The following is a 57,671-nucleotide window of genomic DNA, read 5'->3' as shown; positions in this document are numbered from 1 at the left end:
CCTGATCGGTTCACACGTTCTGGAACTCTATTTTCTCTACATTGAGATACAAAAGGTGAGACAGTCACTTCCCGTAGAGATATCACCAAGTAAGATAATATTCTTATATATTTTAGAATCTTTTGAAAAGATCTATCAACTTTTTTCTTAAAAGTTCTCTTGATAAGCATAACGACAAGCCGACTTCTTACCTAGACTTAGTGAAACCCCCCTCTCTCTTCCGTATCCATGTGCCCCCGGGGGGTTTTAGATATATATCTCCCATGGGATAAACACGTGTCAGCGCCGTCATGGGTGGGGATAGAGATTGCCCGCGCTCACCATCAGGCATTTGTTTGCCCCCTATTTGGCTACAACGAAAGTAGAGAAAATGTGATACTTTACACGGGGTGAGAGAATCATAATTAGTGCCGTAGAGAAGAGCTTTCTAAGAAACCATACAAGCGTAAAAGTGTTGGATGTTCTTTTTTTATCCATTCCTTGGAAGAGCTTTCTAAGAAACCATACAAAGCACATGGAAGGCGGAGACGACTCACGAAGAACAGAGCCCGGGGGTTTCAAAGAAACCACTCCACCACTGTTCTTCCCTCCAATGGACGCAAGGGCTCTTGAATGGGAGGGAGTTATTATAAATCTTACGAATCCCATAGCTAAGAAGAGTAAGGAAAGGGTTTCAAAGAAACTGGGCGTACATCACGGATTACATACCTTTAGGAAAGGACAATCCTGGTCGCACCTCTTTGGCTTCTCAGGCTCTACCCCATTCTCTATGGACTGCATTACCCTGTCCCTCATCTGGAGGAACTCGTCCCTCAGCTAATCACCAACTTGTACTAGCCTACATGAGTCGAAGAGTTTTCCGTCCCTCATCTGGACGTAACAAAGGTAGCCGAAGTCCATGGGATATTCAAACATGCTCTCGTACGCTAAGGCGTAGGCTGCCAAAGCTAACTCGTGTTGCCTCCTGGGCTTACCGGTCTTCATTTCCGCTATTATGGGTACATGAGGAATGAAAGCGTCAGCCCTCACCGCTTCGTGGAGTCCAACCAAAGTACCGTCGAGGGGAAACTCCACCGAGAAAGGGACCACCATTGACGCCAAAGAGTCCCTGGAGAGGTAAGGGGATCTTCCCTTGGCCTTGTCCAACTCAGCTGAGTAAGTGTTAACTATCCTGTCCCAAACAGCCTTCGCGAGGTTTAAGTCATCTACCTTCAAGGAGTAGAACTCATCCTCCATGAGAGTCCTAAGTCTAGCTCCGTTCAGGTCTTCCTCGTAGATGAGTCTCTTCACCGTCTCAATCCCCTTTGCATATGCCTCGTGAATTGAGGTACCAGGAAGGGGTTTAATCTCAACTTTCTTCCCCGTGTACTTGAGGAACGTAAACCTGCCAGTGGAACATAGCCCGTTAGTGAGGTCAGAAACTCCTAGGGTCATGGTTGAGGGAGGATAGACGGGAGGTTCGTTCCAGTTCCATCCTCTCAGTTCCTCAGAAACCGAGCGGGGAGTGTTCCGTGTCCTCCTAGAGAGAAGCATGACGTCGGAGAGGGTGAAGAACATTAATAGGTAGGGGTCTCGAGAAGAAAAAAAAGCTTTTCCTGAAGATAAAAGGAAAAAACTCGTGAAGATTTTTCATGTAGAGGGTGGGGGGAAGATGTTGTCTTATGAGAATATAGATAAAAAAGAAGGAGAAGTACTTGTTAAGCTCTACTTATTTTACTTGTTTTATAAGTACTTTATTTTTTCTTCTATATGAAGAGAGAGACCAAATCAAGATAGTTAGTGCTCTTTTCATAGCTTTCATAATTCTCATTCTCTTAGTCTTTTTCTAGAAGAATATTTAAAATAAAATAAATATAAAATTTTATTTTTATTTTAACTTGTAAAGTAAAAAGTTATTGAAGTGCAGTTTAAATCTCTTGTACGATAAAAGTAGCTATTAATTCGATTCTTTCATGAAGATAATAAACGATGAAGTTCGAGTCTCCTTGCGACCAAAACGAAATCTTTAGAGTAGTTTTACGTTTATAAATAGAGAGATTTCTTTCAGTTAGTGTAAAAGACCATGCGACCGAGAAAGGTAAAGAAAAGGAAGAGAAGTAAGGTCGCATGATGAGGTTAGGGAGGTGACGTAAAATTTATAGGGGAGAAAGGAGAGGAAAAAGAGTAGAGGTAAATAAATGCCTCTGTTGAACCCATAACGGGATTGAAAGTTGAACATTACACCTACAACATGTAAACCATCGTTGTTCGTTGAACCCATAACGGGATTGAAAGTCAAGACATTCTTAATGTCAGACATAATCAGTGTCATGTTGAACCCATAACGGGATTGAAAGATTATCTTCTTGACAGTACCATCTTTTAGCGATATCTCTGTTGAACCCATAACGGGATTGAAAGGAGACAGAGGCGGGGATGATAGTGATCCCGTCTTTCTTTGTTGAACCCATAACGGGATTGAAAGAAAATTAATCCATTTGATAAAAATACTGAACCATACATGTTGAACCCATAACGGGATTGAAAGGCATAGTTTCTCTCCGGGGAGGACGATTTTTCGTCCTTCATGTTGAACCCATAACGGGATTGAAAGATAACCCCTTTAGCATCGTCATAGTATAGCATTACTGTTGAACCCATAACGGGATTGAAAGTTCGCTAGGAACTTACTAGGTAAATTGAATTGCAACAAATGTTGAACCCATAACGGGATTGAAAGGGTAACATTGGTATGGGCATCATAAAAGCATGCTCATACATCCCTGTTGAACCCATAACGGGATTGAAAGTCATCGCCTTGATCCAATGGGATACTATATGTGTGTTGAACCCATAACGGGATTGAAAGCTTCTTTGTCTTTCTCTCATATTGTGCAGTTCATCTAAAAGTTGAACCCATAACGGGATTGAAAGGATGTGTAAGCCTTTGGGATCAGCTCCTTGCCTATAATTTTGTTGAACCCATAACGGGATTGAAAGTCTATTATTCCTTTATCGAACCACACTATCCCTCGGTCGGGTTGAACCCATAACGGGATTGAAAGACCTGAAAGGCAAAATACTGATACTTGTTTGCTTCTTCATTGAACCCATAACGGGATTGAAAGTTAACAAACTGGAAAAAGAAGGGATAGTAAAGAAGAAAAGTTGAACCCATAGCGGGATTGAAAGAGTAGTCGTTCTTGATAGTGAGTTTAACCAACTAATCAAGCATCTATCCACGTCATACAAAGATGATATTTATTACTTATCGCAAAACTCCTTTCTAAGTATAGAATTGTTTATCTACATAAAATATATAATAAAATTCTATATTTAAGTGAAAAATAAATATCTGAATAACATAAATTTATACTACGTTTACCCTTCTATAGACAGATGATATTCGCCTTCCGCTCCACATTTCCTCTAGTCCCACATTAAGGTTCTGGGAAAGGAACTTTACGAAGTTCTCTTCGTCAACCCAGGAAGGAACTTGAACCTTGTATATCTTGTCTATATCTCTGCCCCAATAATAGTAAATCGTTATTAACAATGAAATTAGATCGTAATAGTTGAAGTGTATTTCCTTGGGCAAACCGGGAAATTGAAGTGAAATCCCTGGGACCGGATAACCAAGAACGCCCTGACTCTTCTCTCCCCTTGATCTCGTCGTACTCGTACTCCAGTGTACTCGAGAAAACAGAGCTTGGGTCAATGTGAAAGCGGTATATTCGCATAACCTCTCGTCGTCTTGGACGTAGCTGAACAAACCAGATGATACCCTCCAGTCCTCTATCACGTGATGGGTAAGTTCGTGAAGGAAAATGAGGGAGAGGTATACCGGTGATATACCTGCGGAAATTCCTTTCCTCTTGATCAGCGAGTTAAGGTAATTTACGTCAGGGTAGATCTCGTCTTTCAATAAGTAAATTCCCCACTCCTTCACGTTCAACGAGTAAGGTATGTAGTAAGCTATCACTTTTCTCTTCCCGTCCTTCAACACTTTATACTCCGTTATCCTGCTGTCCTCATACGATGTCTTCCATGACCATGGCGCTCTTTCTAGATTTCTGTTAAGTCTGGTCATGTTGGTCCCGATTCTGAGAGGGTCCATATCCATGTCGTCTACATAAGGGTTCCATGTGCTTAGAGGAGAAAACCTTAGTCTTTTGCCATGTGGCTCCATATATTTCGAAGAAGGTCCTATATTTTATTATTTGTGTTAAAATACATCCCTTTTAATAAAAAATTAGATTTTTATTCTAGTTTACTTCAAATAATTATATAGAGAAAACTAGCTCATATGTATTTACCTCACATGTATTTACAAACCTATCGTCTACAAGTGTTACTTCAAAAATAATTACAATAATGGGTGAGACGGTACAAGTATTTGAGACATACTGGCAATGCTAAAAATGAATATGTAGAGTAATGGAAGGACCCAGTACAATCATGATAAGGAAAAATTATGCTTTATCTCGATAACAGAATCTTTTTTCCTATAACTTTGTACTAAATGTATGTATGCATATCTTTCATATATATAAATAAAAATATTTTTTCCTAAAAACAGAGGTTTATTGAGAATGATATTCAAGGAGGACTGCAACTAGTTTAAAAGTGAAAATAGCTTTCTATTAAATCATGGAATCTAACTTAGAGAGAAATCAGAGACAAGAAAGCGTGGCTCAAGCCATGAAACTAGTACATCTCAATTTTAGCTCTCCCTTCAGAATAGGTAAAGGAGAGAACTATATTGATGCTATAACTATCTACAGAGCATTCATAAAGGCTTACTCTCTTTTAGGCTATGACATATCAGAGATAGTAGACGATGCTAAAGTCAAATTTTCCTCGCTTTTTCCAATGAACAAAGGAAGGCTGATCCTTAGGTCTCCGATGAAGACAGTTATATGTAACGATAGACGAATTGAAAAGGTGATAAAAGGAGCGTCACTTATAGACTTTGAGGTGTTAAAATCAGCTGAACTCCCGCTCACAATCAGGTGCGAGGAAAATCAAGACATCAGGATTGAGGGAGTTAAGGATCAGGTTCAAGTGGTTCGTGGTGTGATATCCGCGTCAGACGGAGTTCACGTCCGATCCTTTCAGACTACCCAATTCAACGCATTTATAGATAGGTCCATGAATTCTGCGGTACCTTTTTCCATCACAAGCTTTTTCCTCGAAGACGGGGGGATTCTGGTTAGCGGTTGGAACAGGAGAGTTGAGAGCGCTCTAGCCCTTCTATCTGAAACGGGTTTCGGAGGTAAGAGAAGCATTGGTTTCGGAAAGTTTAAGATAATTAAAGTAGAAGAATTTCAGAATTTCAGATTGAGAATGAGAGATCCTTCACAAGAGTGGAAATATCTAACCGGTAGGGGATTCACTACAGGAGAGTTTATAGCAGAAAGATTGGACAAAGTGAACGGAATTTCTGGTGACGTTAATCCAGTCCCTCTTCCGGTAATGGGTCTTTTACCTGTTGGCTCTCTTTTGAGGAAGAGTGAAAGAGTTGTTAAGTGGATCGCGAGGGATAACGTTCTTGTAATAGATCCAATTACGCTAGGCTAAACTTTTCTAAAGAACTCAATTGAGAAATGATTAAAAACTCATGTGCAACCGAATATACTATCCTTTGTACTATCCGTCCTAGAGATTCATCAACAACGTCCTTTACTTTAATCTTGACTCTCTAACTCTTATTGCATCATGCTTGGTTAAAACTCTTTATCGTTAGGGTTCTCGTTCACGCTTTAGATTTCTCAGGTGGTGTATTAAAGCATTCGTGTTAGCTTAATTTTCTACTAGGTTATAGAAAACTAAAATAAAAATTATACTAATATAATAGAATCTATAAATATTGAATATAGATAATTACTTAGAATAAATTATAGCTACTATATAGAATGATAAGGAGATATGACTGATTAATTTTCCTTATAGGGCTACTTAATGTAACTTCTATATCATGTCTATAGTTCTTCTAATTCATGAAAAAAGTAGATCAATATATACAAGACATCTGTATATAAATTGTCACCTGCATAGGTTATCTTGATATCTTCACTGAGTGATACATTTAAATGTTCTATCTTAATTATTAACTTGGTTATTGTTTATGAGCTATGGCGGTAGACATAATCAAGATATACCTGTCCTAAATCTAGATATAAATAGACTCTCTGCAATGCAAATTGTTGAAAACGTGATGGATCCAAGGTATCAAATACAGAAACAGATCAAGTCTGAAACGTCCTATAGAAAGGTACATGAATTACTAGCCACTGTTCTTGATAGTTCATTACAACTCCTTGGACAACCGTCTACCTTAATGGATTTCATGAACCTGTCTTTAGCTAAAGCTAGAGTTATAGTAGAATATCAATCAAACAGAGATTTAATTAGTGATAATCTTAAAAATCTATTAGTGTCATTAATAGATCAGTTAATCACATCGGTCCAGCAATACTCTCAAAACAAGTTAGTTAAAGAAAAAATAAGAGAGAACATCGAGAAGGTCAGAATAGCTATAGATTCGATCGCCGTCCTAGCAAAGAGTAGGTGATGACAAATGTCAACTACGAATAAATCAGAACTTTCTCCATTAAGGTTGGAGGCAATATTGAATATAAATGTCAAATTAATGAATAAAACAGGGCTTTTGATATCTGCCGGGAGAGCGCTGGGGAGAATTGGAGGTGCTGATGTAGAAACAATGAGCATTGAGAAGAGATATCAATGTGGTAATAAGTCTACTTTGATAAGGGTTCCTTACATTCCAGGTTCTTCATTAAAGGGGAGGATGAGATCGCTTATAGAGACAGCAAGAGGATTACCTCTTTACTCCTCTGATAAGAAAATATGGGCACATACTCCAACGCTTTCCTCATGGGCATCTCCTAATCAAAAAATTACCGTAGACCAGTTCATTAACGTTATTACCACTCAGAACATTAACACAGTCTTCGGATTTAGCTCCTTCTCATTTAATGATTTAGTTAGGCAGCCGGATCAAAGTAGGAATACAAGTCAAGGTTCGCCTTCAGGTAGTAACGATCCTAACGAAAGAGGGATTAACGTGATAAATATGTTAACCCCTACTAATTTGCTAGTGGAGGACCTTTTCCCGTCAGAAGATTACGTATGTGGTTTACTAGACGAGAAAACCGTGATCACTTTCGATGACTTTCTGGAGAACAAGAACGAGAACAGAATAGATAGAGTTACCTCAACTGCAGACCCAAGAAGCGTAAACAGAGTGAAGCCAAACGTAGAATTTGAAGGAAAGATTTCAGTTCTTATATTCGATAGAACTAAAACTAAAATCAAGGAGATTCTAAATACTGTTGTAGACGGGATGAAGCTCTTGGAGGAAACTTACTTGGGGGCTGCAGGCTCAAGAGGTTACGGAAGAGTTAAGTTCACTTCCCTAAACTTTTCCCTTTTCTCACCGCGGTCCATGTCTAGCGAGGACTTAGCTACATATAACTCAAACCCATTAGACGATATGATAAGCAAGTTAGATAATTTGTCTGGACAAATTGAAACGAAAATAGGAAATAAGAACGGTAAGACCACAGATCAGAACAAAACTCAGGAGAGACCTAAATGAGTTTCCTAGATAGAAGAGAAATTAGGTTAGAGCCTATCACCCCCGTGTTCGTAGGTAACGGGGAAACCCTTCAAAATGGTATCGACTTTTTCGTGAAAAACGACAAGATAGTGGTGATAGATCAGTCTCACCTCATGGACAGAGACGTGAGAGATTTCAATGATCTCTTTAAAGAGAAATTCGCCAGAACGATACTTGGAGTACCAGTTATAGTTAGATCTAGTTTACAATCGCAACAGATACAATCGCAACAGATCTTGATGCTAAACCACTTGATATTCCCTGCCTCCTCCATGAAAGGTCTCTTGAGAACTTGTGTGCTGAACACTAGGACTAGAAAAAACCCAAACGTTATAAATGACGTCTATACAGATCTATTTAATATAAATACACTTTTAAGTAGAGGTAAATTCAGAAAAGCCAGAGCACTCTTAAAGAATACTGCTTCACCTGCGGAACAGCTCATGAAACACAGAGTCTTTAGTTCGAGTATTCCTTACGATGAGTTTAAGGACTTGATGATATCAGAACCGTCAGGAGAGAAGATAGGTTTAGATTTAAATAAAATTGAGATAATAGAAACAGTAGGATCTTTTCGTAGGCAAGTTTACGCAATAACTTTCGTTAGAGGTGTTTTAAAATACGATGCGAAAATCATGATAAGGCCGAACAACGGACCTTATTCTAGGTTATCTAACATAACTTGGAATGAGATAATCTCTTCCATGAAGGATTTCAGCGTCCGCCTGATAGAAGACGAGAAAAAGAAAGCCAACCAAGGTAAAAAGGATAAATATAAGGAATTCCTTGAAGGTCTGAAAGCTACCGAGAGTTGTTTCCCCTTGAAGGTAGGAATGTTCACCGGACACATAGCTAAAACTGTGGAATTGGACAAAAACACTTCTACCTTCAGGGATAGGGTTATGACAAATATTTATCGTCATTTATGGGATAATAGAACTTTAAAACTGGTTAACGGGGTAGGAGTAGGATGGACGAAGATCTGTATAAAATGATGCTAGTAGCTTACCTTCATGATGTTGGTAAGCTTCTCCAGAGGGCAGGAGACAAAGAAGATGAGTGTGTTCTAGGAAAAGGTTTTCACGAACACGATGGGTTTTCATGCGGATTCATAAAGAGATACTTGGGAGAGGAATACGAGAAGTTGTTCAAGAGCTCAGGTTGGAAAAAATCAGACTACGCTTCAGCCAGCGAAAGGATAAGGAGAGAGAGTACAGAAAAGGTATCCACGACACCTTTGCTCCACCCTGCAAAGGATAGGGAAGAAGATGGAAAATGGTGGTACCCGGTTACTTTCCTCAGTTGGAGCGCACCAAGCGGGACGTATTTCCTTACCAATAAGGAATCAGCAAGGTCAAGAATAAACTACAAGAACATAGTGAAGGAATTGAGGAGACTTGCAGAGGAGATTTCTGCCATCGAGGATCCACTATCCCTTTTAGAGACGTATGAATACGTAATGAGATCAGTCGGCACCTTAGTACCTGCGGCTGTCTACATGGCAGAGCCAAACACCTCAATCTACGGCCACAGCAGACTTGCATCATCGGTATACCCCGCCACCCGTACTGGTAAATACTCCTTGTTCCTGGTTGACACCAAAGGGATACAGAGGTTCGTGACCAACGTTAAAGGAGAATCTGAGGCATCAAAGAGGCTTAGGGGAAGAAGCTTCTTCCTTCAGCTCCTTCAACAAGCAATGGTTGACAGAGTAGCTGATATCCTTCAACTATCTGAGGTAAATAACATCTCCTTCGAGCCAGGAAGGCTGATCTTTATGGTGCCTGGTAGACCTGAGGAGAAAAAGAAAGAGGTGGAGCATCTCCTTCAAGAAATCTCTGAGTGGAGCGAATTCGAGCTTCAGTTCACCACTGCACTTTCAAATGAGAAGGAGATATCGAAGCTCAAGTTCTACGTGGAGGAAGATGAGAACTCTAACAATGAAATGAGGCAAGATGAAAGGCAAGATAAAGAGGAGGGGAAAAGTAACTTCGAGGAGGCTTTAGATCAGGTCTTCAAGAAACAGAGACTCATTGTCCTTCCGTCAATTTTAGAGAGATCTTCACAGGACAGATTCGGAGAAGTGACAAGCAAATGGATCGAAGTGGACAACGAAAACATTTCATGGCTCAACGCCCTAGCTCCGGGGGAATTTGAGGTTGGAGATAAACTTAGCATAATGAACCTGATATCACTCATCGTGGGTCATTCAGCAAGAAACCTTAAAGCAGTCATAGAGGTAATCGAAAAGGATTGGAAAGGAGGAAAAAACGAATCAATCAAAAAAGGTAGGGAAGGAGAAGACGAAGAATTTGCTTATTACTCTGAGAAAGGTAAAAAAGACGAAAGGATTAGGATAGGGAAAATCAGGATAGCTCCTCTGGGAATATCCTTTTATTTAATTCATTCCCCCGAAACTAGAGATATAGATGTTACTCCCGTTGTAGAGTCACTGATCTCTACTTTAAGAAGAGAGAAAAATAGAGTAAAAGTATTCAAGATTAATGATCCACTCAACTTCGTTTTCAACGTTAGTGATAAGAGGAACTTGACCTTCGGTTACATGATAGTCAACACTTTTCACCCCGTTGATAGGGATGAGACAAAACAAACCGGAATAAAGTTCAAAACCTTAGACGATATGGGAGACTTCATAGGTATGGGTTCTATAGATGGAGACGAAATAGGTACGTTGGTAAAGGCGTTATCTAGATATCCGAGCAGGTTCATGACTTTATCAGTCCTTATGAACTTCGTGTTCACCTTCTATATGGTGAAGAGAATAGAAGAGATTTCTGGAGAAAACCCGATAGACGTAGTTCTACTTTACTCCGGAGGAGACGATCTAGTCGTGTACGGGAGATGGGAAGATACCTTGAAGATTCTGGCAAGGCTAGCTGAAGGGGTTGAGAGGATATTAGGATGCATTACCGTGTCAGGAGGTTTTACAATGTTCAAGCCATCCTATCCTTTGTATAGGGCATATTATGAAAGCAGAGAGTTCGAAGACATAGCCAAAAGGGAGAAGAAGGAGCTGGGTAAGAAGGGAGGTTACGTCGCTGGTAACGTACTTGAACCGTACTTGGATGACATATCGGGAAGGGGAGTAAGGATATATTCATGGGAAGACGTCATGAAGGCTCTAGACAACGCGGACATGTTAATAAAGGAGGCAGAGATATCAAGCGGATACCTTTATAGACTGCATCAACTTGGAACTGAGATCTTCGAGTCTGTACTCGATAATAAAAATCCCGATGAAAAAGGAGGTAATGGAACCTCCAGAGATCGGCTTTCAAGCCTTGAGATCTGGAAAGCACGCTCTCTTGTATCGTATGCCTACATGAATGCAAGGAACCCAGACACCTTTACGAAAGCTAGTAAAATATTAGGTCTTATTCCTTATCCAGTAAACTCCGTGACCGAAGATGAAGTAATAAGATCCATCGTGAGGGCTAGAACCGCGATCCAGTTTTACTCCCTTAAGAGCAGGAAAACTGGGTGATCTTGAATTTGATTTACATCTCCAACGCTGACGGAGATGGAAGTCCATGCATTAAGGTTTACCGCGGGAAATCTATATCATGGTGGAGATGTGAGGATGAGACTAGCTTATACTCTTCGTTATTGAGGTTGCTTCAAACGTCTTCAAAACGTTTCGTTTTGATGAATGTTTATGGAAACGTAACTGAGATTCCTAACGATCCTCGATTCTTCGCGGTTGAAACAAAGGCAGACTACCTCAAGGGGATAGTGTATAATCCAGTACCAATAGAAGAGATAGCTTCCAAGGGAAACGTGAAGAAAGTGACGTATAGAAGAAAGGTAGTGAATATATGGGGGAAAGCGATGAACGTTGAAGAATTTCTTGGATTGGGAATAAGGATAATAGAACCGTTTAAGCTACCATCATTGTGAAATCTTCAAGAAGCAGACGGTCTTTAACCCTAATGGTTTTAAAAAAATATTTTTTATTTATTTATATATATATGACTATCTAATTATTGAAGAATTTTCATACGAACTCTGATCTTTCTCTATTAATTTTGTTGTATACATATATAGTGTATCATTCTAGTCGTGATAATTTATATTCTAGAATTTACCTAAGTTTAGTCTTGCGATACTGTAATAGAAAAGTGTATTTTTACTCAAGTAAAGAGGAAAATAGGCTATGCAGAAACCTTCCGTCTTTTCTAAACATAATTTAGCTTCAATCAAAAAGTTCATTTATTCCTATACGCCTTACATTTCTTAATTTCTATTATGGAGACTTATGTTTATTATTTAGAGTTTTTAATAATTAAATTTAACTAAAATTTACTGATACATGAAATAGTAGCAACACAAAATTATTTAGGGGAGGAATTTCGATATTCTTTTTATGAAGATCCTTTTTGCTCCAATAGGTGACCCGTCGAATTATCAAGACGTAACTTACAAGATTGATAATAAAGAATACGAAACGAATGCGTGTTTCAGAGCAATTTCTGATCACTTAGGAATAGACAAGGTGATAGTTTACGCAGGATTGAGCTTATGCGAAGGATGCAACGATCTAAAGTGCTGTATAGACTCAGTAAAGCAAAAAGTCTCAAATAAAATAGGAAGTAATTTCGACTTGCTGATAGCTCCCAATATCTACGGCACTAAGTTCATCCAAAGGGATAGGAGAAACACATTGTACTTCGACTTCGTGTATTTCAACTCCTTAAAGATCCTTGAACAGAGTAAACCCGATGAAATATACATCGACATAACTCACGGAATAAATTACATGCCTTTATTGGCTACCGATGCTATCATGCTTGCTACTTACACTTACATTGTAGAAAGTGTAAAAGACGTCGCTCTGAAAATATATAACTCCGAGCCGGTAATAAGAGGCAACAAAGGACCTTATACAATAGATAATATTTACTCTGAAAAAATTACTGTAAGACAGGCATTAATTTCCCTGTTGTCGTTTTTCCTATCGAACGACAGTAGGAACGTGATAACGAATGAGATTTTGAAAGTGAAGCAGAAGAACAAAGAAAAGAATAGAACTACGTACTTATGTAGACCGGATTTAATCTATAGTTTGGTTAACTCCTTGTCTGGAGGAGTTTTCCCCTACATAATGCTAAAAGCTAAGGAGATCAATGAGTGTTTAAAAAAATTAGAAAACTTATTTGAAAAACTAGACTTTAATAATTATAGCATAAAATTAGTTTTTGAGCAAGGAGGAGTGGTGTACGAAGACACTATGCCAATAGAAGTAAGCTACCTGCACTCCCTGATGAAGGGTGCAAGTCGCATAACTCATGAAAATGATGAACACATCAAGATTAGCGAAATAAGAAATCTAGCTAATAATTACTCTGTATCAGATGCGGTGAAATACATGATTTTGAATGAAGTTGATCAGATACAGGATAAATATGGAAATAACATCCCAGATCAGCCAACGCTCTATGCAAAAATAAGAGGAGATGTAGTTACCAAGCCTTGCTTAGTAGATAAGAGGAACCTACTAGCACATGGAGGCTTAGAGGAAAACGTCACTTACATTTGGAAGGAGAAAGGGGAAATTCTCATGAACTATAATGGAGAGCAGGAGTGCCTAGCTGAAGTAGAGAAACAATTGAGATAAATGAATAGCATGTGAGACGCTCCTTGCTCTTACACTTTTTCAGGAAAAAGAGAGATTAAATTTCATTTATTTGATACTCCAAAGCAAGTATTAATCAGACGAGATTGAAGAAACTATTAAAAATGATCCCAAGAATAACTTCCTTAAAAATTGCCCATTTTTACTTATTCGTCTTGAATTGCTCAGGATCTGAGGAACAATATGCAAGGAATCTACTCAAGTTTATCGTTTATGAAAAGAATCTCACTAAATCGATGCGTTCAGTTTGGGTTCAATTATAATCGGGTTCAAATCAATTTTTCCCTGTCTAAGAATTCTAAATCCCTGCCCTCTTACCGTTCTCTACTCCCTGCCCTTCCTTAGGCTTGTAAGGATGTTCTTGGGGGGTGACCTCTACCTCGCCGAAACCTATGGATCTGCTCTTCCCCACTCCCACGTAGTTAGCGTACTGCAGGAGAATATCTACCCCGTTCCTAACGTTGGTCCCTCTCCTGGCCTTAAGTTCGAAAGTTGCCCAGCCCGTGAAACCTCTAATCTTATTAGACCCGTATTGTGCCGAGATGGGGGATACACTGTAGTTAATCTCCCTCAGGGAATAGAGGACCCTCAAGTAGGATCCTACCTTTATAGGTTTCATGTACTTGTTCCAGTGGGCGTGCAATGACTTGACCAGGAACGGAGAGTAAGGGAAAAGGACGAAGCGGTTACTCTTAGCTTTCATCGGTCTGGGAGGTTGAAGTAGGGTAGGAGTCTTGAACTTCACGTGAAAGAACTTCTTATCCGACGGTTCTAACGACGAGACTGCTTCTACACGGGAGAGTTCCATCTGGAACTCAGTCCCCCACAACTCGGTCTTCAGGGAAGGGTTTTGAAGAATCGAGAAGTCCTCCTTGAGAGTAGTGAAACTGAAACTATAAATCTTATCCTTGCTTAGCGTTCCTCCCATCACCGAGACTCCCGAGTCTTTGAGCACGGTGACTCGGAAAGGCTTCAAGGGCGATTTGCTCTCTATCATTTCCTTGTATAGGGGTGAAACCAAGGTGAGGAGTGTCCTGGAGACCTTTGACGAGAAAGGAGGTATAACCACGTCGTGGTTTACCCTCACGTTAAACAAATACTTGTAAATCACCATTGTAACTTTTAATTCTCTAAAAAAAGGTTTTCGAATAAACATGTTCCTTTTAATGGTACTCTTGACAAGTTCCTTTCGTTTGCGTCCCTCGTTTTTACCAAACTCTTTTTATAGATTCATCACATTACGAAAGAGACTTATTGAAAAGAAGGGTCTAAGATTTACAGAGCCAATTACATAAAGACGAACAGGGAGGATCAAAAGAGTTTCATACAAAAGATGCAAGTTAGATATAATCCCTAACGTAGACATTGGTTCGGCTATAATAAGTCGTGACGGTAATGTAGTGGTTAACAACGACAGTAGAATCATTAAAAGACCCTATAAGAGGGAGGGTAATCCAACATTCGTGTTCAACGTTATTTACTCAGTTTTAAAGGAATTGGAGTCTAACGGTTGCGATGAGTTCCTCGTCGATATAACTCACGGTACGAACGTATTAGTGTCAATCACTTTAAGCGTAGGTTCTCTCTTTAACTCCAGATTCTTCTCTGCTCCGGTCATAGGGAACCCCGGTACACAGGAAGAGTGTTAGACCTCACCGAAGTGGTGGAGGCTACTAAGGACTCCCTCATGATATCTTCCTCGATAGAGAAATTAGATGAAAGGTACTTCAAAGACTATAGTTCCAGCTTGAAAGGATTGAACCCCAACACATTCAATGGGGATGAAGTCGAGGTTATAAAGAATATAAAGGGCGCAGATCCTAATAAGGTGATTAACCTTCTTCGCGACATAAGGAACGGATTTTCGGTCAACGCCCTGCGTGACATTGAGGACGTAAATGAAAACATTGAAAGTATAAAACAACACGTCGATATGTTGAGGTCTTTCTTCAGCGAATGGTACAAACATCAGACGCTTGACGTCAGAGAGATAGTCCTATCGAACTTCTACTCCACATTCAAAGTGGAGAGAATAACATCAAACATGGAAGACGACATCACTTCACTTATGAAATTGCTGAACCTTTACATAGACGCATCGATGTACGATAAGGCATTCTCCCTAGCTAGAGAACTACCGGTAGCCTTCTGCATGAAATTGAAAGGAGGCGGAACATTTGACGCTGAAGATGACAATTATAAAGAATGCAATGATTTTGTGACGACTTATTTCAATTCGAAACACAGCGAAGTCCTGAAATATAGAAACATGCTGATGCATGGTGGATTATCCATAGATTTAAAGGTGAATGTAAGCCAGGACGGTAAATTGTCCATAAGTAAAGAAAACCAGATCAAGATAAGAAGTCTGGAGGAAGAGAGTAAAAAACTGGAGAATTATGAATTGGAAATAATGAATGAATAGAAAAGGGAAGGGAAGCTGGAAATGAAAGTAAAAATAAGTGAAGCCATTAGATGAATTCTAAGAAGCAGGGAATTCAATGTTACAGTCGAGATCCTTTAGTCTTGATACGTTATTTTCGATGCTCTCTCTGAGGACACCTTGAGGAACTTGTAGGCTTATTATTAAGCCTTTAATTTCGAGTTCTTCGACGCCGTAAGGAACTTGGAGCTCCTTATGAGCAACAAGGCTAGAACGTCATGCAGAGGCGAGTTATCTGAAGAAACCACGTCGCTTATTAAGAACATATGAGTTCCATCCTATAAACTTTAAAACGAGTTTAAGGCTTTCGAGCTGACTTCCTCCCCGCCCTAAAGGGCGAGGGTTCCCCTCATCGATTCGGGTTTACATCCCTCATTTGAGGGGCAGTCGAGAGGGTCAGAGAACCCCTCCCATTAAGATTAACTACAGCAATAACATCACGATCATTCTCGTAACCGCATGAGCACTTAAACCAACGATATCCTTTCTCCTCCATCCTTCTACCACACTTAGGGCAAGAGACTGATGAATAACTGGGATTAACAAACTCAACAATCATCCCGTGTTTCTTAGCCTGCCAAGAAACCCAATACTGTAAACGACGATACTGCATCAGATACAGTTTATCGTGAAACCCCTTAGGTAGTTTGTTAACATTCTTGATGAGGTTCCTGAGGTTCTCCAACTTAATGATGTTGGAACCAAAACCCTTAGCAATCTCAACAACCCACTTCCCCACTTTTCTAGCGAAATCCTCCATGACCCTCCTAGCTTTTTGATGAGAAGAATGAATCCTGTGAAGGATCCTCTTATTCTCTTTCCATCTCCTTGGATATTTCTTTTGTAGTCTTTCAGCTAATGATTTCCAGTGGTGAACCTCTTCGAGACGAGTTGGGATCCTAACGTAATTTCTGTCGTCCTTCCCTACGACTACTTCAGCCATGTTAATGTCTACGGCAATACTTTCCTTTGGCTCAACCTTCTCAAACGGTTTCTCAAAAATGACCTTGAGGAAAGCCTTCCCATCCTTAACCACTAACCTAGCCTCCTTAATCCTCCAGCTTAAGTACTCCTTGAGGTTTCTAGGATAACCCAAGATTGGTAGTTCACCAACATTGGTTATCCTAACAGTCATACTCTCGAAGTTCACGCTATAACTCGCTTTAGGAGTTAGCCAAACAGTTGGCTTATACACTATCGGAAAACGTCCCCTCCTAGGATTATTATACCAACCCTTGTACGTCGCGAGAGCTTCCCTATAGCAGTCCTCAGCAACCTTTGACGGTAGATTATACTCTTCTCTTAACCTCGTGTATAACTCCTCGTGGACTTTCCCTAACACTCCCTTCTCTTCCGGGTTTTTCACATTTTCCTTTAACCAAAACAACGAAAAACGGAGTGCTTTAACGTAGTTGTTCACAAGGGCTAGGAGGGAGTCTGATACGGCGATCTTCATAGAAACAGTTGCTCTGATCGCTTTACTACCCCTCCTAGCCATTAATGAAATTTAAGAAGAAGAAATATTTAAATATAAGTGGGCTATCCATCCCCGCTGGCGAGGCTTTCCGCCCCCCTTAACCCCCTTCTCTGTAATGAACATTTATATGGGGAAAATTTATTTGTAGTGGGAATAATTATGATAACATGGGATACGTAGTAAAGGTCGATAATAGAGGGAGGATAAAGTTACCTAAGAACCTTGCTAAAGCCAGCTCTGTAATAATTATTGATTCGGGATCCTTCTTCGTGGGGATATCAATTCCTAAAGACGGAGCTGGATGTAAAGGATCTGAAGGAACTAGCCGAAAGAGATGCTGAGAAAGATGCCGTGAGTAGGTATAAGAGGAGGCAAAATGCTGATTGAAAGCGATGTTCTTTTAGCTCATCTTAAGACTGAAGACAAGCTAAAAGATGTATCGGAAAAGCTTCTCTCTAAGATTGCTAAGGGTGAGCTAAGCGTAATAGCTAGCAGAGAAGCTATTTATGAGATATACTATGTTTTACGTAATATGAATATTGCCTATTCAAGAAATATTAAATAGGTACAACAAGGACTCTGTGAGGAAGCTGTTGGAAAGATTACATAACGATATAGGTAAAGACCATAGGTTCTCTATATATAAGGGGTGTGTCTTCCCTTCTAGACAAGGACAATGGAGATATAGAATACCGTGACATGAAACAGTTTTTAGCTGACCAGATAGGTATGATGGAAGTTGCTGAATCTATGGGATTCAGGGTAGAGAAAGCATATGGAAGAGGTTCAGTGTGTTATGCGTCAAACCCGAGAAGCTTCGTGGTGAAGCCAGACGGCTCCCTAGCGAAGTGTACTGTGGACTTATACAGCGACCGTGGGATTATAGGGAAAATAAGGAGAGACGGTACCTTAGAAATCAACGAGGAGAAGTACAAATGGTGGATACGAGGTATTTATAACGGTGATCCCAACATATTATCATATCCGCTCTACGGTGAGAGAAGACGCTAGAGAACGTGAAGAGGCTCATGAGTCATGAAGAAGTGAAGGCAGTACTAACTGCAAATTACTTCCCTATCCTTTTCACTGGAATCTCCTTAATCGAGCCTTTCCTCTTTCAGACTAATGTGATAGACAGGAACGTGTTTATAGCTTCAATTTTCCTCACATTCTTAGGTAACCTAAGCCTTCTCTCAAACTCGCTCTCATTCGTAGTAGACCATATCAAAAACGTGAGAAGGGCGAGAGCCTTACTAATATTTATTACCTCGTCATTATATCTCCTTATAGGGATTCTCCTATTTACTAGGGTTTCATCGCTTACATTTGTCCTCATACTTGCATGTCTCTTAGGTTCATATTTAGCAGGGACTTACGAGACCACATTCATTTACTTGATATATAAGGGTAAGCTTGACGAACAGGAGTACATAACACTGAATCAGCTAAACAACGGGAGGATGATACTCTCTATTGTTCTCATATCAGTATTTTCTTACCTGACTAGCCTGTACGGAAAGGTTATCCTTTCAGGGTTCTTCATGTTAGGAGGATTGTATTACGCTTTATCACATTACTTCACCCTCAACTTCTCAGTAGGGGAAAGAATCAAGGAATCTGGACTTAACGTAACTAGGGAAGCCTTATCCAAGTTCGTTAAGCTACTGAGGTGTAACAGGAAATTCTTCTATGTCGTATTCGTAGGGGTCACAGTCTTGCTCTTAGCTGGGGAACAATCCATGTATTTCTATGGACTCTTTGCCAACTCTCCTGATCTATATCAGTTATATTCTATTTATCACCTGATAATCGTTTTTCCATATATCGCAGCAATCCTGACGTCGAGGCGTATTGTAGCTAAGATCAATAAGGTGTACAAGTTCTTCCTTCTCTCCTTGTTTTCCCTTTCTCTTTACGTCACAATCCTCCTGATTTCTCTGTTTCGTCTTCCGACCTTCCTCTTCTTTCTAGGGCTTGCATTGACAGGTTACGCTCTACTAATTCTCATGTACTATATAGGTATAACAGATTACTCTACAGTCCCTCCAGAGATAGAGGGCTACACTACCTCTATCCTCTCTCTCAGGGAGTACTTGATGAGGTTCTTCACAGCCATCTTAGTAGCTGGGTATGTAATAGAGTACTTCGGGATCTCTGCTTCGGTTTCCATAGTGATAGGAACTTCAGCTCCGCTCATGTTATTCTTCTACTTTAGAACTAGAAGGATGAATGAGTAGAAAGAGAAAGACTTTCTCCATTATACTCACTACAACTAAAAAATAATTATTTAAATGATTTTGACGTTTAAATATCGAGTAGTTTATACCTCATTCAGGAGGTATTTCCCTGAACGAATTCCTTATGTCAATACCTTCTTTTCTGAGTCTATACCACCTCATCACAAAGTAAATTACTATTCCAGCTATGAAAGGCGATGCAACTATACCCCAAGTTTCAGCGTTCATTGTTATACCTAAATATGTGGAGGAATTTCCGAACCAATAGTAGGCATAGATTGACATTACTATTAAGTCCGCAATTGATACACCTAATATTACAGGACGAGGACCTTTGAGCTCCATCCCATTAGCTAGAACTGAGGCAACTATAGAAGCTATTATGGTGACGATGAAACCGAAGAGTAATGCCATTGCATCTGCAGTATCCATGCCGTAGAAGAAAGCTGTGCTAAGTGGAGTAACAGTTATCACTGTGAGACTACCTATAGTTATTACCTCATCTATAAGATGAGCCACTACAGGAGAGTGATATTTCTCACTGACATAGGAGATCACTGTGGGCAAAGCCTTATCAAATGCTACAGCCATGAAGTATCTTGATACAAATAGAGCTACTGCAAACATTATCGCAAGGTACCAGAAGTACGATCCGATAACAAGGAAAAGATCTAGAGGAAGGTTATTTACTGAAACTACTGTATCGAACACTGGGTTCAGAAGAGGAGAAGAACTGGAAATAACTCCAGCACCTATGAAGAAGCTAGGAGGTAAAGAACTCACTGAAGACGCTATAAAGAACGTAATAAGAATCCCAGCAACTACAAGTGCAGCTAAAACACCTAGCCTGAACGCCTTGCTACCTCCTCTAATTTCTCCTGCTACGGAAGTAGCACCGTTAACGAAAGGTAAGAAGCTTGCTGTGAAAACCATCAAACCTATTGTAGCTAATATGGTGTTGCTGAACAGAGGCGTAGCCTTTGAGCTTTCGGCAACGATAGAGGAGTAATCGTAACCGGCTTTAGTTATGTCGGCTGGAGTTACAAAATGCATGAGAACTCCAGCTGTAATAAATGTGACCAATGCTATTACGGTAATTGCGCCCATTATGTGATTTGTATATTTAGGTAGGAATATGTTGATTAAGATAACTCCAGTAAAAGTAATTGCACCTACAGTAAGAACTACAAAGGGATTGGAAAGAAGGGAAGCTATTCCTCCATATGGACCTCCAAAGTTGATATCTAAAGCACTGAAACCAGTTTGAAGTTGACCTACACCGTCATAGACTATTGCAGCGTCGAATATCATCTGTGATATTCCGAAGACTAAACCAACACCTACTCCTATTGCAGGATGAAGAACCCTACTTGCAAATATGTAGTCAGCAGCGGTCCTCTGATACCTCTCGCTTATCTTAGTCCATAGATAAGCGTGTGGAAGTAGAACTACCCAGCTTAACAAAGCTCCTATCACTATAAGACCATTAGGGGACACTGATAAACCAGAGAGAAAGGATATAGGAAGTACATAGAACGCTATGAAACCCATGCTTATGAACATGGCAGTTATCCAGCTTATCTCCCTAACGAGTCCAGATGATTCCCTTGCAAAGAGAGATTGTTTCGGGACTTCCTTTTCAGCCCCTTTTCCTTGTTTCTTGCTTGCCATAGAGAATGACAAATAGCTATCCAATATAAGTCTTGATAAGATTATTCTAAAAAATCTTCTAAAAGTATAAGCAAAAAATTAACTACTTTTCAATATTTGATGTAATCATCTCTTGAGCTAGTTAAAATTTTTTATTTACAAAAGTATGCCCCATTGATTCAAATAGAATTCTAAAAAAAGAGATATATCGATTAAAACTTTTTATCATAGACACATTATGAGAAAAAATTTTTTAGATTTAAGATAGATAGTAGAGCTTAGTTATAAATATTTTAAAATTTTCCAAGAGAATACATATTTAAATTAATTAGTTTTATACGACTCAATGTTAGACGTAAAAGCCGAATACGCACCCCTTAGAAGGGTGGTAGTTGCTACCCCAGGAAAGGAGAAGCAAAGGTTAACTCCTAAAACTCTCTATGAGCTACAGTACGCCGAAATTCCTGATCTGGTTGAGCTAAGAAACGAACATGATGTATTTGTAGATAAACTTTCCTCCTTGGGGATAGAGGTAGTGAATCTAAGAAAAGAGGTTAATAAGCTCTCAAAGGAGGATCTAATTGATTTCATACAGATCAACAGTGAATGTGAGATTCCTAGACAGAGCTTAGAGGACATGGATAAAGATACATTGGCTGATATGGTGATATCTGGACTCACTGCAACAGAAGCGAAGAAAATGGGAGGAAAGCTAGTCATAGCCGAGGATGAGGAGTTCTGCATGAAGCCTTTAGTAAACGTGATGTTCACAAGGGACCCTGGGATGGTAATAGGAAAAACGTATGTGAAGGGAAAAATGAGATGGGAATCCAGAAGAAAGGAGCCAGATCTCTTTGTGAAGATACTAAAGCCTGAGAAAGTACTTGAAGTAAAGAAAGGATTCTTCGAAGGAGGTGATTTCTTCCCTATCGAGGGAAGGCTCTTAATGGGTTTCGGTACAAGAAGTAGCGGACTTGGAATAAGTTACGCAGTACCGAAGCTAATAGATGAAGGTGAAATCGATGAGGCAATACTAGTCAAGTTAGACACACCAGAGCTTCATCCCAATAAGGGGATAGGACACCTAGATACTGTTATGGGAATTCCAGCAAAGGACGTAATAATATATTATAAGAGTCTCCTAGACAAGGCAAAGGTATACTTGTACAAGGGAAAAGATACAGTTAGAGATCAAAGGAAGCTCTCTGATGTTTTGAAAGACTACTTGAGTAAGGATTTGAGAGTAGTTAACATAGGTAATGCTGAATATTATGACGAAGAAAGGGAACATTGGCTTCTGGCCAGTAACGTCATTGTAGTTGACAAGAACAAGATGGTTGCCTATGAACACAATAGGATAACAAACAAACTTGCAGAAGAGGCTGGAATAAAAGTAATTACGTTCAAAGGTAACGAGATAATAAAGGAAGGCGGAGAGAGGAGCGGTCCTAGATGTATGACGCTTCCATTAGTGAAGTCATGAACATGTTCTGAAATTTTTTATTTACATTTCTCTTATTTCTTTTAATATTCATGTTAATATTTATGAAAAGGTGCATGTTCCTGAATACAGAGTTCAGTAAACTATAGTATCACACAATAGTTACCTAAATTCTTATGAGGTCTAAACCCAGTCTTAACAGCTTTAGTTAAAGATCTTTAAAACAAGGACAAGAATATGCTAAAACATGGTGGCCTCTATTATTCGTTATAATCTTTTTTATCTTAATGCTATGAAAGAACTCATCATTATTACTATGAAGCCTAATATCTGAAGGGGAGTTAAGACCTCGTTTAGGATCAGCCAAGATAATATCACAGTAAATACGGGCTCCATGGATGTCACTATCGATGCGATTATTGAATCGGTTTTTCTCATACCTCTGTAAAAGAAAATATACGCTATCACTGTAGCTACCAAACCCAAGTAAAGTCCAGTGAGAGTAGAGGAAACCGAGATGATAGGAGAAAAAAGAAAGGAGATCACTAATGTCATAGGAAGCCCCCATATAGACTGTGATGATATGATCCCTATATCTGAGATTCCCTTATTCTGCATAAACCTAGAGAACAATATGAGGAGAGCGTATGTAAATCCAGATGCTATTCCCAAGGAAAGATCAAGGAAGGTCACGTTGGAAAGATAGATTAAGTAAACTCCCGCGAAAACCATAATTGAAGCTATAGCCTTGTTTAAGGTTATTCTATCATTAGTAAACACTTTGGAAAGAACCACCACAAACATGGGAGCCGTATAGAGAAATACAGCAGACAAAGGAGCTCCAATCCTCTCTATGGTAAAAACGTAGACCTCATAAAATGCTGTCGAGATCCCTCCCATGATCAAGTTCTCCTTTGTAGGAGAAAGAGAATTCTTTCCTACTACTAGCAGAGAAAAGATGGATGCTACCACTGAACGTACTAGGACGCTTGCGAAGGAATTAGCACCATATTCATAGCCTATCTCAGTTATTATCCCTATTGTTCCCCAAATTAAAGAAGCAATTAGAAGATCTGGTACTCCCTTATTTAAAGTACTTCTTCCCATATACTTTCACGTAAAGTACATCTTCAATGTGTAGGATATTCATAAAAGTTTTACACATACACTTAAATAACATCTCAGGAATAAGTATAATATAAGTTCTCTTTAGCTTATTTTAAAAAAACTTATTCTTAAGAAATTTATATCTTTAATTACAACATATTGATATAAGAATAATAGGTATGATTGCAGTAAACGTCCTCTACGAGGCCAAAGGTAAGTATCAATTTATCGTGATAAACAAAGATTTTTTTATTTTACAAGTCTAGGCAGACCACTTCTTCTCACAAAAGATCAACATATAAGAGAACAATATTTAAGATAATATATAGAGAAAAAATGAACAAAACTAAGATTACATCACAAAAAGAAGATAGTATAAAGACTTTTAGGAGTGAAGTTAAGAATAAGGAATTTTTTAATAAATAAAAAAGAAATTTAAATAAATTTTTTAATTTTTGCTTTATCTCTTTTCTTTGTTTTGATTATTTGATTTCTTTTAATTCTTCCTTATCTATGGTATCTCTTTTCCTCCAGTTCAAACCAAGGTAAAGGGTCATGCTTATACCTACTGCAAGATACCATCCATAATCATAAAGGAAGGCTAAGGGCTGCACGAAGAATCCGATTGCAGGAACACCAAAGCCTACAGCTAAGGTTATAATTGTCTTCCAATTTACTCCGTCGCTGTACCAGTATTCTCCTTTAGGAGTGAAAAGATCGACAAGCTTGAAGTTAGTTCTCCTTATTATCCAGTAGTCAGCGATCATAATTCCTGCTATAGATCCTAGACCAGCGCCTATAATATCTAAGATATCGAATATAGTACCTGCGTTGTTATACCATAGCTGAGGAACGTATAGTAATCCTAGAATAGCTGCAACTATGGAGGTCTTTCCCCAAGAGTCTAGCTTTCTAGGGAATAGGGATATTAGATCATAAACTGGAGAAAGAATGTTAGCTGCTACATTAACTGAAACTGTTGCTATCACTAAACTAACTCCAACAAATAGAGCCAAGAGAGGATTCGAAGTAAAGAGATACATTATGTTTACAGGATTTACGTAGTTCACTGCCTCACTCATAGGTATATGATATAAATATATCATAGTTGATGTTATTCCAACTGCTATTAGAGAAAAGAGGGAGACTATCACAGGTAAACCTAACCCTTGGCCGATCAATTGATCCTTCTGTGACTTCGAGAATCTAGTGAAGTCTGGTATGTTTAATACTAAGGTTGCCCAGACTCCTGCCATTGAAGCTATGGAAAGGGTTATCTCGCTCAATGTAGGAGAAGCAGTAACAGAGAAGAGAGGTCCGAATCCGTGAGCTAGATATATTCCATACCCGAAGAGTGCACCTAAACTAGCCACTATGAGGGGACCGGCTACCAGCTCAAAGTTCTTTATCTCCTCCATTCCACCGAAGAGAACTGCAACATTAAGAACCCAAAATATCAGAAAGGAAATTGCTAGATGCTCAGGCATACCCAAAACAGGGGCAGTTAGTGAAGTCCAAGGTTTGTACATTATTGATATCACGGCATCTATTATTGTACCTCCTACGTAGCTCTGTACAGCAAACCAAAACAGTGCTACTCCTGCCCTCATTAGATCACTGGTAACTGTTGCCACCCTTCATTCCGAACATTGGTCTCACCGCAAATAGGATATGGTATGCCCCACTTAGTCCCTATATGTCCATTCAGATATAACGCAATCAAGAGAGTACCGTAGGCTATGGCTATCACTGCCAAGTGCAATAGGAGCTCCCAGCTCAAACGTCAAGCAGACCCAGCAAGTTCAAATGCGACTACGTTATGAGACATTCCAGCCCATACAGTGGTATAGTTGACCCAGTTCCATTTCTTTAACGCGGGGGGAACTGGAATCAAGTTCTTGTTGTAGTACTTGCTAGGGATTGATAGCTTTGCCTTGACCATAACTTGTCAGAGTCTACTTCTTCCTTTTTTTCTATCTCCTCTTCCGCCATCGCAAACAAAAAAGGTGATTTTTATTTAAAAATCTTCCTCTTATCTATGTTAAAATGTTTATCAAATCCACGAGAAATTAAAGAAAAGTTTTAAAAGTTGACGTGAATCTCACAAGCCTTTTTTATTAAAATAATTTGTAGTTTACTATGATAACGAAATATTTGAGGGAAATTTCTAATGTAAAATACTTAACATAAATTAAAATATAATTAATATAGCGATTTTATTATTTTATTTATTTTGGAGTTCTTTTAAAAGAGCCAATTTAAGCACTCTCTGCCCACGATCGCAATCTTCCCAATCAGTCCATTCTTGTGGTGCATGGCTTATACCATCTTTACTAGGGACAAATATCATTCCAACGTCAGTAATACTAGCCATTACTTGGGTATCATGAATTGCTCTGCTAGGCATTATCAAGTATGAGTAACCTAACTCCTCAGCACTTGATTTAATCTCTCCAATAACTTTAGGAGAACATGGAACGGGTTTCTCAACTAACCTTTCTGTTTCCATTCTAACTCCCTCCATAAGTGATGAGTTTTCTGCGCCCTTCATTATTTTAGTGGTAGCATCTTCCATATCCTTCTCTGATAATGATCTTATATCAATTCCTAGCCTTACTTTACCAGAGATTACATTTACTACATTAGGAGAGACCTCCAAGAATCCAACTGTTCCTACCATCTCGTTGAACTCGCCTACTGTTTGCCTGACCTTTAACACGGTTTCTGAAGCTGGGATTAATGGATCGGCTCTCATGTTCATAGGAGTAGACCCTGCATGAGACTGCTTACCAAGAAAATTTATCCATAACCTCTCAACTCCTACGATTCCATTTACTACACCTATTTGTATTTTTTTAGCATCTAAAATAGGCCCTTGTTCCACGTGAAGTTCCATATGAGTTTTTACTTTGAAAGGAAATCTATCTATGAGTTCTACTTTTCCTTCTACTTTTTCTATAAATCTCTTGAAGGTATCCCTGAATGATATATCCTCATATTTTCCTCTTAATTTTCCAAGCTCTTCTTCGTTTATCTCTCCGGTAAAAAACTTACTTCCTGCAAATGGCATGAAGGAATTGCCTTCCTCATCGGTAAACACTATAAGTGCTAAGGGAAAATCTGTCTTTATCCTCTCTTCATTCATCTGTCTGATTGTCTCAAGTCCTCCCATAACTCCTAGAACTCCGTCGAACATACCACCGTTCATTACGGTATCAATGTGGGATCCAGTGGAAACAAAAGGTTCCTTCAATTTTCCTTCCCTTATGCCTATGATATTTGCCCCTTTATCTACTAAAACCCTAAGTCCTGCATCTTTCATGATATCAACTACATGTTTTCTAGCTTCTAGATCCTGATAAGTTAATGCAGGACGAGAGTTACCTCCTCTATTATCCTTCCCTATTTTACCTAAAGCTTCTATATCTTCCCTTATTCTATTCATGATGGAGAGACCATTGATGGATATATTATTTAAGCTTTCAAAGTGGAAGATTATCCGATTTTCAAGGTTCTAATATAGTTGTGAAGATTTCTCTCACTATCTTTTAGAACTACTAACGAATAAACGAGATATTTTATCTCTTGAAATTTTGTTGTTAAGCTTAGAAAGGTGAAAAAATGACTTAAATGTAGATGCAACTGTTTTGCTATGACGGATAAATACGTCTCGATCACTATAGATGTAGATGCAATAGCTGGATGGTTAGGAAGCTATGGTGGAGAGGACTCTCTTTGTGACTTATCTAGGGGAGAATTTGCTGGAAAAGTTGGTGTCATAAGATTATTGAATCTCTTTAACGACATAGAGATAAAGACCACGTGGTTTACACCAGGCCATTCCATAGAGACATTTACAAATGAAATGAAAAAGGTAGTAGAATCAGGACATGAAATAGGACTACATGGTTATTCCCATGAAAACCCGTTAAGATTAACTAAAGAACAAGAGTCCAAGATATTTGATAAGAACATTGAATTAATAGAGAAACTAAGTGGCAAGAAACCCATAGGTAACAGGCAACCTTGGTGGGACATGACAGAAAACACAGTGGAAGTAATGTTAGACAAGGGATTGAAATATGACAGTAGCTTAATGGGGAACGAATTCCATCCTTATTTATTGAGAAAGGGAGATAAATGGGTTAAGATAGACTACTCTAATGATCCGGAGTCTTGGATGAAGCCATACTCCTTCGGCGAGAACACCGACATTATAGAGTTCCCAGTTTCTTGGTATCTTGATGATCTTCCCGCTCAGATGTTCATGAAACATCCTTATTACAATTACGGATGGACTCATCCAGATATAGTTTACAACGTACTCTTTAAGGAACATTTCGATTGGTTAATCAATAACGAAAAAGAAGGAATTTTAACAATTACGGTTCATCCTGATGTAAGCGGAAGGGTTCAAGGTTTAAAAAGACTTAAAGATCTATTACTCTACATGAAAAAATTTAATGTGGAATTCATCACGCTTGGTGATGCTGCTAAAATCTGGAATGAAAAATTATTATAGATGATATTAAATTAGAGTATAATAGTACCACAAATAGCTTGTATCAACGAATTACAGCTCTTATTTATTACTATATCAAATAAAATATAATATTTTTTGTTATCATTATTATAAATTAAGTTCTTTTATCGTATTTTAATTATCTCTGAATAGTTTTCTGTTAATATTTAGATCTCTCTTCATGTAACATAAAATCAGGTTATACCTTAAAATTTCCTTGAACGAGTTAAAACAACTTATTTAATGAGAGTTTTCCCCATTTATTTATGGAACAAAAAATAAAAATTCTTGTCCTATTTTACGGCTACGGCTCTATCGTATCCTTAGCTAAGGAGATAGCGAAAGGAGCGGAGGAGGATGGAGCTGAAGTAAAGTTGAGAAAAGTGAAGGAGTACTTTCCACAGGAGATCGTTGAGAAGTTCCACATTCCTGTGACTTCAAATCAAGATATACAAGAGATTTCCCTTGACGACTTAAGATGGGCTGATGGATTAGCCTTAGGTTCTCCCACCAGATTCGGGAATATGGCTGGAAGCCTTAAGATATTCTTAGATAGCACAATAGAGCTATGGACTAAAGGGGAACTTTATGGGAAGCCAGTGACATTCTTCACCGAAGCCTCAACCATTCACGGAGGACATGAGAGTACTATCTTAACTATGTCCACATATGCGTATCACTTTGGCATGATTATAGTTCCAATCGGATATGCAATTCCCGAGATATCATCATCTACAACCGGTGGAGGACCTTATGGTGCGACACATCTAGGTTCCAAACCTGAGGTTGACGAAAAAGAAGCTAAGATAGCAAGATTTCAAGGAAAAAGATTAGTCCAAGTGAGCAGAAAGCTAAAAGGCTAGATACCTAAACTTCCTTTGATTTAGACTCTGAGAAAAGTTCCCTCTACGTTCTAAATAATTGGAAAAATACTTGTTAAAGCACAGAATATTATCCAAAATCGTTTTATTCCCTTCTCTTTTTTTCTTACCTCTTTCCCCTGTTTATTATCTAATAAACCATACATCCTTATCTTCTTAGTAGTTATACTTTTGTCTTCGATTAAGGATTGAAAATTCTTTTCTTTCATTTAAGCGACTTTCCTGGTACATAAACTCCGGATCCATTCTTTGCAGTGATTTGTCCTTCTTCCATCACTACTTCGCCTCTTCTCACAGTTTTCACGTTCCAACCTTCAACTTCTATTCCGTCGTAAATTGTGTAGTCTATGTTGCTATGCAGAACGTCCGGAGAGATCTTAACTTTCCTTTCTGGATCTATAACGGCGAAGTCTGCATCGGCGCCAGGGACTACGGCTCCCTTCCTTGGATAGAGTCCGAAGAGCTTAGCCGGATTTGTTGAAGTGACCTCCACAAATCTCTCCATAGATATTTTTCCCTTCTTTACGCCGAAATAAAAGAGAAGAGGAAGAATCGTCTCCGTGCCGGGGACTCCATTAGGAATTTCGTGGAATGAAGGTACTTCTTCTTTATGCCTTTTCTTCTGAGACACTGAATAAACACAATGGTCGCTTCCTACAGTAGCTATATCTCCAGCTGCAAGTTTTTGCCATAACTTTGTTCTCTGGTCGTCACTCCTAAGAGGAGGGCTCATTATGTACTTGAATCCATCGGGCTTCTTAAGAGCCTCAAGCGTCAGAATAAGATAATGCGGAGTCGTCTCATTGAAGTAATTCATACCCTTTGAACGATACGACGACATAACGTCAACAGCTTCTCCAGTGGAAGTATGTACTTGATACATGGTTACACCTTTTACCAATGAGGCTATTGAAGCTACCCTGTTAGCAGCTTCAATCTCAACTTCGTCGGGTCTACTATAATAATGATAGATAGGATCCACTTTCCCCTCCATTATGTATTCCTGAACTAGTTCGTTTATTACCTCTCCGTTCTCAGCGTGAATTCCGACCACACCTCCGTGAGATGATATTTCACGTACTAGCTTGAAAAGCTCTCCGTCAGTTACCATTAACTCTCCCTTGTATGCCATGTAGAGTTTGAAGCTCATCACTCCCCTGTTTATCACCTCTGGGATCTGTTCCATTATCGTGGGGTTAACTTCCCTGATTATCATATGAAGCCCGTAATCTGAGATGACCTTAGGATCTGCAGTTTCCCTCCACTTCTGATAGGCACTAAGCAGGTCTTGTCCCTTTGACGGAGTGACGAAATCTACAATAGTCGTTACACCTCCACCAACTGCTGCAGATGTTCCGTAATAGAAATCGTCAGCAGTTACCTCTCCCATAAACGGAAACTCCATATGGGTGTGACCGTCTATTAGTCCAGGGACAACATACTTTCCTTGTACGTTCAATGTCTTATCAGATTGCTCTTGGATATCTCCTATCTTCACTATCTTTCCTTCCTTCACTCCAATGTCGCCTTCAAAATAACCTGAGGGTGTGAAAACCTTAGCGTTCTTTATGACTAGGTCCAACATAATTTATGAAAAGTTACCTAAAGTTAAAAAATACCTTTAACGTTGTGAATGGAAAAAGATAACAAAAGCAGGAAGTTGATTGTAATCTTTTCCAAGCGTCCCTTCAGCACCTTCATGAATTATGTTTATTTTCTAGTTTTAACAAATGTTATTTCTTCATTTGTAAACGGAAATATTTTTAACTTCTTTTTAACACTAATCTCTTCTATGATTGACATAAGCGTAAAGATTGAAGATGTGACTTTCAAGAACCCGTTCCTCGTCGGATCTGGACCGACCACGGGGAACCCACAAAAGATAATATCAGCCTATAAAGCCGGTTGGGGAGGAGTGGTAACTAAGACCATCGGAGACTCGGTAGTGAGAAAGTCGGTGAGACCCATGTATGGCGCCATGAAGAAAGGCGAACAACTCATTGCTTTCGAGAACCTAGAGTTGATAACAGAGGAAACCTTGGAAACTTGGGATAAGTTTCTAAGGGAAGTTAAGAGTGAGACCAAGTTCCCTATAGTGGTTAGCATAATGGGTGGTCCAGATCACGGTGAATGGATTAGGTTAGCAAGATGGGCTGAGGATAGAGGTGCTGACATGTTAGAGCTAAACTTCGGTTGTCCTCACGGAGAACCTGAGAAGAAAACCGGAGCTTTCATAGGACAGCATCCAGATTTGGTCTTTTCATATACAAAGGAAGTAACATCTACTGTCGGAATCCCTGTACTGGTAAAATTAACTCCAAATGTTACTGATATAACGGAGACCGCATCAGAAGCAAGAAGAGGAGGAGCAATGGGCGTCACTGCAATAAACACCGTGACAGGAGTGATAGGAGTTGATATAGAGAAGGAACAACCTCTTCCAGAGATAAACGGTATGTCAGGATACGGAGGTATATCAGGTCCAGCAGTGAAGCCCATAGGTCTTGGAGCGGTGAGTAGGATAAATCAATCCGTGAAGACGTGGATAAGCGGAGTAGGAGGAATCACAGACTGGAAGGATGCTGTGGAGTACGTTATGATGGGTGCATCTACAGTGCAGCTGGTCACCTATACTATGCTAAGGGGCTTCAATTTCCTGGGTTGGTGGAAGAAGGATCTCATGTCATTCATGAGTAGAAAAGGTTACTCAACAATAGAGGAAATGGTTGGAAGAGCATCAAGGAAGATGACCAACTATGAGACTTTAGAGTCAATAACCAGAAGAAGGACAGATGTAGACTTTGAAATATCTCAAGTAAAAGGTGAGATCTATGGTTAAGATAGGTATGGTACAAATGGGAAGTGTAGAGTCCAAAGGTGCAAATGTAAAGAAAGCCTTAGACTACGCAAAAGAGGCAGTGAAGGATGGAGCTGATCTCTTAGTTTTCAACGAACTCTTCACTACCCAGTATTTCGCAGCTACGGAGGATCCTAAATTCTTCGATCTTGCAGAGCAAGAGGATGGTCCCACAGTGAGAGCCTTTGTGGAATTCTCAAAGCAGTATGGAGTTGGAGTGGTAGTTACTTTCTTTGAAGAGGATAAGAAAGTCAGGGGAGTATATTACGATACTTCAGCGTTCATAAAGGGAGGAGAGTACTTGGGAAAGTATAGGAAAATACATATACCTCAGGTCCCGGGATATTATGAAAAGTTCTACTTTAAGCCAGGGATGGGATATCCTGTTTTCGACTTCGGAGATTACAAGGTAGGAGGCGTAATATGCTATGACAGACACTTCCCTGAGGGTGTTAGAGCTCTCACCTTAAAGGGAGCAGACATTGTAGTAATTCCAACCACGACTAATTTCTATCCAGAAACGTGGGAATTAGAGCTTAGAGGACACAGCGCTTTTAACACTCTCTTCGTAGTTGGAGTGAACAGAACTGAGGAAACATTTCAGGGAAAGACAATCCATTACTTCGGTAAGAGTTTAATATCAGGTCCATCAGGAGAAATAATCAAGGAGATGGGAGAGGAAGAGGGTTACACAGTAGTTGAGATAGATGTAGACAAGATAAGAGAGAGGCGGAAGAAGGCTCCCTTCCTTCGTGATAGAAGACCAGAAGCTTACGGGGATATTTCTTCAGTTTACATAGAAAAAATATAGGAAGAGCATGTTAATGTCTTTCTCGCAGTTCTCTTTTTTTCTTTCCATCTGAATACATGAGAGTTATAGAGTTCCCATCAATCTAAGCTGTTTTTATTTTCCTTTTTCCTTATAATTTAGAAAAAAAGTGATATATTTTTGTTAGAGCCTATCATGCAAGCTGTATTCCCAAAAGTGAAGAGAGTAGGTTTCCTAGTAGATAAGTGGCAACTGCGGCTCCTAGACCTAGTACACTCATCTCGATCGATTTCCTCCTAGGGTTCACAGAGCTAACTATCCCTATCATATATCCCACTACAGCTATAGCTATTCCAGATACTAGAAAAGATGAAAGAACTCCTTCAAGTCCACCGATTCCAAGTATATAAGGAATTGAAGGAATTATAGCTCCTGTTATGTATGAAGCTGCGGTAACTAATGCACCTTTAATAGGAGACTTTTCTCCCTTTGGAGCTAGGAGGTCTTCAGCTCCACCTACTAACTTGCCAGAAAGAGAAAATGAGTCACTTTCATCTACTCCTATAGAGCTAAGAAACTCCTGTACCCTCTTCCTAACAGACTCTGGATCAACCTTCTTTTGGAGGGATATCTTCTCCCTCTCCTTCTTAGACATCTCTTCCTCTGACTCCGAGGAAAGAAAGGAACCTATTCCCATTGACATCATCCCGGAGACCCCTATCACAAGTCCTCCCACTGCAACGTAAAGAGGAACCTTTACTGCCCCCGAAAGACCAGAGACCGCAGCTAAGACTTCCACTAATCCATCGCTTATGCCGTAGATGAACTCGCTTACGTTTGAGGTGACTTGTGATAGAATCTCCTCATGTGCAGCCTCATCAACTGAAATGTCACTCATCATAACCTTCTCTTCGGGAGAAAGGTCATCAGAGGTGGAAAGCTCTACGTACTTCTTTACATCGTTGTCCTCATTCCCTTCCCTCAACTTTATCATTGTGTTAACTCCTAGAACTTTAGAGAGCATAGCCATTATCTTTACTTTAGCCATAGAGAGTGGAGAAGGGCCCTTTACCTCTATTCCTCTTATTTTAGCTATCTCCCTCCAGATTGAGGCATGCCTCTCTTCCATCTTAGACATCCTTGATAGAACTTTCTCTATTTTTGGATCCTTAGCGCGCTTAGACAGTTCAGCGTAAAGTATACTATCCAAGACTTCATCCTGGTAGTTCTTCTTCACATCTATCTTGCTCAACCTTTCTACCTTAATTTAAGTTGGACTTACTACTATTTAATATTAACTCTAAGTTAATCTCGAGAAACATATGAAAGAGGTTCACGTTTAACGACACTATTAAAGTGAAAAAACTCATAAAAAAGAGACATAGATGAGAGACATAGATGTATGTTTAGTTTCAAGGCACTAAGATCAGCTGGTCGTATACGTCTGACTTCCTCCCCGCCAGCGAGGGTTCCCCTCATCGATTCGCTCTTACATCTCTCATTTGAGGGGCAGTCGAGAGGCTCAGAGAACCCCTCCCATTTAAATTCATGATTGCAATTACATCACGGTCGTTCTCATAACTACATGAGCACTTAAACCAACGATATCCTTTCTCCTCCATCCTTCTACCACACTTAGGGCATGAGACTGATGAATAACTGGGATTAACATATTGAACTAGCATTCCGTGTTTCTTAGCTTGCCAAGAAATCCAATACTGTAAACGGCGATACTGCATCAGATACAGTTTATGGTGAAACTCCTTAGGTAGTTTGTTAACATTCTTGATGAGGTTCCTGAGGTTCTCCAACTTAATGATGTTGGAACCAAAACCTCTAGCAATTTCAACAACCCACTTCCCCACTTTTCTAGCGAAATCCTCCATAATACGCTTAGCCTTTAGGTGGAAGGAATGAATCCTGTGAAGGATCCTCTTATTCTCTTTCCATCTCCTTGGGTATTTCTTTTGCAAATTCTCAGCCAATGACTTCCAGTGATGAACCTCTTCGAGACGAGTTGGAATCCTAACGTAGTTTCTGTCGTCCTTACCAACTACTATCTCACTCATGTTAATGTCTACGGCAATACTTTCCCCTGGTTCAACCTTCTCTCCTTCTTTCTCAAAAACAATTTTGAGGAAAGCCTTCCCGTCCTTAACCACTAACCTAGCCTCCTTCATCCTCCAACTCAAGTACTCCTTCAAGTTCCTAGGATAACCCAGGATTGGTAGTTCACCTACACTTGCTATCCTAACAGTCATCCTCTCGAAGTTCACGCTATAGCTCGCTTTAGGAGTTAGCCAAACAGTTGGCTTATACACTCTAGGAAAACGTCCCCTCCTCGGGTTGTTGTACCAACCCTTGTATATCGAGAGTGAATCCCTATAACAGTCCTCAGCAACTTTAGACGGTAGATTATACTCTTCTCTTAACTTCTTGTACAACGCCTCGTGAACTTTCGAAAGCACTCCCTTCTCTTCCGGGTTTTTCACATTTTCCTTTAACCAAAACAACGAAAAACGTAGTGCTTTAACGTAGTTATTAACGATGGCTAGGAGGGAGTCTGATACGGCGATCTTCATCGAAACAGTTGCTCTGATCGCTTTACTACCCCTCCTAGCCATTAATGAAATTTAAGAAGAAGAATTATTTAAATATAAGGGGGCTATCCATCCCCGCTGGCGAGGCTTTCCGCCCCCTTAACCCCCCTTCTCTGTAAACTATCCTGCTCCTGCAGATAGGATCCCTTCATTAGAAAGATGAACAAAGACGATGAAAGGGAAGGAAAGGATAAGATAGGTTTTTCTTTATTTTAGCATAATATAAGTCTTCAAATATTCAGCATGAGACCATAAGAGGGGTGTTACAGATAAAGGAGAACCATCAAATGGATTGAGTTGCTCTGGCAAGAGTCCAGACACTGCATGTTTCCTTGCCCAGTCTAGCAATTGAATTGCCCTATCCTTATTTTTCTTAGCGTAATATTGCGCCAACCACATTGTCGTTATTATCCAAGGATTTCCAGGAATGTCCTTATAATCTCCTATCTTTTGATAAAAGTCGTTCTCATATCTTGCTAGCCCACCTACGTTCTTCACCCAGAGCTTTTCCTCTACAACTTTCACCGTTGACTCTACCATTGGATCGTTAATATCAAAGACCTGAAATGTTACTATTCCAAGAGTACTGGACTCAACTGTCTTGTCAACGTTTGTAATCTTTCCATCGTCCAAGTTAACGTACTTGAAGAAAACTCCTCTATCGTTATCGAAAAGGAATTTCTTCATTGCTTCCTTAATCTGATTAGCAGTATCCTTCCATTTGTTCATGTTTTCCCAATCTCCAACTACCTCGGCAAACTTTGAGGCTGAGATCAAACCAGCATATACGGAGGCCGCAGTGTACGTATGAACTCCAAGCTTCTCTTCCCACAAATCAAAAGTCTCCAGAGGTAACCCAGTCTTTTCATCCCTAAAGCTTACCATAAAGTTTGCTGCATCTCTGATGACGTGGTATACCTTTTTAATAAGTCATAGTCTCTACTCCTCTCAAAATAGTTCCAAAAAGCCCAGATAGCTGTACCTGTTTCATCTTCTTGTATGTTAAAGGACTTCTTGGTTCTCACTGTCCAAGGATGCCATGTACTTCCCCAAGTTCCGTCAGGGTTATACTTTTGAAATAGATAGCCGTTTTCAAAGAGTTTCGTGAAAAGTATATCATAAAACTTTCTCGTGAATGCAGTAAACCCTGCCATATCTAAAACGTTAGCTGTTAACGATGCATCACGAGGCCAGATGTATGCATATGTGTCAAGATTAAACTTCAGTATGTCAGTATCTAAGGACGCTGGTATTTCTCCCTTATCTCCCACATGCCCTAAAGAGATGGCAAGGCTCATTTTTGCCAACTCATCTTCCTGGGAGGAAGTAATTGATTTCCAGTATCTCTCATTTTTTTCATAGTTAAATTCTGCATTCTCCTTCATCTCCTTGAAAACTTTCGCAACCTCATCGTAATTTTCTCCTGCAATTATAAAATAATAGAAAGAAGGAGATGCTATTGAAATTGCCGATGCTACTGATCCTTGAGCTATGCTATTCTTTGATAACGTATCGTCCTCACAGTCCTTCAAAACTTCCTGTTTATCTCTTCTACCCATAGTGTATTCGTAAATTGGTGAAGTTGATCCCATTAAGAACCACGTCTTCCCTTTATAGTGTATTACTGCATCAAGAGTTGGATCATAAAATGCAGTGTCACCTATCTCGTTACCATTTAGCTTGAAGTCATGATAAAATATATATCTTATTAGACCATCACCTTTAGTCTCTACTTTTCTTATAATTGCAGGATAAGAGAAAATTGCTACGTCTGACATAGTTATATCAACTCCATCCCATGAAAATTTAGCATCGACTATTAGGTCCCTCATCTTTACGTCTACCTGAAGACCCTCAAGCCATGCAAAGTTTCCGTTATGCCATAAGCCTACCTTGAAGAAACTTCCAACGGCATGATTATACTGTCCCAAGTAAGGATAGTAGAGTTCCCTAATGTAAAAATTCTTATCATAAAGGGAAGCTATACTTCCATTTGAAGTGAAACCAAATCTCATATATATATCCACTAAAAATCATTTTTAAATTTTTAGAACAATGTCTTTCAGTTTGTTCATATTTAGCGTACTAGAGTAGGAATCAAGGAGAGAACATTCTAATTTATCGCTTTAGTCAGTTAGGTTCTCCACTAACCCTGTTACATCATTACCGTCAATTGAAAACTTCAAATCATTAACTACATAATGTTTACCGTAAACAACTAGAGCTGGAGGTAATGCACTCCTTATCGCTTCGTAAATAGACCTTGCATTCAACACTACAAAGTCCGCCTTCCTACCCTCGCCTATTCCATAGTTATTTAAGGACATGGCTTTGGCCCCGTTCCATGTTATCATGTTCATGAGAGAGTATATCTCCTCGGACACAAAATGATCCACGAGAAAAGCCTCCTGTGCTACCCTCAACATGTTCCCTTCTCCTAGAGGGTATATCATATCTGCAATGTTATCTGTTCCTAGAGCTACATTTATTCCTGCCTTCATCATTTGCCTTATTCTAGCTACGCCCCTCCTTTTTGGATATGAATCGTATCTCCCCTGTAGATGCATGCTTACTATGGGATTCGACACTACGTTAACCTTAGAGCTAACCATCATAGACATCAGTTTATCGAAATACCAAGAGTCATAAGAATGGGAAGCAGTCATGTGACTTATAGTTACTTTTTCTCCCATGCCGTTCCTGATGGCCTCCTTCACCACTTCCTCCGTAAAACGGGAGTTTGGGTCATCAGTCTCATCAACATGTCCATCAATCATCTTATTGTTCTCTTTAGCTAAGGAGAAAGCCAACTTTACTGATTCAACTCCCTCCATGAAGGTTCTCTCCCCATGAGGGATCATTCCTATAACGTCTGCCATGAGCGAAGCTTTCCTGAATTCTTCCTCTATTTCGTAGCGATACACCCCTGGTGTAGGAAACGCTACCACTTGTAAGTCCAATGGAATTTCCTCCCTTGCTTTATGCACCTTATACATTAGGCCATTCATAAAGGGCTCATGTGTTCTTACATGAGTAACCCCGTTAACGAACATAAGTGTAGTTATTTTCTTCAATCTTCTACGTACATCATCACAAGTTAACTTAGGTATTACATCCTCTAAGTTTCTGATTATTCCTTCGTGAAGTGTTCCGCTCTGATTTGGTTTTCCATATCTCAAAGTAACGGAGTAGCCCAGATGAGAATGAGGGTTCACAAAACCTGGGACTACAAGCCTTCCTTCGGCGTCAAAAATAGATCCGTCCTTTTTACAGCCTGAGGCTAAAAGACCTTCCTCTACGCAGAGTTCGAATAGACCATCTTTACCTATTACTCTTGCATTTTTAATCAACATACCTCTCTTTCATTATTTACACTATTAATACGTTCTTCCAGATAAAAGAAAAATTCTTTAGATTTAAGTGTAATATAACTTGACGACTTTAATCATCTTTCATTATACATCTAAGAGATTGAAAAAGCGTTCAAACTTTCTAAGATGAGCGTGCAAATATTTGAATGTATAACTTATTGAGAATACAACTAATATTTACTCCTTTGAAGTTTTCATTTCATATTAAGAAGACGAATTACACATAAATCTCTTTTATTTTTAAAATAAAGTAGAGTATAATAATAAACTAGAGAAAATAGGAGGAAGGAAGAAATGAAAGCATAAAATATATATTTTACTAGATTATAATAATTAAAATCAAGAATATGAATATAAAAAGGAAGATTAGAAAAAAGAATTTGCTTATTCTGGAGGAATCTCCTTAAATATTGTAGATACGTCTACTCCGTTCTTCTTTCTAATATATCTAGCCACTTCAAACCATATGAGGGATGCTACAACGATTCCCACCAAAAGTAGGATGGATGGTACTACGTTCCCTGAGAAGAGATCGAAACCGAATCCCGAAGGATTATATGTTAAAGCACCGTAACCTAGTAGAATGCCTATTGCGGAAATTACGCTTACTGCTGAAAGACCACTAGATATTAGGAGCTTATTGCTTAGTTTCCCAGCACTTTTTGATGCTCGGAATGCAGCTAAGGAAGCTATGAAATATTGGAATAACATGTAAGAGATTACTCCGAACATAAGAGAAAGGGAGAATCCCTGATAAATCTCTAGATAGTTAAATAGAAGTGCTATTGCAAAAAATACTAAAACGCTAAAGTAAGGGGACTTAAGCGTGGGACTGATATCTAAGAATTTCTCCGGCAACAGTCTATCCATAGCCACAGCAAACATAGCTCTAGTTCCGTTCAAACCTCCTATAAATGCATAGGAAACGAACCATGTAAGGGACGAGATCAATATTATCATTAGAAGAGGTAAGTTAGAAAGGGTAGGTATAATCACAAAGGCCAGAAGTGAATACGGCGCTACTGGAATACCTACACCTGAGGACGTGGTCCATCCAACGTCGGAAGCTTGAATAAAGAACCTTTGTCCTATGACATCAACAATGGAGAATACTAAAACCAAAGATAAGGCCGCCGCGAAGATATATGAATAAAGTATGCCACTCTTTATTGCTCTAGATCCCTTTTTAACTTCTCCACCTACCCATATTGGAGCATTATTGTAAATGAATAAATTTCCCATGATCATTATTCCTAATAACAAGGTTCCTAGCCCATTAAAGGATAAGGGTAGTTTATACGACGAGGTTATAACAGAATAAGACGGACCACCAAAGGAAGTTGAAATAGAGGAGAAGTCTCCAGCAAATCCTGCTCTTCCCACGCTGAAAAGAACAGCGATTATGACAAAGGTGCCAATGATCTGAAGAATGGTGAGACTAGATATCACCCTAGCTATCCATTTCATGTTTAGCATAAGCACAGCTCCAATTATCAATATCATAACTGTGGTAGATACGAAGTAATAGAACGTGTTACTTACTAATGTATTTCCCAGCGTTATAAGTCCTGGATCATGAAAAACCATACCCAATGTCTGAAAGAATGGCACTATCACGAGAGACTGTTCGGTTTGTACGTCTAGTCCTATTCCGTATCCGAATATGTTGACTAAAGCTTGAATCATGCCTAATCGCGGTCCTAAATAACGGGAGACATAAACGTAGTCCCCAGCCGATCTTGGAGTTAACATTCCAATGTAATAATACATAAATGCTGTAGGCAATGCAAGCAGCGCTCCAACTAGTGTAGCTAGCATCCAATTTGATCCAGGGAAGAAAACCGCAAACGTCAGTGGATATGCTATGCTTGCAGCTGGAGAGAGGTACATGAAGTTAAGGAGAAACGTTTCCTTAGAAGACAGTGTCCTAATTAGACCAGAGCTCTGTCTTGCAAATACTCCAGACTCTTGTTTCTCTCCTGACAAGGCAAATCATTGTTAATTATTTCCGGACTATATTTAAATGATTGTATAATTGAGCTAACAACTTTTTATCCTAAGATTATCAGTGCTTTTACATAGTATATTTCTTTAACCTTATTTTAAAAGGGTATTAAATCTACTACATTGTTTAAAACACAAAAAGATGTAACTATTAATATATGTTTTTTCTCTATCATGAATTTGTAACTTTTCTTCAAGCTTAAATCCTCCTTCTAACTTCCACTACTATAGCGAAACTTTCAATATTTTATAAACAAACTAATATTTTAGGGAGTTATAAATTAGTTTTTAGTTTTTTATAAAACTCTTATTTAAAAACCATTAAATTGAAAAATGTTTAGTTTTTCAATTTTTAGGTAAAAACGTTTACAGTGGAATCAAGAATTATATATCAATTACTGTTTAAAAATTAATTTATTTCTATATATTAAGGATTAAATTCATTTATGAATCACTCAATTTAATATAATATTCATTTTCTTTTGAATTTTATTAAAATTGATATTAAACTTTAGAATTTTTCTTCATTTCATATATCTCTTGTGAGATTATCTCTATTCCCTTCTCTATATCGTTTGGAGTAGAATAAGAGAAACTCAGTCTTAAATATTCCTTGCCATTTCCGTCAAAGAAAAACTTAGTCCCAGGAGAGATTAATACTTTTCTGGCTAGCTTCTCTTGAAGCTGATCTGAGTCTATACCCTTAACCCTAATGAAAAAGAATAGACCTCCTTCCGGTCTAGTCCACTCAGCTTCCGGAAGGTACTTTTTTAGAGCTTCCTCCATTATAACCTTTTTCTCCTCATAAATCCTCTTAGCTCTAGAAATACCTTCCCAGAAGCTCCCATCCTTTAGTGAACCGTAAAGGAGAGATAATGAAATGGAACTATTTCCTCCATCAATTTCTTCTTTCATATCTCTGAATTTCTCTATTAAACTTGGTTTAGCTACCATTATACCTAACCGTAACCCTGAGGAAAATACTTTGCTTAAAGTTGTAATATAAATAACCCTTCCGTTTTTATCCAAGGACTTAATTGTTGGTTCCTCGGGGGTAAGAAGACCATATGCATCGTCTTCTAAAATAAAGAAATCCCTTTCTTCTGCCATTTCCAATATTCTTTTCTTATCTTCTAACTTCATATGAATCCCAGTTGGGTTTTGACCTGTAGGTATAGTATAAACTGCTTTAATTTTATCTTTAATATTAATATCATAATAAGGAATTACTGGTAGCTTTACTGGGATTACATTTCTGGATTTAAACACCCTGATAGCTCCTGCAAAGGTAGGGTACTCTAACGCTACTTTATCGCCATCGTTAAGTAAAGTATTAGAGAAAATGAATATGCCTTGAATGCTACCGGTAGTAATTAGTATTTCGTCCTTTGAAGCATCAATTCCTCTGTACTTAAGCAGCCTAATTAACTCTTCGTCTAGATCTTGGAAACTTAACGTGCGTTCAAAAGGAATTATTGGAGATGAAAATGACCTAGGAAATACCATTGGATCAGGCAAACCGCCTCCAAGATTATATATCAACTTCACCATCACCTTTTCCAGTTTTAACGGCTAAATAGAAGAACACAGCAGATACAAGGATTACAATAGGCAACGATATCATTGATGGTATTGATAGGAATGTGATGAACGTTATTACCGCACTGAAGCCTAGATACCAGAGAGCAGGAACGTAGTTTTTAGAGAATGGTAACATTGCAAGCAATGCAACTAGAATAACTGCAGTTCCAAATAGAGTCTTAGGAAATCCTACGAAGCTAAATATTAATCCTGTAACAAGGAATGAGATTAATGATAATGTTCTATTTCTACTGTCATTGGTTAGCAAGTATAAGCTTACTGGGCCGTAGAGTAAGCCAGAAGTCTTGTTGCAACTAGATATCCTATTGACTGTTCAAATGTTGCAGAAAAGAACAAAGTCAACAAAGAGAACGCACCAAAAATCGCCACTGGAAGTATGGGAATGCCTCTCTTCTGATCTACCTTGCCCAGAGCCTTAGGGAAGCTCCCTGTCTTGGTCAAAGCATAGGAATATCTAACCATATCGCCAGCGCCTATTAGCGAAGCACCTGAGGGAGATATAACACCGTCTAGAATGAAGAGTGCTCCTAGCGCAGGAACTCCTGCTATAATTGCGCTCTCAGCTAAAGGAGCACTCATCTTTCCTACTGCACCCCACCCAGAGGACAGAACAGATGAGGACAATGATCCTATGAACACCAATGGAATAAGCGTATATAATATCATTGAAAGACCGAAAGCTATCATTATTGCCTTTCCAGTATCTGCTTTAGATTCTCCAGCGTAAACCATTGCGCTTCTGAATCCTCCATAAGCGAACATTGTGAGAGCTATAGCGTATAGAAAATTAGAAAACGAAGGCGAGAAGTTAATAGTGAAATTAGAGACATGAAAATCTAGATATGCAACTGATATAACGTAAATCAATAGAATAGCCAACTTCGCGTAAGTAATTGTATTTACAGATATTGAGAGACCTCTAATCCCTAAGTAAACCAGCAAGTATATTGAAATGACTATTAAGGACTCAACTAAGTAACCATCAATGGTAGGATATCCTTTTACCATTAAGGAAGGAAATATATAAGATAAATAATTTACTGTAGCTTCAGCTTCAACTGGTATAGTGAGCAAAGTCCCTATCATATATAGCCAGCCTACGCTTGAAGCCATAACTTTACCATGAGTGATGTTAATGAACCTTATTTTGCTTCCTACTAATGGGAACATCTTTGCTAGTTTAGAGTAAACTACCACTACTGGAAGAAGCAGAATGCCTCCCACTAACCAAACAGCTGGACTTAGTGGACCTGCTAAGGACGCCGTGACGGCCGGCAATAAAAGTATACCCGAACCTATTATATTACCTAATGAAAAGGCTATCAACGATATTAAACCGGCCTCCTTTTTGAAGTTTGGATTATCCTTTATTCCGACGTTTACGTTTCCTGCCATAGAACTCTCATGTTAAAACAGTATAAAAATCTTCAAAGATAATTATCTAGATATAATTCAAGAACTTATATTATAGATTAAAAATTATCTAATACTAGATGTTAACATGTTTCAATAGTAAAACCATTTTCATTGAAACTTTGAAGCTTAAGACAAGTTAACTCCTTCTTCGCTTTAAGTTCTAGTAAAGGAATAAGGCGAAGGACTATAACATGAATGAATATTGAAACTAGAGGGAATCATAAATTTTGGTTAGTTCGTTCCACAAAGATTCCGGTATCTCAATGGTATCCTTTGGTCCTTGGGAGCCAGGCAACCTATACGAATCAGTTTCAGGAATCCTGCTAAGAATTTCCTGAAAGTTAGACTTACCCAATAAATCTTGCTTAATGGAGATCGCAAAGAAGGGATTAAAATCATTCTCCAAAGAAAAATATGACATGAGCATTTCCACTGCTAAGGCTAGGTTGAATCCCTTATATGCACCTATTGGAGTTAGAGAACCTCCTTTCAATAACTCCATTGGATCCGTTGTGGGCTTTCCCTCAGCATCTAAGAGCAAACCTTCTTCTATTGTTTCACCTTTTAGTATAGATGAAAAAATTTTACCCCAAGATGCATTGCTTAACGAAGTATCTATATAGACAGGACAATCAGGAAATGAAATGCTAATTGGATTATTACCAAGTACCCTTCTTTTCATACCAGGGAGAGACATAAGAGGAGGACTTCTAGCCATCATAATAGATACATAGCCCTTCTTTGCCATCCTGACTGTGAAAGAAGATAGCCTTCCTAGATGGGATACATTCCTACCAATAAAGACGAGAATATCACCATTCTGTTCGGCGGATTTTCTGAGAACTACTTGACCGAATGTCATCATACCGTCAATCCTCACAAGAAATCCTTGTCTATTAATTTCTGGTATTCTCTTTGGACAAATAGGAGGAATCTTTTGTCCTCCTATGTCTATCTGTTCTCCCCTTGCAGCTCTCACGTAGTAAGGTATGAGCTGTACTCCATGATCATCATGTCCCATAACGTTAGATTCAACTAATTCATCTGCCAGAATTTCAGCGTATTCCTGATACGTAAGTTTTTGAAAGATTGAATAAGTTATTTCCCTTAGTTCCTTGCTTGTGACTAACATAGGATTCACTACTCCTTCGATGGTTTAAGCTATATCAGTTTGTTTTTAAATAATGATCTGGTATAACCTTCGATTAATGAAAACTTTTAACATAGACCGTGAAAACTTGAAGGTAAATATTATAAATATTAGAAGTTTTAACCTCCACTAGATAGTTATATGACCATATTCTCGTCCAACAATCTACGCATCTGAAATCTTGAAGGAGAGAAAACGTCCAGAAACTTGTTCCTTCTGCCTAAGATTACGTCAGACATTACCTTTCCAGAGTAAGCTGAGAACATAACCCCATGTCCGCTATATCCTGCGTCTACAAATAGCCCCTCTGGCCATGAAGGGTCAAATCCCATTATATGAGAGTGGTCAGGGGTTATTTCATAATATCCGCTCCAACCTCTCAATAGTCTCACTCCGTCAAGATTCCTCACTGTCCTTCTAATAAATGATATAAAGTCGATTGCATCGATTAATGAAACGTCCATACCCGAAGCTTCCTTTGCGTAATCAGCTCCTCCAATTAGCTCCCCCTTAAGGGTTTGGGAGAAGTAAAATCCATTTCCTATCACTAATGGTTTAATTCTGAATTTAACTCCCTCAGTTATGAAAATTTCTCTCTTCTCTGGTTTTATTGGTAGAGATATCCCATTTCTACTCATGAACTCACCAGTCCATGCTCCCAGAGTTACAGCTATCACGTCGCCTTCAATTTCCCCGTTATTGGTCTTGACTCCAACTACCTTACCTCCACTGGTGAGAAATGAAAGTGCTTCGCCGCGGACTAATTTTCCTCCCATCTTAGCTATTTCAATGTATAAACCCAAAGATAGATAATCATGATGGAAGGAGCCATCTTGCGGTGCATAATAACATTTTCCTTCCTTTAGGAACGAAAACTGAGAACAGTCTATAAATTCTCCTCCCACGCCTTCAGAACGCCATAGGGAGTCTAGAAGCTTCATCCTCTCTATTTCCTCTTCGTCTAAGATCCAGAGATAACCCGTTCTACTACAGAAAGGATTCAATGGTAATTCTTGACATATTGAAAGAAGGTAAGGAATTGCCTCCTTTGCATATTCTATGTTTTGTTTGGAATTAAAATGATAACGAAATCTCCCAGCATTTCTACCACTGGATCCATGGTTAACCTCTCCCTTTTCCACTAGCGTTACATCAACGCCCTCCTTAAGAAGGTGGTATGCCAATGATAACCCGTGGCTTCCAGCTCCTAAGATTATAACTTTCATGCGTCACACCGGGTAAAGAGGAGAACGAAACGTAATGAGCGTGGTGCTACCTAACAAGCTTCCCACTACGAAAGAACATGCCTTTCCTTGACACTCACCTAAACATATGCCTGAAGTACGCTTGAGCATCTCTACAGACTTAAATCCTTTATCAACGAATTCCATTACGTCGTTCCACATGATGTCTTCGCACCTGCATGCATATCCTCCCAGACCATAATCGTAGGGGTTAGCCTCGCCCTCGTCGTGATAGTAGAAACGCAATGGAGTATCCATCAGGTATTCAGTTACGTCTTCGCTTACGCTCTTGGCAGAGATCTCAGGATCGTCAATACCCCTAGCACCTCCAACTACTCTATGTCCACACTCCATCCAACCGTTTTCGTCGTGATTAGGAATATAAACTCCCATTCCCCTGACTAAACGATATGTACAACCAACGTTTGATATACCTTCTAAACGTGGTTGTTTCAGTGGTGCGAAAACTATGGCGTCGACCAGAGCTTCTCCATCATCCCATCTAGCCTTGAGCTTTCCGAACGAATATGAAACCTTCAAGGATTTAACCTCATCCATCTCTATTCCCTCTTCGTTTTGCATTTCCCTACCTCTTTTTGAAAGAAGGATTGTTCTATGAGGAGTTAACACGCGTTTTGAACCGGACAGGACTGCAGTTCTTATAGCATCATCTCCGGAACCTAGAACCAAGACATTCTGATACTTTCCGCGAAACTTAAGATACATGTCCCTAGAGATCACTCCTGGTAGATCATTCCCCTCAAATAGAGGAGGAAGATATCTCCCACCTACGGCAAAGATGATTTCGGGATTCTGAAGGATAACTATCTTTTCCCCAATTCTGAATGCGTAACCCTCGCTAAACTTTCCCAAGAAATCACCTTCAATTATTCTATCCCTTTTATTCTTCAGTATTGACTTAACTTCGTTTATTAGAGGATCCATGGGATCAAAGAGTGTATTTGTCCGGAGATTATTTGCAATCAAAACCGATTTATCATCAAGGGAGAATAGACCAGAAATTCCTGCTCCAACAATTACCTTTTTCCAGTCCTTTTTTTCCACTTCATACTCAACACCATCAATAATCCTGTCTGGAAGGTTAGATATCCTTGATATTACCTCTATGACTGACTGATTCCTTAACCCCTTAGAGTGAATTATAGTAGAACTGAACCTAATTCCCCCTGGATTTCTAGGTTCAGGAGGAAAACAATTTTCCTCAATTTTACCTTTTACAACCACGTTTACATAAGGGAGACCCTTCTCGCAGTCAAAAGGTGCCCTCAGCCTATAATGTCTCCTGCTTCTTACGTAATTCATGTTGCTAGCCTCTCCGGATGATACGGCATAGCGTTCAACCTTCTTCCCAAACACTGGGCTAGGGCGTTTTGCACAACCGGAGTAGCTACAACTGCTCCAGCCTCACCTATTCCCTTCGAACCGGTAGGATGAGGGGAAACTCCAAACGTAAAGTGTTCCCACTTCATTCTTGGTGCTTCCATCGCTGTCGGTAACAAGTAGTCGCCAAAGTTTGAGTTAATTACCCTTCCCTCTTGTATTGTTGCCTCCTCGTAAAGTGCCTGAGATATTCCCTGCATTACTCCTCCTTGGAATTGACCCTCAGCTAGAAGCGGATTTATCACATTACCTACATCGTCTATTCCTAAGTATTCTTCTACCTTCGTCTCTCCAGTTTCCTTATCTAGCCTTAAGAGAGCCATATGAATACCGTACGGAGATGTGGGTTTATTAACAGGGTAGACCGCAGTTACGTCGAGGGAAATTCCCAGCTTATAGGCGTTCTCAGCTAATTCCTTAAATTTCAGGCTTTTCCTCTCTCCTTCCCTCTTGTCCTTGACTTCTCCGTTCTCATAAATTACGTCCTCAACGTCCAGATTCAGAGACTTAGCTCCAGCTTCCTTTAGCTTTTCCTTTAACATTCCTGCTGCCTTAATTACAGCAGAACCTCCAACTGTGACCGTCCTACTACCCCAAGTGCCTATACCGTCCTCTATTATGTTGGTATCACCCCACTGTACTTCCACCCATTCTATCGGAATTTCCAACGCGTCTGCTGCAAGCTGAGCGAAGGCTGTTCCATCTCCTTGTCCATGTGGACCCGTGCCGGATACAACCACAATCTTACCATCAGATTTGACATATATTCTTGACGTTTCCCATGGACCAAAACCCGTTATTTCAACGTACATGGCTACGCCGAGGCATAACCCTTCAGCTTCTGCCTTTCTCTTCATGGCAAAGTAATAGGGTTCGCTCTTCCTCATCAACTCGTAATAGTCTCCAGAATCATAAGTGACCCCGAACGCGTTCTCGTAAGGCGTACTCTTTATTAGGTTCCTTTTCCTAATTTCTAGCTGGTCTATCTTAAGTTCAATTGATAACTCGTTAATTATGGACTCTATGAAGTATGTTCCCTCTGGTCTTCCGGCTCCTCTATATGAAGTAGTTGGTACCAGATTTGTGTAGACTCCCAATGCGTTTACTTTAGCGTTTCTGATAAGGTAAGGACCTAGGATCATCCTAGACGTACTAAGAATGTTCCCGGATTCGTCATCGTAAGCGTCCTGATAAGGAGCCCCAAGATTTCCCACTACCTCTCCAATCAGTGCTGTAATTATCCCTTCCCTGGTAGCTCCAACCTTATAGGAGAGATGTTTATCCCTTCCATGTCCCGCGCTTATCATCTCCTCAGTTCTCGTTGGTATCCATTTGAGGGGAAATCCTACTTTGGTCGAAAGAAAACTCACTGCATATTCCTCGGGATGGGTTATTATTTTACTTCCAAATGCTCCTCCCACGTCAGGTTGTATTGCCCTTACGTCAGCCCCCAAAAAATTCACTAAGTTCCTCCTTAGGTAATGCGCAGACTGTGTGGAAGACCAAACATTAAGTTTACGACCGTCGAACCACGCCACTATCCCTCTAGTCTCCATGGGGGAAGCTATCAACCTTTGATTCTTCAGCTCGCCTTCTATGACCACAGGTGATTCCTTAAGAGTCTTCTCCGGTTCACCAGCCTCAAAGTTCTTTCTCAGTCCTACGTTACTCTCCAGACCTGAGTAGACCTTCACTTCATCCCTCATTGCCTTCAACGGATCAGTCTCATACGGTAAATCTTCATATTCTACTTCCACTTCTTCAAGGAGATCGTGAGCCTCATAAGGATCATTTGCAACTATCGCACCCAGAGGCTGTCCTACATACGTAGTCTCTTTAGACGCAATAGGAAAGTCCTTTCCAGGATTTACTATATCGCCTCCGTAAAAAGGAATGGAAGACCTTATTTTAAAGTTGGCATGAGGTCTTTCAGATCTAACAAAAACCACGTATTTCATATTGGGTAAAACGATGTCGTCTACGTAGTTGCCTCTTCCTTTTATGAAATTTAAATCCTCTATCCTTTTGACGGGTTTTCCAACGTACATATATACATATTTTTGATGTAAAGATTTAATCTCTTTTCCTTCAGTTTTAAAAAAGTTTTTAAAATGCCTCCTAAAAAATAAGCTTTATTTTAATAGTGTAAAGAAAGTTAGGAGAAGGATTTATATCTAGTCTAAAGTTAAGCTGATTAAAGTTAAAGATTTTTCACCTCAATGTTATGAACACTTCAATCAGAACTAAACTCTCTTTTCAATCTCATATAAGATTCAAAATCAACTACATGTATGTTCACATATCTATTCTTTAAGATATACATAAACAAAGTCTTGCAATAATATGCAAAAACAAATAGAAGTTAAGTGAAAGATCGTTGCTGATGAGCGTTTTTCATCAATTCTTTTACTTTATTAGTAAAGATTTTAAGATGTATTTTGTTAGAAATTAATTTAGATAATATATTACAAATTTTGCTAAACTTTTATCTATACGAAATATTTTTACTTTTTTACTTTACGTATTAATTTTCAAGTTATCCTCTTATTATATCCATTGTTTTTACCTTGTAAGTTTTCGACACTATTGCACCTTTACCTTTCACTTCCCTCTCTAGCACGAGGTAAATGGCACTAAGTATACCATCAATGTAAAAACTTCCAGGATTACCTATCCTAGTATTTCCTAACTTGTCTGTCGCTCCAGATTCATGAATGTGCCCATGAAGACCAACAATAGGTTTATAGGTTTCTATTATATCCCTAACTGCCTTCGAACCAACGTGATATCTTTTTCTATCTTTACCAATAGCCATATCAAGTTTAGTGTCGATTGGAGGAGCATGAGCGTTCAATATAATGTCTCCTTCTTTCACCTGCTTCATCATGGAGTCCAGCTTCAAGAAAAGAGTTGAGTCTGGAATTTCCCTATAACTATTGTATGGTGTAGGGTTAACATATCCTGAACTTACCAAGTTCAAATCCTCAATTTGCTTTACTTTCCCTTCGATGATTTCTATCCCAAAAGAAGAAAGAGTATCATCTATACCCAGTGGATCATCATTTCCAGTGTTCCAGAAAACTTCGATGCCGCTTCCGTCCATCTTTTCATGAAAGATCTTAACCCATTGAGATGCTTGTTTCTCTAGCTCTCGCTCTACCAACGATAACATATATTTCTTGTTAGATGTAGCTTCATGGTATTCCTCCTTAGTCATAACAAGGGGGATCTTTCCAGACTTTTTGCCGATCTCCATCAATTGGTTAACATCAACTTCATTCCCTTCCAGAGAGAGTCTACTGCTTCCCTCCATTATAACTGGGACGAAATCCTTGGAGAACAAATCTCCTCCGAAGATCAAGTAATTCGCCTTATACATCTTCGCTGCATTTAAGGATTTCCTGAATACTGTCTCTGACCCGTGTATGTCACTTACGAACAAAATCTTCGTTTGGAACGGCATAAAAGATCTTACTATAAGATAATAAAAAGCTTTTATAGAAAATAATTTAAAAGAGTTTAACTCGATCTTTTAGCATTACCTTCACTTTATGAAAACATAAACCGAGAAAAAGGGATGAAATAATAAGTTTATAGTAACCATTTTATAATAATTTTTAGAAATGAAAGATAGAAAAGAAGTTTTTATTGAACTTAACTTGGAAAATCATGACAAAGGATACGTAGATCAGAAGAGTGAATAAAGACAAAGTTTAAATATTAAAAGTAAGATAAAAAACTTATGACTAAAGAAATAGAGATAAATTATGCAAACGTCTGGTCTTTCCTTCTTAACAAAGGTGAAGCTTACGTTATTCGGGCGGAAGAGTTTCAACCAGGGGAATACATTTGTAGACATGGAACGGAAAGCGTACAATGCATAGTTGACAAGGTAATTGAAGCTAATCCTTTAGTCATGAGAGAGTACGTAAATAAGAGCGGGTTTTCCTCTTTGCAGGAATGGATGAGTAGGGCTGCGAGGGTTCACATGAGCCATGTTAGAGGAGGTCCATTTAGAAAAATGATGTCTTTAATGGACAAAAAATACTTGCTTCATCTAAAATTAATTTTAGAGAATAAAGAATAAAATATATTAAATAAGAGGGAAAAAGTTCGTTCTAGTCTTTCATGATAACTTTATTAGTATAGGTGGAAAACGTGGAATCATCATGATTGGGACTTTTATGAAATGAAATAAATGACCTCTCATTTTCAATAATCTTCTTGTTCTCGTTAAATAGAAATACAGTTTCTTCTCTTTTAGATGATATCCTGAGGTTATACTTGTCCTCACTTCCATATTAAAATTGCACCTTAACTTTTAATATTATTATAATATATTATGTGTAGAAAGAAGCTAAATTATTAATTTATTAATAATGTTTATTAATAATGCCAAACACAAGTTCTAAATGTGATAATAAGCGGAGTAAAGACTCCTACCCCGGATGGGATCACCGAGGTAGAAGTTGAAATAGAAGGAGAAAGGATAAAGAAAATAGGGAAGTCACTGTTGGGTGAAGAGAAAAAGAACTACCACGGCATGTTATTGATTCCGGGCGGGGTTGATAATCATGTACACATTTACAAGAGATACTTACGAGTACCTACCTCTGACACAGTTAAGGATAGCACGAAAGCAGCAATATATGGAGGAACAACCACTGTAATTGACTTTGCATTTGCAGATCACAGTCCTAACGTGGAAGAGAGGATTTCCCATTTCCAGGAAAGTTTGACAAATTTCTCCTTCCATATATTCGCAGACAATTGGAGTGATAACGTAGAAAAATACTCTAAGTTTTTCAATTCCGTTAAATACATGATGGTAGATTACGCTAAGCTTAAGCCATCATTGTCGGGATTGAAAAAGATATCTGAAAAACTCAACGGTTACGTTATGGTTCATGCCGAAGATCATGAGCTGATTTCCACGCTTTCCTGCGGTAAAAGGGGAAGTCCCTCGCTTCATGCGTTAGTTAGACCTGAGGAAACTGAATGGATTTCAGTCCTAAGGGCAAAACTGTTGGTGAGGCAAGGTTTAGTTGCTCACGTTAGCTCGGGATTTACGTTGGAATTAAAGGGGAATATGAAAGCTGAGACTACTCTTCATCACCTAATCCTAAGCAAGGAAGTTTACGACAGGGAGAACGCTCATAGATACGTTACTTCTCCTCCAGCTAGAGACCCTGAAGAGTTATGGAAGAGAATTAACATGATAGACATGATAGCTACTGATCATAACTGGTTTGATTCTTCAATTAAGGACTCTAATAGGGAGTTTCCAAATCTAGTTCCGGGGTTGCCTGGTGTTGAACTCAGGGTACCCATGATTATCACGGAATTCATGAGAAGAGGATTACCTCTATATAAGGCTGTGGAACTGCTCTCCGTTAATCCGGCTAAAATGAATGCTTTAGATACAGGTAAGATAGAGGAAGGATATAGGGCTGACCTTGTAATATACGATACGAACATGAAATGGAAGATAACTGCAGAAAATACTCACATGGCTGACTGGACACCGTATGAGGGATACGAGGTTATAGGAAAACCAAGGTATGTTTTCAGAAACGGTGACCTTGTCCTGGATGACGGTGAGATAAAAGAAGGAAAAGGTAAACTATTGAGGAGGACAGACATTGATTGAGGATCAGATGGTTGCGGGGATTGTTGTCGTATTAATAGGAGTGGTTTCCTTCTTACTTGTAAAGTTAGCTCTAAGGTTTAAAAACTGAAGCATTTCTTTTCAAGAGAAATACGTGGAAAGGACAACAACTCTTACCTATTCTTGCATATACAATTTAAAAAATTGAGAGTTATCTCTCATTAGTAGAATTAAAGCGTTGGTAATACGTTGTAATTTTTCTTGACTAAAATGAAACAAAACAGATTAGAAACCTCAAACTATTCAAGTTCTACCTTTTAGATTCTGTATTATGTTAAAAAGTTTTAACTAATAGCCCTAGAAAGATAAAAGATTATAATAAGTTAGACTTTAATGTTTATAAAACTTACTATCTAATTCCTTTTATGAATAACTTCTTATCAAGTAAATTAAGTAGAGAAGTAAAAGTAATAGATGATCCTAAGGTTGTAGCTGAGAAGTCAAGGGACTTCAGCCATACTTCTCCTTTCCTCCTCGAGAAAATGAAGAAACACAAGGCTGACGTTGTAGTATTACCTCAGAGTGAGGAAGACGTTTTGAAGGTGGTGGAGTTGGCATTGGAGGAGCACATACCCCTTGTCCCAAGAGCAGGCGGCAGAAACAACGTAGGTGGAGTCATACCATTGAAGGGAGGAATAATAGTTGACTTGTCTTATTTAACGTCGCTCTCAGTCGATAACAACGAAGTTATTGCTGGAGCAGGTTCTCTATTCTCTCAAGAAGGAAAGCTTCTCTTCTCTCCTAGGGTATATCCTTCCACCTTCAGTGAAGGGGCTACAGTGGGAGGTTTCTTCTCTGGAGGGTCTGGTGGAATAGGTGAATTCAAATATGGAAGGAACTGGGACCACGTTCTTGAAGTGAGAATGGTAAACCCAAGGGGGAAGATGACGACGTTGAGGGGAGGGGACGTGAAGGTTGCAGCTCATGCTGAAGGAACAACAGGCATAGTAACTAGGCTAAGACTAATGACCAGGAAAAACGATAATGATGTTCCAATAATGTTAGAGTTCGATTCCCTTAAAGAATCACTTAATTTCGTTGAATCCTTATTTGACGGTGATTATCCAATATACCACGTAACATTAAGATCTCCTCAAATGTCAAAGCTGTCAGAGAACATTACGGGTGTCTCAACAAATAAATGGAACTTGATGGTAGTATGCGAGGGAGAATGCCCTTTCCACGGAAACTTGAAGGCAGGCGCTAAAGTATGGGAAAAGAGGTTCTTGTTCTTCGGCGGGACCATCACCACTGCAATGGGCGCATATAAGAGAAGGATGTATTACATGGTGAAGGACATACCACTTGAAGAAACTTTAGAGAAGCTGACCAAGGTTTCGGAAACCGACGCAATGATAGCCGATGTTGAGTTCGATGTAGGAAGATCATCGCATCCTTTCGTTTTAACTGACTCTCCATCAACTTACAAACAAGTGGGGGAAATTCTGGGAGGGACTAATTTCGACTTGAACAGCATCAGAATAAACGATCGACTAAAGCCAGACCACTTACATAGAATTATGTGGTATAAGAGGGCTTACGACAAGGAAGACTTGTTCAACCCAGGTAAGGTGGAAATATGACATTAAACGTTGAAAGGTTGAAGATGCTGGACGTTCATTTCTCCACATCCATTGAGGATAGACTAAACTCTGTCAGAGGATTAGACAAAGAGCAAGGAAAAATACCTGATGCTATCGTTTTCCCCAGAGATGAGGATGAAGTTTTGAAGGTTGTGGAGTTGGCATTGGAGGAGCACATTCCTCTAGTTCCTAGGGGAGGAGGAGTTAGCAGTGCAGGAGGAATAGTGATGAAGAAAGGAGGTATCATGGTTGACATGAGACGAATGAAAGGAATTCAGGCTGGAAAAGGAGAGGTAATGGTAGAAGCTGGATCAGGCTATGTGTTCAACGCTAGAGTTTATCCAACCTTGTGGAAACATGCTACTGTAGGAGGGAACTTCTGCGGAGGATCATGGGGAATCGGATCAATGGAATATGGTCTAAACTGGGATCAGGTTCTTGAAGTGAGAATGGCAAACCCAAGGGGGAAGATGACGACGTTGAGGGGAGGGGACGTGAAGGTTGCAGCTCATGCTGAAGGAACAACAGGCATAGTAACTAGGCTAAGACTAATGACCAGGGAAAGCGTTCCGATAGTCTCTAAGATAATTATGTTTAATGGTTTAGAGGAAGCCATAACTTTCACGCGGAAACTATACGAGGAAGTTCCTCCTCTGTATCATATGGTACTACGATCTCCTGAAATAGCACATTTAACGTTAGGCCCAGACAAGTGGCATCTAGTTATAGCATATCAAAAAGGTAGAGACGTGGAAATTCAAGGAGAAGATGGAAAGGTAATATGGGAAAATAGGGATAAGTTCTTCGCCGGAGCTTACATGGAAAACTTCAACTATTTTGAATATTCCACATATCATCTACCTTTAGAGAGCTTCGGAGAAAGCCTTAGGAAAGCGTCGTCCATGGGAGCCATAAGTGAGGTTGAGTTCGCCAATGACTTCAAGGCTCATTTGGACTTCATGGGAACTAGTGACGTCATGGATAAAATCAGTGCGATGATGGGGAAGTCCTCCTTCGATGTAAACGATGTTTTCATAAACTCCAGACTATCTAGAGATCATATACAGAAGATAATGTGGTATAAGAGGGCTTACGACAAGGAAGACTTGTTCAACCCAGGTAAAGTTAAGTTCTAAGTGAAGATTTTCATGACTTAGAAAACTTACATTCTCGTATTAAATCGAAATAGGTGAGACCCAGATTTAATTACTATTATTTATATAAAAGCTATAATATGAGTTTGACAAGAGGCTTTTGCAAGAGAGTTGGAATAACCTAAGACTTGACGATTCATATATATGAATTTTTATAAGTAAGTGTATAAGAGATGTATTTCTTAAATGAAGCTCTTAGAAGTAACTAGAGATCAAGTAAAAGGAAAAGTAGGAGTTATAGCTATAGGAAGTGTTGAACAACACGGTCCCCATTTACCTATGGGAACTGACTCATTAATGGCAGAATGGCTTGCTTCTCAGCTGGAGTCAAGCTATCCAGAGGAGGTTATCCTTTTCCCCACTCTAACGTATGGATGCTCGTTCGAACACGGAAATCAACCCTTTATTGGAGTATCTTACATTAACATGATAAACTTCCTGACAGATCTAGCGGAGAGCACAAAGAGAGCTGGACTCTTATCGTTAATAATAGTGAATGGACATGGAGGTAATGAAAGCCTTCTTGATGTAGTAAGAAGGCAAGTAAACTTCGCCAACGATAAGTTTAAGGTATACTTGTTTTCCATGGTTGGAAGGGACAAGGGTCTATTCAACGTTATTGATATGCACGCCGGTTCAGTTGAGACCTCTAGAATGTTTTTCTTGAAACCATCTTTAGTAAGGATGGAGAAGTTGAAAGAGATAAGGGACTTCTCCGTGAAAGAAGGAGTTTTTCAGACGATAACCACTGATAAAGCTAATCCGTACGGGGTCATAAACGTAGGAGGCGATGTTCAAGTTGATCCTAAGAAAGGGGAGGAGTCCATGAGAAATGCGTACGCTGATCTAGAATCGCTATTTCTCAGAGTGAAACAGTCTTTGGCTATCAATGAAGGATAAAAAAGAGGTAAGAGAAAACTTTTAGCATACTAGAATATTTCCATGACTACAAGTTGACTTCACATACCTGCTACAATTTTATAAAGAAAAAGCGAAACATTATTGTAATTCAATACAAAAAAGTAGAGATGTGCACAAATATACATAAACGTATCAACATTTCTCTTTTCGTTTAGTTTCCACTTTTAGGTCTTTAGATTTTACTACGTTATGTCAAGCGTTACGGGAGCGTGATCTGAGCCCATTACACTTTCCAGAATATCTGCACTTGTAACTCTATCCTTTAGCTTCTCGGAAATCACGCAGTAGTCAATTCTCCAGCCTATGTTCTTCTCTCTGGCGTGAAACCGGTAAGACCACCAAGAGTAATGTCCACCTTCCTTTACGAACATCCTGTAGGTATCTACGAATCCCATTCCAAGAAAGTGATGAAACCATTCCCTTTCTTGCGGGGTAAACCCAGCATGATTTACGTTATCCTTTGGTCTAGCTATGTCTATTTCCTCATGGGCTACATTAAAGTCTCCACAAATAATGGATGGTTTAGGTAAGGAGTTAACGTATTGTTCGAAGGCTTTATTGAAGGACAGCTTAAAGTCAAGCCTCTTTAGTCCTTCTCCTGCGTTTGGGAAATATACGTTTATCACATTAAAGTCAGAGAACTCACAAGTTATCATTCTTCCTTCATCGTCGAACTCATGTATTCCCATTCCAAACTTAACCGAGAGTGGTTCTGTCTTAGTTAATGTCATAACACCACTATACCCTTTCTTCTTTTGCTGGATTAAGGAAAACCTTATACGACGAGAAGTCTAACGGAACTTGGTTAGTTTTCACTTCTTGAAACATTAGAACGTCATATTCCTGAGTCTTAATCAGATTCAGGAGCCCCTTATTTATAGCAGTTCTCAAGCTATTAA

52 protein-coding genes and 1 CRISPR repeat array (1 of these 53 only partly in view) are annotated in these 57,671 nt (G+C 39.2%); of the genes, 24 read left to right on the top strand and 28 right to left on the bottom strand.

Annotated elements, in window-relative coordinates; translation table 11 throughout:
* Window positions 1-514: 514 nt before the first annotated feature.
* Window positions 515-820, top strand: coding sequence for a hypothetical protein (locus RQ359_RS09675; protein ID WP_439655351.1), 306 nt, complete (start codon window positions 515-517; stop codon window positions 818-820).
* Here RQ359_RS09675 and cas4a read toward each other — a convergent pair.
* Both cas4a and RQ359_RS09665 read right to left on the bottom strand, forming a co-directional pair.
* Window positions 817-1,557, bottom strand: coding sequence for a type I-A CRISPR-associated protein Cas4/Csa1 (gene cas4a, locus RQ359_RS09670; RefSeq protein WP_457921190.1), 741 nt, complete (start codon window positions 1,555-1,557; stop codon window positions 817-819). The two genes, RQ359_RS09675 and cas4a, sit on opposite strands and share 4 nt — an antisense overlap.
* 628 nt (window positions 1,558-2,185) lie before the next feature.
* A CRISPR array of direct repeats spans window positions 2,186-3,171; the repeat unit is 25 nt; unit sequence GTTGAACCCATAACGGGATTGAAAG.
* Window positions 3,172-3,349: 178 nt separating this feature from the next.
* Window positions 3,350-4,168: a hypothetical protein gene (locus tag RQ359_RS09665; protein ID WP_054839139.1), complete on the bottom strand. Its 819-nt coding sequence runs from the start codon at window positions 4,166-4,168 to the stop codon at window positions 3,350-3,352.
* A 461-nt stretch (window positions 4,169-4,629) separates the two neighbouring features.
* Here RQ359_RS09665 and csm4 point away from each other — a divergent pair, with 461 nt between their 5' ends.
* The 7 genes from csm4 (at window position 4,630) to csx1 (ending at window position 13,256) form a co-directional block, all read left to right on the top strand.
* Window positions 4,630-5,559, top strand: a complete 930-nt coding sequence (gene csm4 / locus RQ359_RS09660; RefSeq protein WP_156016651.1) for a type III-A CRISPR-associated RAMP protein Csm4 — start codon at window positions 4,630-4,632, stop codon at window positions 5,557-5,559.
* 547 nt (window positions 5,560-6,106) lie between these two features.
* Window positions 6,107-6,553: a hypothetical protein gene (locus RQ359_RS09655; protein WP_054839136.1), complete on the top strand. Its 447-nt coding sequence runs from the start codon at window positions 6,107-6,109 to the stop codon at window positions 6,551-6,553.
* A 6-nt stretch (window positions 6,554-6,559) separates the two neighbouring features.
* Window positions 6,560-7,600: an RAMP superfamily CRISPR-associated protein gene (locus RQ359_RS09650; protein ID WP_054839135.1), complete on the top strand. Its 1,041-nt coding sequence runs from the start codon at window positions 6,560-6,562 to the stop codon at window positions 7,598-7,600.
* Window positions 7,597-8,616, top strand: coding sequence for an RAMP superfamily CRISPR-associated protein (locus RQ359_RS09645; RefSeq protein ID WP_054839134.1), 1,020 nt, complete (start codon window positions 7,597-7,599; stop codon window positions 8,614-8,616). Before RQ359_RS09650 ends, RQ359_RS09645 begins: the two co-directional genes overlap by 4 nt.
* A complete protein-coding gene (locus tag RQ359_RS09640) occupies window positions 8,592-11,126 on the top strand; it encodes a Cas10/Cmr2 second palm domain-containing protein (protein WP_054839133.1) in 2,535 nt (844 codons plus the stop codon). The genes RQ359_RS09645 and RQ359_RS09640 overlap by 25 nt, the downstream gene beginning before the upstream one ends.
* Window positions 11,127-11,128: 2 nt before the next feature.
* On the top strand, window positions 11,129-11,539 hold the full coding sequence (locus tag RQ359_RS09635; protein WP_162308981.1) for a hypothetical protein: 411 nt from the start codon (window positions 11,129-11,131) through the stop codon (window positions 11,537-11,539).
* A gap of 466 nt (window positions 11,540-12,005) precedes the next feature.
* Window positions 12,006-13,256, top strand: coding sequence for a CRISPR-associated CARF protein Csx1 (gene csx1, locus RQ359_RS09630; protein ID WP_156016655.1), 1,251 nt, complete (start codon window positions 12,006-12,008; stop codon window positions 13,254-13,256).
* A 316-nt stretch (window positions 13,257-13,572) separates the two neighbouring features.
* On the opposite strand, the gene cas6 is transcribed toward csx1, so the two are convergent.
* Window positions 13,573-14,385, bottom strand: coding sequence for a CRISPR-associated endoribonuclease Cas6 (cas6, locus tag RQ359_RS09625; protein ID WP_206338982.1), 813 nt, complete (start codon window positions 14,383-14,385; stop codon window positions 13,573-13,575).
* Window positions 14,386-14,674: 289 nt separating this feature from the next.
* Between cas6 and RQ359_RS09620 the strand changes: the two genes are divergently transcribed.
* Together RQ359_RS09620 and RQ359_RS09615 are read left to right on the top strand one after the other, a co-directional pair.
* Window positions 14,675-14,923 (top strand): TM1812 family CRISPR-associated protein, encoded by a 249-nt coding sequence (locus RQ359_RS09620; protein WP_054839296.1) that lies wholly within the window; start codon window positions 14,675-14,677, stop codon window positions 14,921-14,923.
* Entirely contained in the window at window positions 14,917-15,699 is a 783-nt protein-coding gene (locus RQ359_RS09615; protein WP_054839295.1) for a TM1812 family CRISPR-associated protein, read from the top strand. Before RQ359_RS09620 ends, RQ359_RS09615 begins: the two co-directional genes overlap by 7 nt.
* Window positions 15,700-15,860: 161 nt before the next feature.
* Here the strand turns inward: RQ359_RS09615 and RQ359_RS09610 are convergent, their stop codons facing one another.
* Together RQ359_RS09610 and RQ359_RS09605 are read right to left on the bottom strand one after the other, a co-directional pair.
* Entirely contained in the window at window positions 15,861-15,983 is a 123-nt protein-coding gene (locus RQ359_RS09610) for a hypothetical protein (RefSeq protein ID WP_256202189.1), read from the bottom strand.
* Between the two features lie 83 nt (window positions 15,984-16,066).
* Window positions 16,067-17,215 (bottom strand): RNA-guided endonuclease TnpB family protein, encoded by a 1,149-nt coding sequence (locus tag RQ359_RS09605; RefSeq protein WP_156016659.1) that lies wholly within the window; start codon window positions 17,213-17,215, stop codon window positions 16,067-16,069.
* Between the two features lie 146 nt (window positions 17,216-17,361).
* Between RQ359_RS09605 and RQ359_RS09600 the strand changes: the two genes are divergently transcribed.
* The 4 genes from RQ359_RS09600 to RQ359_RS09585 all read left to right on the top strand — a co-directional run bounded on the left by RQ359_RS09600 (window position 17,362) and on the right by RQ359_RS09585 (window position 19,431).
* Window positions 17,362-17,535: a hypothetical protein gene (locus RQ359_RS09600; RefSeq protein WP_240900071.1), complete on the top strand. Its 174-nt coding sequence runs from the start codon at window positions 17,362-17,364 to the stop codon at window positions 17,533-17,535.
* 35 nt (window positions 17,536-17,570) lie between these two features.
* Window positions 17,571-17,759: a hypothetical protein gene (locus RQ359_RS09595; protein WP_054839389.1), complete on the top strand. Its 189-nt coding sequence runs from the start codon at window positions 17,571-17,573 to the stop codon at window positions 17,757-17,759.
* 86 nt (window positions 17,760-17,845) lie between these two features.
* Window positions 17,846-18,205 (top strand): hypothetical protein, encoded by a 360-nt coding sequence (locus tag RQ359_RS09590; RefSeq protein ID WP_240900072.1) that lies wholly within the window; start codon window positions 17,846-17,848, stop codon window positions 18,203-18,205.
* A gap of 17 nt (window positions 18,206-18,222) precedes the next feature.
* Window positions 18,223-19,431 carry a hypothetical protein gene (locus RQ359_RS09585; protein ID WP_156016661.1) on the top strand — a complete coding sequence of 403 codons (1,209 nt, stop codon included), beginning with the start codon at window positions 18,223-18,225 and terminating at the stop codon, window positions 19,429-19,431.
* A gap of 90 nt (window positions 19,432-19,521) precedes the next feature.
* Here RQ359_RS09585 and RQ359_RS09580 read toward each other — a convergent pair whose 3' ends face one another.
* Window positions 19,522-21,126 carry an APC family permease gene (locus RQ359_RS09580; RefSeq protein ID WP_457921189.1) on the bottom strand — a complete coding sequence of 535 codons (1,605 nt, stop codon included), beginning with the start codon at window positions 21,124-21,126 and terminating at the stop codon, window positions 19,522-19,524.
* A gap of 301 nt (window positions 21,127-21,427) precedes the next feature.
* On the opposite strand from RQ359_RS09580, the gene RQ359_RS09575 reads away from it, so the two are divergent.
* Complete coding sequence (locus RQ359_RS09575) at window positions 21,428-22,564, top strand: arginine deiminase family protein (protein WP_156016663.1); 1,137 nt, start codon at window positions 21,428-21,430, stop codon at window positions 22,562-22,564.
* Between the two features lie 237 nt (window positions 22,565-22,801).
* On the opposite strand, the gene RQ359_RS09570 is transcribed toward RQ359_RS09575, so the two are convergent.
* The 5 genes from RQ359_RS09570 to RQ359_RS09550 form a co-directional block, all read right to left on the bottom strand.
* Window positions 22,802-23,629, bottom strand: a complete 828-nt coding sequence (locus tag RQ359_RS09570) for a DMT family transporter (protein WP_054839272.1) — start codon at window positions 23,627-23,629, stop codon at window positions 22,802-22,804.
* A 482-nt stretch (window positions 23,630-24,111) separates the two neighbouring features.
* On the bottom strand, window positions 24,112-25,239 hold the full coding sequence (locus RQ359_RS09565; protein WP_457921188.1) for a cytosine permease: 1,128 nt from the start codon (window positions 25,237-25,239) through the stop codon (window positions 24,112-24,114).
* Entirely contained in the window at window positions 25,239-25,409 is a 171-nt protein-coding gene (locus tag RQ359_RS09560; RefSeq protein WP_457921187.1) for a hypothetical protein, read from the bottom strand. Before RQ359_RS09560 ends, RQ359_RS09565 begins: the two co-directional genes overlap by 1 nt.
* Before the next feature lie 3 nt (window positions 25,410-25,412).
* Entirely contained in the window at window positions 25,413-25,571 is a 159-nt protein-coding gene (locus RQ359_RS09555) for a hypothetical protein (RefSeq protein ID WP_457921186.1), read from the bottom strand.
* A 282-nt stretch (window positions 25,572-25,853) separates the two neighbouring features.
* Window positions 25,854-27,074, bottom strand: coding sequence for a M20 family metallo-hydrolase (locus RQ359_RS09550; protein WP_156016665.1), 1,221 nt, complete (start codon window positions 27,072-27,074; stop codon window positions 25,854-25,856).
* Between the two features lie 207 nt (window positions 27,075-27,281).
* On the opposite strand from RQ359_RS09550, the gene RQ359_RS09545 reads away from it, so the two are divergent.
* Window positions 27,282-28,151, top strand: coding sequence for a polysaccharide deacetylase family protein (locus RQ359_RS09545; protein ID WP_156016666.1), 870 nt, complete (start codon window positions 27,282-27,284; stop codon window positions 28,149-28,151).
* A gap of 266 nt (window positions 28,152-28,417) precedes the next feature.
* Entirely contained in the window at window positions 28,418-29,014 is a 597-nt protein-coding gene (gene wrbA, locus RQ359_RS09540; protein WP_457921185.1) for an NAD(P)H:quinone oxidoreductase, read from the top strand.
* A gap of 223 nt (window positions 29,015-29,237) precedes the next feature.
* Here the strand turns inward: wrbA and hydA are convergent, their stop codons facing one another.
* Entirely contained in the window at window positions 29,238-30,617 is a 1,380-nt protein-coding gene (gene hydA / locus RQ359_RS09535; RefSeq protein ID WP_054839162.1) for a dihydropyrimidinase, read from the bottom strand.
* Between the two features lie 207 nt (window positions 30,618-30,824).
* Between hydA and preA the strand changes: the two genes are divergently transcribed.
* Together preA and RQ359_RS09525 are read left to right on the top strand one after the other, a co-directional pair.
* Window positions 30,825-31,871, top strand: a complete 1,047-nt coding sequence (preA, locus tag RQ359_RS09530; RefSeq protein WP_162308982.1) for an NAD-dependent dihydropyrimidine dehydrogenase subunit PreA — start codon at window positions 30,825-30,827, stop codon at window positions 31,869-31,871.
* Window positions 31,864-32,700, top strand: a complete 837-nt coding sequence (locus tag RQ359_RS09525; RefSeq protein ID WP_054839165.1) for a nitrilase-related carbon-nitrogen hydrolase — start codon at window positions 31,864-31,866, stop codon at window positions 32,698-32,700. The genes preA and RQ359_RS09525 overlap by 8 nt, the downstream gene beginning before the upstream one ends.
* 151 nt (window positions 32,701-32,851) lie before the next feature.
* Here RQ359_RS09525 and RQ359_RS09520 read toward each other — a convergent pair whose 3' ends face one another.
* The 14 genes from RQ359_RS09520 to RQ359_RS09455 all read right to left on the bottom strand — a co-directional run bounded on the left by RQ359_RS09520 (window position 32,852) and on the right by RQ359_RS09455 (window position 50,909).
* Complete coding sequence (locus tag RQ359_RS09520) at window positions 32,852-33,910, bottom strand: VIT1/CCC1 transporter family protein (protein WP_054839166.1); 1,059 nt, start codon at window positions 33,908-33,910, stop codon at window positions 32,852-32,854.
* A gap of 223 nt (window positions 33,911-34,133) precedes the next feature.
* On the bottom strand, window positions 34,134-35,282 hold the full coding sequence (locus RQ359_RS09515; RefSeq protein ID WP_156016674.1) for an RNA-guided endonuclease TnpB family protein: 1,149 nt from the start codon (window positions 35,280-35,282) through the stop codon (window positions 34,134-34,136).
* Window positions 35,283-35,465: 183 nt separating this feature from the next.
* Entirely contained in the window at window positions 35,466-36,143 is a 678-nt protein-coding gene (locus RQ359_RS09510) for a glycoside hydrolase family 15 protein (protein ID WP_206338983.1), read from the bottom strand.
* A complete protein-coding gene (locus tag RQ359_RS09505) occupies window positions 36,137-37,273 on the bottom strand; it encodes a glycoside hydrolase family 15 protein (RefSeq protein ID WP_206338984.1) in 1,137 nt (378 codons plus the stop codon). Before RQ359_RS09505 ends, RQ359_RS09510 begins: the two co-directional genes overlap by 7 nt.
* A gap of 111 nt (window positions 37,274-37,384) precedes the next feature.
* Window positions 37,385-38,611, bottom strand: a complete 1,227-nt coding sequence (locus RQ359_RS09500; RefSeq protein ID WP_156016676.1) for an amidohydrolase family protein — start codon at window positions 38,609-38,611, stop codon at window positions 37,385-37,387.
* Between the two features lie 402 nt (window positions 38,612-39,013).
* Window positions 39,014-40,615: an APC family permease gene (locus RQ359_RS09495; protein ID WP_240900086.1), complete on the bottom strand. Its 1,602-nt coding sequence runs from the start codon at window positions 40,613-40,615 to the stop codon at window positions 39,014-39,016.
* A gap of 522 nt (window positions 40,616-41,137) precedes the next feature.
* The gene (locus tag RQ359_RS09490; protein WP_457921184.1) at window positions 41,138-42,181 is read right to left on the bottom strand and encodes an aminotransferase-like domain-containing protein; all 1,044 of its coding nucleotides are present in this window, start codon (window positions 42,179-42,181) and stop codon (window positions 41,138-41,140) included.
* Window positions 42,165-42,482, bottom strand: coding sequence for a hypothetical protein (locus RQ359_RS09485; RefSeq protein WP_457921183.1), 318 nt, complete (start codon window positions 42,480-42,482; stop codon window positions 42,165-42,167). The genes RQ359_RS09490 and RQ359_RS09485 overlap by 17 nt, the downstream gene beginning before the upstream one ends.
* Window positions 42,483-42,490: 8 nt before the next feature.
* Window positions 42,491-43,630: an APC family permease gene (locus RQ359_RS09480; protein ID WP_457921182.1), complete on the bottom strand. Its 1,140-nt coding sequence runs from the start codon at window positions 43,628-43,630 to the stop codon at window positions 42,491-42,493.
* Window positions 43,631-43,859: 229 nt separating this feature from the next.
* Entirely contained in the window at window positions 43,860-44,783 is a 924-nt protein-coding gene (locus RQ359_RS09475; protein WP_156016680.1) for an Ldh family oxidoreductase, read from the bottom strand.
* 155 nt (window positions 44,784-44,938) lie between these two features.
* A complete protein-coding gene (locus tag RQ359_RS09470) occupies window positions 44,939-46,027 on the bottom strand; it encodes an NAD(P)/FAD-dependent oxidoreductase (protein ID WP_156016682.1) in 1,089 nt (362 codons plus the stop codon).
* Between the two features lie 3 nt (window positions 46,028-46,030).
* A complete protein-coding gene (locus RQ359_RS09465; RefSeq protein ID WP_054839000.1) occupies window positions 46,031-47,368 on the bottom strand; it encodes a bacterioferritin-associated ferredoxin in 1,338 nt (445 codons plus the stop codon).
* Window positions 47,365-49,494 carry a xanthine dehydrogenase family protein molybdopterin-binding subunit gene (locus RQ359_RS09460; RefSeq protein ID WP_156016684.1) on the bottom strand — a complete coding sequence of 710 codons (2,130 nt, stop codon included), beginning with the start codon at window positions 49,492-49,494 and terminating at the stop codon, window positions 47,365-47,367. The genes RQ359_RS09465 and RQ359_RS09460 overlap by 4 nt, the downstream gene beginning before the upstream one ends.
* 488 nt (window positions 49,495-49,982) lie before the next feature.
* Window positions 49,983-50,909, bottom strand: coding sequence for a metallophosphoesterase family protein (locus RQ359_RS09455; RefSeq protein WP_457921181.1), 927 nt, complete (start codon window positions 50,907-50,909; stop codon window positions 49,983-49,985).
* Window positions 50,910-51,188: 279 nt separating this feature from the next.
* Between RQ359_RS09455 and RQ359_RS09450 the strand changes: the two genes are divergently transcribed.
* From RQ359_RS09450 to RQ359_RS09430, 5 genes are all read left to right on the top strand, one after another.
* Window positions 51,189-51,533, top strand: coding sequence for a hypothetical protein (locus tag RQ359_RS09450; RefSeq protein WP_457921180.1), 345 nt, complete (start codon window positions 51,189-51,191; stop codon window positions 51,531-51,533).
* A 327-nt stretch (window positions 51,534-51,860) separates the two neighbouring features.
* Window positions 51,861-53,096: a dihydroorotase gene (locus tag RQ359_RS09445; protein WP_054839146.1), complete on the top strand. Its 1,236-nt coding sequence runs from the start codon at window positions 51,861-51,863 to the stop codon at window positions 53,094-53,096.
* 383 nt (window positions 53,097-53,479) lie between these two features.
* Window positions 53,480-54,697 carry an FAD-binding oxidoreductase gene (locus RQ359_RS09440; protein ID WP_156016689.1) on the top strand — a complete coding sequence of 406 codons (1,218 nt, stop codon included), beginning with the start codon at window positions 53,480-53,482 and terminating at the stop codon, window positions 54,695-54,697.
* Window positions 54,694-55,833: an FAD-binding oxidoreductase gene (locus RQ359_RS09435; RefSeq protein WP_054839144.1), complete on the top strand. Its 1,140-nt coding sequence runs from the start codon at window positions 54,694-54,696 to the stop codon at window positions 55,831-55,833. The genes RQ359_RS09440 and RQ359_RS09435 overlap by 4 nt, the downstream gene beginning before the upstream one ends.
* A gap of 204 nt (window positions 55,834-56,037) precedes the next feature.
* The gene (locus RQ359_RS09430) at window positions 56,038-56,751 is read left to right on the top strand and encodes a creatininase family protein (protein WP_054839143.1); all 714 of its coding nucleotides are present in this window, start codon (window positions 56,038-56,040) and stop codon (window positions 56,749-56,751) included.
* Window positions 56,752-56,954: 203 nt separating this feature from the next.
* Here the strand turns inward: RQ359_RS09430 and xth are convergent, their stop codons facing one another.
* Both xth and RQ359_RS09420 read right to left on the bottom strand, forming a co-directional pair.
* A complete protein-coding gene (gene xth / locus RQ359_RS09425; protein ID WP_240900092.1) occupies window positions 56,955-57,503 on the bottom strand; it encodes an exodeoxyribonuclease III in 549 nt (182 codons plus the stop codon).
* Window positions 57,504-57,510: 7 nt separating this feature from the next.
* Window positions 57,511-57,671, bottom strand: partial view of a hypothetical protein gene (locus RQ359_RS09420; RefSeq protein ID WP_457921179.1) — the 3' portion only. Its footprint extends 22 nt past the window's final position; only the last 161 of its 183 coding nucleotides appear in the window; its start codon lies off the right edge, out of view — the gene reads right to left on this strand; the stop codon is at window positions 57,511-57,513.

The organism is Sulfuracidifex metallicus DSM 6482 = JCM 9184, assembly GCA_032834875.1.
GTDB lineage: Archaea > Thermoproteota > Thermoprotei_A > Sulfolobales > Sulfolobaceae > Sulfuracidifex > Sulfuracidifex metallicus.
The sequence above is the reverse complement of the archived record's forward strand: the minus strand, read 5'-3'. Positions and strand labels throughout refer to the sequence as shown.

Bases quoted from the DNA above. Each gene is read 5' to 3' on its own strand.
- RQ359_RS09550 (WP_156016665.1), bottom strand. From the start codon at position 27,074: ATGAATAGAATAAGGGAAGATATAGAAGCTTTAGGTAAAATAGGGAAG.
- RQ359_RS09475 (WP_156016680.1), bottom strand. From the start codon at position 44,783: ATGTTAGTCACAAGCAAGGAACTAAGGGAAATAACTTATTCAATCTTT.
- RQ359_RS09470 (WP_156016682.1), bottom strand. From the start codon at position 46,027: ATGAAAGTTATAATCTTAGGAGCTGGAAGCCACGGGTTATCATTGGCA.
- RQ359_RS09645 (WP_054839134.1), top strand. From the start codon at position 7,597: ATGAGTTTCCTAGATAGAAGAGAAATTAGGTTAGAGCCTATCACCCCC.
- RQ359_RS09555 (WP_457921186.1), bottom strand. From the start codon at position 25,571: ATGGTCAAGGCAAAGCTATCAATCCCTAGCAAGTACTACAACAAGAAC.
- RQ359_RS09440 (WP_156016689.1), top strand. From the start codon at position 53,480: ATGAATAACTTCTTATCAAGTAAATTAAGTAGAGAAGTAAAAGTAATA.
- RQ359_RS09515 (WP_156016674.1), bottom strand. From the start codon at position 35,282: ATGGCTAGGAGGGGTAGTAAAGCGATCAGAGCAACTGTTTCGATGAAG.
- RQ359_RS09610 (WP_256202189.1), bottom strand. From the start codon at position 15,983: ATGTTCTTAATAAGCGACGTGGTTTCTTCAGATAACTCGCCTCTGCAT.
- cas4a (WP_457921190.1), bottom strand. From the start codon at position 1,557: ATGTTCTTCACCCTCTCCGACGTCATGCTTCTCTCTAGGAGGACACGG.
- RQ359_RS09575 (WP_156016663.1), top strand. From the start codon at position 21,428: ATGTTAGACGTAAAAGCCGAATACGCACCCCTTAGAAGGGTGGTAGTT.
- RQ359_RS09525 (WP_054839165.1), top strand. From the start codon at position 31,864: ATGGTTAAGATAGGTATGGTACAAATGGGAAGTGTAGAGTCCAAAGGT.
- RQ359_RS09595 (WP_054839389.1), top strand. From the start codon at position 17,571: ATGCTGATTGAAAGCGATGTTCTTTTAGCTCATCTTAAGACTGAAGAC.
- RQ359_RS09465 (WP_054839000.1), bottom strand. From the start codon at position 47,368: ATGAATTACGTAAGAAGCAGGAGACATTATAGGCTGAGGGCACCTTTT.
- RQ359_RS09455 (WP_457921181.1), bottom strand. From the start codon at position 50,909: ATGCCGTTCCAAACGAAGATTTTGTTCGTAAGTGACATACACGGGTCA.
- hydA (WP_054839162.1), bottom strand. From the start codon at position 30,617: ATGTTGGACCTAGTCATAAAGAACGCTAAGGTTTTCACACCCTCAGGT.
- RQ359_RS09585 (WP_156016661.1), top strand. From the start codon at position 18,223: ATGAGTCATGAAGAAGTGAAGGCAGTACTAACTGCAAATTACTTCCCT.
- RQ359_RS09565 (WP_457921188.1), bottom strand. From the start codon at position 25,239: ATGAGGGCAGGAGTAGCACTGTTTTGGTTTGCTGTACAGAGCTACGTA.
- csm4 (WP_156016651.1), top strand. From the start codon at position 4,630: ATGGAATCTAACTTAGAGAGAAATCAGAGACAAGAAAGCGTGGCTCAA.
- RQ359_RS09450 (WP_457921180.1), top strand. From the start codon at position 51,189: ATGACTAAAGAAATAGAGATAAATTATGCAAACGTCTGGTCTTTCCTT.
- RQ359_RS09570 (WP_054839272.1), bottom strand. From the start codon at position 23,629: ATGGGAAGAAGTACTTTAAATAAGGGAGTACCAGATCTTCTAATTGCT.
- RQ359_RS09600 (WP_240900071.1), top strand. From the start codon at position 17,362: ATGGGATACGTAGTAAAGGTCGATAATAGAGGGAGGATAAAGTTACCT.
- csx1 (WP_156016655.1), top strand. From the start codon at position 12,006: ATGAAGATCCTTTTTGCTCCAATAGGTGACCCGTCGAATTATCAAGAC.
- preA (WP_162308982.1), top strand. From the start codon at position 30,825: ATGATTGACATAAGCGTAAAGATTGAAGATGTGACTTTCAAGAACCCG.
- xth (WP_240900092.1), bottom strand. From the start codon at position 57,503: ATGACATTAACTAAGACAGAACCACTCTCGGTTAAGTTTGGAATGGGA.
- wrbA (WP_457921185.1), top strand. From the start codon at position 28,418: ATGGAACAAAAAATAAAAATTCTTGTCCTATTTTACGGCTACGGCTCT.
- RQ359_RS09435 (WP_054839144.1), top strand. From the start codon at position 54,694: ATGACATTAAACGTTGAAAGGTTGAAGATGCTGGACGTTCATTTCTCC.
- RQ359_RS09655 (WP_054839136.1), top strand. From the start codon at position 6,107: ATGAGCTATGGCGGTAGACATAATCAAGATATACCTGTCCTAAATCTA.
- RQ359_RS09505 (WP_206338984.1), bottom strand. From the start codon at position 37,273: ATGAGATTTGGTTTCACTTCAAATGGAAGTATAGCTTCCCTTTATGAT.
- RQ359_RS09665 (WP_054839139.1), bottom strand. From the start codon at position 4,168: ATGGAGCCACATGGCAAAAGACTAAGGTTTTCTCCTCTAAGCACATGG.
- RQ359_RS09605 (WP_156016659.1), bottom strand. From the start codon at position 17,215: ATGGCTAGGAGGGGTAGTAAAGCGATCAGAGCAACTGTTTCTATGAAG.
- RQ359_RS09510 (WP_206338983.1), bottom strand. From the start codon at position 36,143: ATGGTAAGCTTTAGGGATGAAAAGACTGGGTTACCTCTGGAGACTTTT.
- RQ359_RS09545 (WP_156016666.1), top strand. From the start codon at position 27,282: ATGACGGATAAATACGTCTCGATCACTATAGATGTAGATGCAATAGCT.
- RQ359_RS09460 (WP_156016684.1), bottom strand. From the start codon at position 49,494: ATGTACGTTGGAAAACCCGTCAAAAGGATAGAGGATTTAAATTTCATA.
- RQ359_RS09500 (WP_156016676.1), bottom strand. From the start codon at position 38,611: ATGTTGATTAAAAATGCAAGAGTAATAGGTAAAGATGGTCTATTCGAA.
- RQ359_RS09675 (WP_439655351.1), top strand. From the start codon at position 515: ATGGAAGGCGGAGACGACTCACGAAGAACAGAGCCCGGGGGTTTCAAA.
- RQ359_RS09480 (WP_457921182.1), bottom strand. From the start codon at position 43,630: ATGGCAGGAAACGTAAACGTCGGAATAAAGGATAATCCAAACTTCAAA.
- RQ359_RS09430 (WP_054839143.1), top strand. From the start codon at position 56,038: ATGAAGCTCTTAGAAGTAACTAGAGATCAAGTAAAAGGAAAAGTAGGA.
- RQ359_RS09650 (WP_054839135.1), top strand. From the start codon at position 6,560: ATGTCAACTACGAATAAATCAGAACTTTCTCCATTAAGGTTGGAGGCA.
- RQ359_RS09640 (WP_054839133.1), top strand. From the start codon at position 8,592: ATGGACGAAGATCTGTATAAAATGATGCTAGTAGCTTACCTTCATGAT.